Annotated in this window: 77 protein-coding genes and 4 pseudogenes (1 of these 81 cut by a window edge); 60 read left to right on the forward strand and 21 right to left on the reverse strand. The window is 34.2% G+C overall.

The window, feature by feature from the left end:
- Positions 1-912: pseudogene (locus C9J37_RS16745) on the reverse strand (IS256 family transposase); the annotation flags it as partial.
- A 575-nt stretch (positions 913-1,487) separates the two neighbouring features.
- On the opposite strand from C9J37_RS16745, the gene C9J37_RS16750 reads away from it, so the two are divergent.
- The 4 genes from C9J37_RS16750 to C9J37_RS16765 all read left to right on the forward strand — a co-directional run bounded on the left by C9J37_RS16750 (position 1,488) and on the right by C9J37_RS16765 (position 3,865).
- Positions 1,488-2,042 (forward strand): hypothetical protein, encoded by a 555-nt coding sequence (locus C9J37_RS16750; RefSeq protein WP_107896254.1) that lies wholly within the window; start codon positions 1,488-1,490, stop codon positions 2,040-2,042.
- Between the two features lie 310 nt (positions 2,043-2,352).
- Positions 2,353-2,745, forward strand: a complete 393-nt coding sequence (locus tag C9J37_RS16755; RefSeq protein WP_235617149.1) for a DUF5412 domain-containing protein — start codon at positions 2,353-2,355, stop codon at positions 2,743-2,745.
- A 273-nt stretch (positions 2,746-3,018) separates the two neighbouring features.
- Positions 3,019-3,249, forward strand: coding sequence for a DUF4190 domain-containing protein (locus C9J37_RS16760; RefSeq protein ID WP_327440784.1), 231 nt, complete (start codon positions 3,019-3,021; stop codon positions 3,247-3,249).
- Between the two features lie 175 nt (positions 3,250-3,424).
- Positions 3,425-3,865 carry a YxiJ family protein gene (locus tag C9J37_RS16765; RefSeq protein ID WP_107896256.1) on the forward strand — a complete coding sequence of 147 codons (441 nt, stop codon included), beginning with the start codon at positions 3,425-3,427 and terminating at the stop codon, positions 3,863-3,865.
- Positions 3,866-3,969: 104 nt separating this feature from the next.
- Here the strand turns inward: C9J37_RS16765 and C9J37_RS29855 are convergent.
- From C9J37_RS29855 to C9J37_RS16780, 3 genes and pseudogenes are all read right to left on the reverse strand, one after another.
- Positions 3,970-4,322: pseudogene (locus C9J37_RS29855) on the reverse strand (IS66 family transposase); the annotation flags it as partial.
- A gap of 269 nt (positions 4,323-4,591) precedes the next feature.
- Positions 4,592-5,098, reverse strand: a complete 507-nt coding sequence (locus tag C9J37_RS16775; protein ID WP_107896257.1) for a kinase — start codon at positions 5,096-5,098, stop codon at positions 4,592-4,594.
- Between the two features lie 165 nt (positions 5,099-5,263).
- On the reverse strand, positions 5,264-5,632 hold the full coding sequence (locus C9J37_RS16780) for a LuxR C-terminal-related transcriptional regulator (protein ID WP_107896258.1): 369 nt from the start codon (positions 5,630-5,632) through the stop codon (positions 5,264-5,266).
- A 262-nt stretch (positions 5,633-5,894) separates the two neighbouring features.
- Between C9J37_RS16780 and C9J37_RS29425 the strand changes: the two genes are divergently transcribed.
- Both C9J37_RS29425 and C9J37_RS16785 read left to right on the forward strand, forming a co-directional pair.
- Positions 5,895-6,017, forward strand: a complete 123-nt coding sequence (locus tag C9J37_RS29425; RefSeq protein WP_268808024.1) for a hypothetical protein — start codon at positions 5,895-5,897, stop codon at positions 6,015-6,017.
- A gap of 208 nt (positions 6,018-6,225) precedes the next feature.
- Positions 6,226-6,669 (forward strand): carboxymuconolactone decarboxylase family protein, encoded by a 444-nt coding sequence (locus C9J37_RS16785; protein WP_107896259.1) that lies wholly within the window; start codon positions 6,226-6,228, stop codon positions 6,667-6,669.
- 253 nt (positions 6,670-6,922) lie between these two features.
- Here the strand turns inward: C9J37_RS16785 and C9J37_RS29430 are convergent, their stop codons facing one another.
- Positions 6,923-7,015 carry a RusA family crossover junction endodeoxyribonuclease gene (locus tag C9J37_RS29430; protein WP_137067837.1) on the reverse strand — a complete coding sequence of 31 codons (93 nt, stop codon included), beginning with the start codon at positions 7,013-7,015 and terminating at the stop codon, positions 6,923-6,925.
- A 471-nt stretch (positions 7,016-7,486) separates the two neighbouring features.
- On the opposite strand from C9J37_RS29430, the gene C9J37_RS16790 reads away from it, so the two are divergent.
- Together C9J37_RS16790 and lepB are read left to right on the forward strand one after the other, a co-directional pair.
- Positions 7,487-8,644 carry an ISL3 family transposase gene (locus C9J37_RS16790; protein WP_167397336.1) on the forward strand — a complete coding sequence of 386 codons (1,158 nt, stop codon included), beginning with the start codon at positions 7,487-7,489 and terminating at the stop codon, positions 8,642-8,644.
- 70 nt (positions 8,645-8,714) lie between these two features.
- A complete protein-coding gene (gene lepB, locus C9J37_RS16795) occupies positions 8,715-9,278 on the forward strand; it encodes a signal peptidase I (protein WP_107896261.1) in 564 nt (187 codons plus the stop codon).
- A 230-nt stretch (positions 9,279-9,508) separates the two neighbouring features.
- On the opposite strand, the gene C9J37_RS16800 is transcribed toward lepB, so the two are convergent.
- Positions 9,509-9,841 carry a helix-turn-helix domain-containing protein gene (locus C9J37_RS16800; RefSeq protein WP_107896262.1) on the reverse strand — a complete coding sequence of 111 codons (333 nt, stop codon included), beginning with the start codon at positions 9,839-9,841 and terminating at the stop codon, positions 9,509-9,511.
- An 86-nt stretch (positions 9,842-9,927) separates the two neighbouring features.
- On the opposite strand from C9J37_RS16800, the gene C9J37_RS29710 reads away from it, so the two are divergent.
- From C9J37_RS29710 to C9J37_RS16855, 10 genes are all read left to right on the forward strand, one after another.
- Positions 9,928-10,116 carry a helix-turn-helix transcriptional regulator gene (locus tag C9J37_RS29710; protein WP_137067836.1) on the forward strand — a complete coding sequence of 63 codons (189 nt, stop codon included), beginning with the start codon at positions 9,928-9,930 and terminating at the stop codon, positions 10,114-10,116.
- Positions 10,117-10,198: 82 nt separating this feature from the next.
- Entirely contained in the window at positions 10,199-10,345 is a 147-nt protein-coding gene (locus tag C9J37_RS16810; RefSeq protein WP_107896353.1) for a helix-turn-helix transcriptional regulator, read from the forward strand.
- 19 nt (positions 10,346-10,364) lie between these two features.
- A complete protein-coding gene (locus tag C9J37_RS16815; RefSeq protein WP_107896264.1) occupies positions 10,365-10,598 on the forward strand; it encodes a BRO-N domain-containing protein in 234 nt (77 codons plus the stop codon).
- A gap of 218 nt (positions 10,599-10,816) precedes the next feature.
- A complete protein-coding gene (locus tag C9J37_RS16820) occupies positions 10,817-11,173 on the forward strand; it encodes a phage antirepressor KilAC domain-containing protein (protein WP_153063494.1) in 357 nt (118 codons plus the stop codon).
- A gap of 13 nt (positions 11,174-11,186) precedes the next feature.
- Entirely contained in the window at positions 11,187-11,855 is a 669-nt protein-coding gene (locus C9J37_RS16825) for a hypothetical protein (protein ID WP_107896266.1), read from the forward strand.
- 634 nt (positions 11,856-12,489) lie between these two features.
- Positions 12,490-12,999 carry an RNA polymerase sigma factor gene (locus C9J37_RS16835; protein WP_107896268.1) on the forward strand — a complete coding sequence of 170 codons (510 nt, stop codon included), beginning with the start codon at positions 12,490-12,492 and terminating at the stop codon, positions 12,997-12,999.
- Positions 12,989-13,603 carry a zf-HC2 domain-containing protein gene (locus C9J37_RS16840; protein ID WP_107896269.1) on the forward strand — a complete coding sequence of 205 codons (615 nt, stop codon included), beginning with the start codon at positions 12,989-12,991 and terminating at the stop codon, positions 13,601-13,603. The genes C9J37_RS16835 and C9J37_RS16840 overlap by 11 nt, the downstream gene beginning before the upstream one ends.
- 268 nt (positions 13,604-13,871) lie before the next feature.
- A complete protein-coding gene (locus C9J37_RS16845; protein ID WP_153063495.1) occupies positions 13,872-14,210 on the forward strand; it encodes a hypothetical protein in 339 nt (112 codons plus the stop codon).
- Between the two features lie 143 nt (positions 14,211-14,353).
- Entirely contained in the window at positions 14,354-14,833 is a 480-nt protein-coding gene (locus C9J37_RS16850) for a hypothetical protein (RefSeq protein ID WP_107896271.1), read from the forward strand.
- A 527-nt stretch (positions 14,834-15,360) separates the two neighbouring features.
- Entirely contained in the window at positions 15,361-17,850 is a 2,490-nt protein-coding gene (locus C9J37_RS16855) for a DEAD/DEAH box helicase family protein (RefSeq protein ID WP_107896272.1), read from the forward strand.
- 545 nt (positions 17,851-18,395) lie between these two features.
- Here C9J37_RS16855 and C9J37_RS16860 read toward each other — a convergent pair.
- The 8 genes from C9J37_RS16860 to C9J37_RS16895 all read right to left on the reverse strand — a co-directional run bounded on the left by C9J37_RS16860 (position 18,396) and on the right by C9J37_RS16895 (position 23,395).
- On the reverse strand, positions 18,396-19,544 hold the full coding sequence (locus C9J37_RS16860; RefSeq protein WP_107896273.1) for a tyrosine-type recombinase/integrase: 1,149 nt from the start codon (positions 19,542-19,544) through the stop codon (positions 18,396-18,398).
- A gap of 15 nt (positions 19,545-19,559) precedes the next feature.
- A complete protein-coding gene (locus tag C9J37_RS16865; protein WP_107896274.1) occupies positions 19,560-19,916 on the reverse strand; it encodes a helix-turn-helix domain-containing protein in 357 nt (118 codons plus the stop codon).
- A gap of 53 nt (positions 19,917-19,969) precedes the next feature.
- Complete coding sequence (locus tag C9J37_RS16870; protein WP_107896275.1) at positions 19,970-20,467, reverse strand: ImmA/IrrE family metallo-endopeptidase; 498 nt, start codon at positions 20,465-20,467, stop codon at positions 19,970-19,972.
- Between the two features lie 85 nt (positions 20,468-20,552).
- On the reverse strand, positions 20,553-21,089 hold the full coding sequence (locus C9J37_RS16875) for a hypothetical protein (RefSeq protein WP_107896276.1): 537 nt from the start codon (positions 21,087-21,089) through the stop codon (positions 20,553-20,555).
- 10 nt (positions 21,090-21,099) lie between these two features.
- The gene (locus C9J37_RS16880) at positions 21,100-21,978 is read right to left on the reverse strand and encodes a hypothetical protein (RefSeq protein WP_107896277.1); all 879 of its coding nucleotides are present in this window, start codon (positions 21,976-21,978) and stop codon (positions 21,100-21,102) included.
- A gap of 183 nt (positions 21,979-22,161) precedes the next feature.
- Positions 22,162-22,524, reverse strand: a complete 363-nt coding sequence (locus C9J37_RS16885) for a hypothetical protein (RefSeq protein WP_107896278.1) — start codon at positions 22,522-22,524, stop codon at positions 22,162-22,164.
- The gene (locus C9J37_RS16890; RefSeq protein WP_107896279.1) at positions 22,505-22,957 is read right to left on the reverse strand and encodes a hypothetical protein; all 453 of its coding nucleotides are present in this window, start codon (positions 22,955-22,957) and stop codon (positions 22,505-22,507) included. Before C9J37_RS16890 ends, C9J37_RS16885 begins: the two co-directional genes overlap by 20 nt.
- Before the next feature lie 72 nt (positions 22,958-23,029).
- Positions 23,030-23,395 carry a helix-turn-helix domain-containing protein gene (locus tag C9J37_RS16895; protein WP_107896280.1) on the reverse strand — a complete coding sequence of 122 codons (366 nt, stop codon included), beginning with the start codon at positions 23,393-23,395 and terminating at the stop codon, positions 23,030-23,032.
- A gap of 134 nt (positions 23,396-23,529) precedes the next feature.
- On the opposite strand from C9J37_RS16895, the gene C9J37_RS16900 reads away from it, so the two are divergent.
- The 25 genes from C9J37_RS16900 to C9J37_RS17010 all read left to right on the forward strand — a co-directional run bounded on the left by C9J37_RS16900 (position 23,530) and on the right by C9J37_RS17010 (position 37,216).
- Positions 23,530-23,727: a helix-turn-helix domain-containing protein gene (locus C9J37_RS16900; RefSeq protein ID WP_107896281.1), complete on the forward strand. Its 198-nt coding sequence runs from the start codon at positions 23,530-23,532 to the stop codon at positions 23,725-23,727.
- 40 nt (positions 23,728-23,767) lie between these two features.
- Positions 23,768-23,932: a hypothetical protein gene (locus tag C9J37_RS28335; RefSeq protein ID WP_167397337.1), complete on the forward strand. Its 165-nt coding sequence runs from the start codon at positions 23,768-23,770 to the stop codon at positions 23,930-23,932.
- Positions 23,933-24,019: 87 nt separating this feature from the next.
- Entirely contained in the window at positions 24,020-24,259 is a 240-nt protein-coding gene (locus tag C9J37_RS16905) for a hypothetical protein (protein WP_107896282.1), read from the forward strand.
- Between the two features lie 216 nt (positions 24,260-24,475).
- A complete protein-coding gene (locus C9J37_RS16910) occupies positions 24,476-24,700 on the forward strand; it encodes a helix-turn-helix domain-containing protein (RefSeq protein WP_201262181.1) in 225 nt (74 codons plus the stop codon).
- Positions 24,669-24,947 (forward strand): helix-turn-helix transcriptional regulator, encoded by a 279-nt coding sequence (locus C9J37_RS16915; RefSeq protein ID WP_153063496.1) that lies wholly within the window; start codon positions 24,669-24,671, stop codon positions 24,945-24,947. The genes C9J37_RS16910 and C9J37_RS16915 overlap by 32 nt, the downstream gene beginning before the upstream one ends.
- A gap of 204 nt (positions 24,948-25,151) precedes the next feature.
- Positions 25,152-25,451 carry a hypothetical protein gene (locus C9J37_RS16920; protein WP_107896284.1) on the forward strand — a complete coding sequence of 100 codons (300 nt, stop codon included), beginning with the start codon at positions 25,152-25,154 and terminating at the stop codon, positions 25,449-25,451.
- A 75-nt stretch (positions 25,452-25,526) separates the two neighbouring features.
- Positions 25,527-25,796: a type II toxin-antitoxin system RelB family anti-toxin gene (locus C9J37_RS16925; RefSeq protein ID WP_025219733.1), complete on the forward strand. Its 270-nt coding sequence runs from the start codon at positions 25,527-25,529 to the stop codon at positions 25,794-25,796.
- 19 nt (positions 25,797-25,815) lie between these two features.
- On the forward strand, positions 25,816-26,181 hold the full coding sequence (locus C9J37_RS16930; RefSeq protein WP_107896285.1) for a hypothetical protein: 366 nt from the start codon (positions 25,816-25,818) through the stop codon (positions 26,179-26,181).
- 117 nt (positions 26,182-26,298) lie between these two features.
- A complete protein-coding gene (locus C9J37_RS16935; protein WP_107896286.1) occupies positions 26,299-26,508 on the forward strand; it encodes a hypothetical protein in 210 nt (69 codons plus the stop codon).
- 103 nt (positions 26,509-26,611) lie between these two features.
- Positions 26,612-27,262, forward strand: coding sequence for an ORF6N domain-containing protein (locus C9J37_RS16940; protein WP_167397338.1), 651 nt, complete (start codon positions 26,612-26,614; stop codon positions 27,260-27,262).
- Positions 27,259-28,065, forward strand: coding sequence for a conserved phage C-terminal domain-containing protein (locus C9J37_RS16945; protein WP_107896288.1), 807 nt, complete (start codon positions 27,259-27,261; stop codon positions 28,063-28,065). The genes C9J37_RS16940 and C9J37_RS16945 overlap by 4 nt, the downstream gene beginning before the upstream one ends.
- Positions 28,065-29,342 (forward strand): replicative DNA helicase, encoded by a 1,278-nt coding sequence (locus C9J37_RS16950; protein ID WP_107896289.1) that lies wholly within the window; start codon positions 28,065-28,067, stop codon positions 29,340-29,342. Before C9J37_RS16945 ends, C9J37_RS16950 begins: the two co-directional genes overlap by 1 nt.
- Positions 29,339-29,833 carry a hypothetical protein gene (locus C9J37_RS16955; RefSeq protein WP_107896290.1) on the forward strand — a complete coding sequence of 165 codons (495 nt, stop codon included), beginning with the start codon at positions 29,339-29,341 and terminating at the stop codon, positions 29,831-29,833. Before C9J37_RS16950 ends, C9J37_RS16955 begins: the two co-directional genes overlap by 4 nt.
- Positions 29,826-29,945 (forward strand): BH0509 family protein, encoded by a 120-nt coding sequence (locus tag C9J37_RS28025; protein WP_137067835.1) that lies wholly within the window; start codon positions 29,826-29,828, stop codon positions 29,943-29,945. The genes C9J37_RS16955 and C9J37_RS28025 overlap by 8 nt, the downstream gene beginning before the upstream one ends.
- Positions 29,946-29,981: 36 nt before the next feature.
- Positions 29,982-30,200, forward strand: a complete 219-nt coding sequence (locus tag C9J37_RS16960) for a hypothetical protein (RefSeq protein WP_107896291.1) — start codon at positions 29,982-29,984, stop codon at positions 30,198-30,200.
- Positions 30,201-30,290: 90 nt separating this feature from the next.
- On the forward strand, positions 30,291-30,488 hold the full coding sequence (locus C9J37_RS16965; protein WP_107896292.1) for an XtrA/YqaO family protein: 198 nt from the start codon (positions 30,291-30,293) through the stop codon (positions 30,486-30,488).
- 259 nt (positions 30,489-30,747) lie between these two features.
- Entirely contained in the window at positions 30,748-31,242 is a 495-nt protein-coding gene (locus C9J37_RS16970; protein ID WP_107896293.1) for a hypothetical protein, read from the forward strand.
- Positions 31,243-31,304: 62 nt separating this feature from the next.
- Positions 31,305-31,865 carry a hypothetical protein gene (locus C9J37_RS16975; RefSeq protein WP_153063497.1) on the forward strand — a complete coding sequence of 187 codons (561 nt, stop codon included), beginning with the start codon at positions 31,305-31,307 and terminating at the stop codon, positions 31,863-31,865.
- A gap of 132 nt (positions 31,866-31,997) precedes the next feature.
- Positions 31,998-32,717: a hypothetical protein gene (locus C9J37_RS16980; protein ID WP_107896295.1), complete on the forward strand. Its 720-nt coding sequence runs from the start codon at positions 31,998-32,000 to the stop codon at positions 32,715-32,717.
- A 96-nt stretch (positions 32,718-32,813) separates the two neighbouring features.
- Positions 32,814-33,257, forward strand: a complete 444-nt coding sequence (locus tag C9J37_RS16985) for an ArpU family phage packaging/lysis transcriptional regulator (RefSeq protein ID WP_167397339.1) — start codon at positions 32,814-32,816, stop codon at positions 33,255-33,257.
- A complete protein-coding gene (locus C9J37_RS16990; RefSeq protein ID WP_107896297.1) occupies positions 33,254-33,823 on the forward strand; it encodes a tyrosine-type recombinase/integrase in 570 nt (189 codons plus the stop codon). The genes C9J37_RS16985 and C9J37_RS16990 overlap by 4 nt, the downstream gene beginning before the upstream one ends.
- 539 nt (positions 33,824-34,362) lie before the next feature.
- Positions 34,363-34,932, forward strand: a complete 570-nt coding sequence (locus C9J37_RS16995; RefSeq protein ID WP_025219720.1) for a hypothetical protein — start codon at positions 34,363-34,365, stop codon at positions 34,930-34,932.
- Positions 34,901-36,706, forward strand: coding sequence for a phage terminase large subunit family protein (locus C9J37_RS17000; RefSeq protein WP_201262182.1), 1,806 nt, complete (start codon positions 34,901-34,903; stop codon positions 36,704-36,706). The genes C9J37_RS16995 and C9J37_RS17000 overlap by 32 nt, the downstream gene beginning before the upstream one ends.
- Positions 36,707-36,709: 3 nt before the next feature.
- Positions 36,710-36,943: a DUF6148 family protein gene (locus C9J37_RS17005; protein ID WP_235617151.1), complete on the forward strand. Its 234-nt coding sequence runs from the start codon at positions 36,710-36,712 to the stop codon at positions 36,941-36,943.
- A 12-nt stretch (positions 36,944-36,955) separates the two neighbouring features.
- Complete coding sequence (locus C9J37_RS17010; protein ID WP_201262183.1) at positions 36,956-37,216, forward strand: hypothetical protein; 261 nt, start codon at positions 36,956-36,958, stop codon at positions 37,214-37,216.
- Between the two features lie 246 nt (positions 37,217-37,462).
- Here C9J37_RS17010 and C9J37_RS17015 read toward each other — a convergent pair whose 3' ends face one another.
- The 3 genes from C9J37_RS17015 to C9J37_RS17025 all read right to left on the reverse strand — a co-directional run bounded on the left by C9J37_RS17015 (position 37,463) and on the right by C9J37_RS17025 (position 38,605).
- The gene (locus tag C9J37_RS17015; protein WP_107896299.1) at positions 37,463-37,669 is read right to left on the reverse strand and encodes a hypothetical protein; all 207 of its coding nucleotides are present in this window, start codon (positions 37,667-37,669) and stop codon (positions 37,463-37,465) included.
- Between the two features lie 146 nt (positions 37,670-37,815).
- Positions 37,816-38,028 (reverse strand): helix-turn-helix domain-containing protein, encoded by a 213-nt coding sequence (locus C9J37_RS17020; RefSeq protein WP_107896300.1) that lies wholly within the window; start codon positions 38,026-38,028, stop codon positions 37,816-37,818.
- A complete protein-coding gene (locus C9J37_RS17025; RefSeq protein WP_167397340.1) occupies positions 38,021-38,605 on the reverse strand; it encodes a sigma-70 family RNA polymerase sigma factor in 585 nt (194 codons plus the stop codon). The genes C9J37_RS17020 and C9J37_RS17025 overlap by 8 nt, the downstream gene beginning before the upstream one ends.
- A 293-nt stretch (positions 38,606-38,898) precedes the next feature.
- Here C9J37_RS17025 and C9J37_RS17030 point away from each other — a divergent pair, with 293 nt between their 5' ends.
- From C9J37_RS17030 to C9J37_RS17100, 13 genes and pseudogenes are all read left to right on the forward strand, one after another.
- The gene (locus tag C9J37_RS17030) at positions 38,899-39,825 is read left to right on the forward strand and encodes a S8 family peptidase (protein WP_107896302.1); all 927 of its coding nucleotides are present in this window, start codon (positions 38,899-38,901) and stop codon (positions 39,823-39,825) included.
- 156 nt (positions 39,826-39,981) lie between these two features.
- Positions 39,982-40,146 carry a YvrJ family protein gene (locus C9J37_RS17035; protein ID WP_107896303.1) on the forward strand — a complete coding sequence of 55 codons (165 nt, stop codon included), beginning with the start codon at positions 39,982-39,984 and terminating at the stop codon, positions 40,144-40,146.
- Between the two features lie 419 nt (positions 40,147-40,565).
- Entirely contained in the window at positions 40,566-40,787 is a 222-nt protein-coding gene (locus C9J37_RS17040) for a helix-turn-helix transcriptional regulator (RefSeq protein ID WP_235617152.1), read from the forward strand.
- Positions 40,787-41,203 (forward strand): hypothetical protein, encoded by a 417-nt coding sequence (locus tag C9J37_RS17045; RefSeq protein WP_107896305.1) that lies wholly within the window; start codon positions 40,787-40,789, stop codon positions 41,201-41,203. Before C9J37_RS17040 ends, C9J37_RS17045 begins: the two co-directional genes overlap by 1 nt.
- 76 nt (positions 41,204-41,279) lie before the next feature.
- Positions 41,280-42,104 carry a hypothetical protein gene (locus tag C9J37_RS17050; RefSeq protein ID WP_107896306.1) on the forward strand — a complete coding sequence of 275 codons (825 nt, stop codon included), beginning with the start codon at positions 41,280-41,282 and terminating at the stop codon, positions 42,102-42,104.
- Between the two features lie 751 nt (positions 42,105-42,855).
- Positions 42,856-43,287, forward strand: a complete 432-nt coding sequence (locus tag C9J37_RS17060; RefSeq protein WP_024364685.1) for a BrxA/BrxB family bacilliredoxin — start codon at positions 42,856-42,858, stop codon at positions 43,285-43,287.
- A complete protein-coding gene (locus tag C9J37_RS17065) occupies positions 43,275-44,066 on the forward strand; it encodes a class I SAM-dependent methyltransferase (RefSeq protein WP_107896307.1) in 792 nt (263 codons plus the stop codon). Before C9J37_RS17060 ends, C9J37_RS17065 begins: the two co-directional genes overlap by 13 nt.
- A gap of 288 nt (positions 44,067-44,354) precedes the next feature.
- Entirely contained in the window at positions 44,355-44,579 is a 225-nt protein-coding gene (locus tag C9J37_RS17070; RefSeq protein WP_107896308.1) for a hypothetical protein, read from the forward strand.
- 281 nt (positions 44,580-44,860) lie between these two features.
- Positions 44,861-45,019, forward strand: a complete 159-nt coding sequence (locus C9J37_RS28340) for a hypothetical protein (protein WP_167397341.1) — start codon at positions 44,861-44,863, stop codon at positions 45,017-45,019.
- 673 nt (positions 45,020-45,692) lie between these two features.
- Positions 45,693-46,577, forward strand: coding sequence for a nucleotidyl transferase AbiEii/AbiGii toxin family protein (locus C9J37_RS17085; protein ID WP_107896310.1), 885 nt, complete (start codon positions 45,693-45,695; stop codon positions 46,575-46,577).
- A gap of 142 nt (positions 46,578-46,719) precedes the next feature.
- Positions 46,720-47,571, forward strand: a complete 852-nt coding sequence (locus tag C9J37_RS17090) for an AraC family transcriptional regulator (protein WP_107896311.1) — start codon at positions 46,720-46,722, stop codon at positions 47,569-47,571.
- Positions 47,572-48,135: 564 nt separating this feature from the next.
- Positions 48,136-48,530: pseudogene (locus C9J37_RS17095) on the forward strand (GNAT family N-acetyltransferase).
- 577 nt (positions 48,531-49,107) lie between these two features.
- On the forward strand, positions 49,108-49,716 hold the full coding sequence (locus C9J37_RS17100; protein WP_107896312.1) for a YpjP family protein: 609 nt from the start codon (positions 49,108-49,110) through the stop codon (positions 49,714-49,716).
- Between the two features lie 25 nt (positions 49,717-49,741).
- On the opposite strand, the gene C9J37_RS17105 is transcribed toward C9J37_RS17100, so the two are convergent.
- A complete protein-coding gene (locus C9J37_RS17105; RefSeq protein ID WP_107896313.1) occupies positions 49,742-49,942 on the reverse strand; it encodes a site-specific integrase in 201 nt (66 codons plus the stop codon).
- Between the two features lie 923 nt (positions 49,943-50,865).
- Here C9J37_RS17105 and C9J37_RS29715 point away from each other — a divergent pair.
- The 3 genes and pseudogenes from C9J37_RS29715 (at position 50,866) to C9J37_RS17130 (ending at position 53,361) form a co-directional block, all read left to right on the forward strand.
- Positions 50,866-51,721 (forward strand): annotated as a pseudogene (locus tag C9J37_RS29715) (DNA-methyltransferase).
- A gap of 426 nt (positions 51,722-52,147) precedes the next feature.
- Entirely contained in the window at positions 52,148-52,636 is a 489-nt protein-coding gene (locus tag C9J37_RS17125; RefSeq protein ID WP_107896315.1) for a hypothetical protein, read from the forward strand.
- A gap of 398 nt (positions 52,637-53,034) precedes the next feature.
- A complete protein-coding gene (locus C9J37_RS17130; RefSeq protein WP_107896316.1) occupies positions 53,035-53,361 on the forward strand; it encodes a hypothetical protein in 327 nt (108 codons plus the stop codon).
- 421 nt (positions 53,362-53,782) lie between these two features.
- Here C9J37_RS17130 and C9J37_RS17135 read toward each other — a convergent pair whose 3' ends face one another.
- From C9J37_RS17135 to C9J37_RS29720, 3 genes are all read right to left on the reverse strand, one after another.
- Positions 53,783-53,935, reverse strand: a complete 153-nt coding sequence (locus C9J37_RS17135; protein ID WP_235617154.1) for a hypothetical protein — start codon at positions 53,933-53,935, stop codon at positions 53,783-53,785.
- A gap of 52 nt (positions 53,936-53,987) precedes the next feature.
- Positions 53,988-54,140, reverse strand: coding sequence for a hypothetical protein (locus tag C9J37_RS28355; protein WP_167397342.1), 153 nt, complete (start codon positions 54,138-54,140; stop codon positions 53,988-53,990).
- Between the two features lie 108 nt (positions 54,141-54,248).
- The gene (locus C9J37_RS29720) at positions 54,249-54,479 is read right to left on the reverse strand and encodes an SMEK domain-containing protein (RefSeq protein ID WP_153063498.1); all 231 of its coding nucleotides are present in this window, start codon (positions 54,477-54,479) and stop codon (positions 54,249-54,251) included.
- 359 nt (positions 54,480-54,838) lie between these two features.
- Here C9J37_RS29720 and C9J37_RS17140 point away from each other — a divergent pair, with 359 nt between their 5' ends.
- On the forward strand, positions 54,839-54,886 hold the 5' portion of the coding sequence (locus C9J37_RS17140) for an InlB B-repeat-containing protein (protein WP_107896318.1). Its footprint extends 2,265 nt past the window's final position; only the first 48 of its 2,313 coding nucleotides appear in the window; the start codon lies at positions 54,839-54,841; its stop codon lies off the right edge, out of view.

Raw genomic sequence — 54,886 nt, forward strand, 5'->3', positions numbered from 1 at the left:
TCACTACTTTTGGATACGCTTTTTGCCACTTCGAACAGAAGGAATCCAGCGCATCTTGGCCAGCTTCTTTGTGTTCAGCTTGATAGATTGTCTTGAAATCCTCGCACACTTCTGAGCGATCTTCCACGCGAACTTTATGTGATAGATTGCGTGTTACATGAACGTGACACGTTTGGTACTGTGCTTTTGGAAAGACCATAGAAATAGCGTCTACTATACCTTTTAAGCCATCCGAAATAAATAGAAGCACTTCTTCGATACCACGTTCTTGGAGTTCAGTGAGAAGTTCCTGCCAGTTGTACGCAGATTCGGTTGGCGCAATCGTGTAAGCCAGCACTTCCTTTGAGCCGTCCTCACGGATTCCAACAGCGATATAAACAGCTTCTTTAGACACTGTTCCACGTCGCATTGGAATATATGTTGCGTCTAAATAAACGCAGACATATCGTGCATTTAAGGGACGTTTATTAAAGGCTTCTACTTGTTCTGTCACCACTTTTGTCATGTTTGAAATCGTCTGCGGTGTGTAATGATGACCATACATTTTTTCAATTAATCCTGCGATTTCTGACATTGTAATCCCTTTTTGGAAGAGATGAATGACCGTTGATTCTAACGTGTCATTTGAACGTATATAGGGCGCGACAGTCTGTTGCTTAAACTCTCCGTTGCGATCACGGGGAATCTGGATATTTAAATCACCATATTCTGTATGCAATGTGCGTGAATAGGAGCCATTCCGTGAATTGCCAGAATTGAAGCCGATTCGATCATATTTTTCGTAATCCAAAAATGCCGTCAGTTCTGTTGCCAGCAACGTGTTCACAGCTAATTCTAAGTGCACACGAAAAACTTCAGTAATATCTTGTTTTTTACTAGAGCCTCAACGATTTCTGTTGTAAAATGATTCATAGGGAAGACCTCTTTTCTAGGATTGGTTGTGGTGACTTAATTCTACCAAGAAAAGGTCTTCCTTTTTTGTCTTCTTATTCATTTACACAAAATATTTTATACTCTCAACTACTTGTTACAAATGTGATAAACGTTACATATGTTTCACATTAGGTATTTAAAAATTTATTTGTATACTAGAGGGGAGGTCAGACAGGTAAATATTTCATCACTTAGTATTTATTAAATCCTAAATATTAGGGGAAGACAGACCGACGACCGATCCGCGCCCAGTAAACTTGTTCGGGGCAAGACATACATGACCGATCCATATTTGTTAAGGGTTAAAGGTTAAAGAAAATAATAGGCATTCACCTATGTTAAATATCCTGTAGAGAATAGGATGTTAGAAGTGGAATGAGCAACCACTAGGATCATTTGAAAACATTTTTATATCCCTTTGAACAAAGGCCACTCTAAGAGTGGTCTTTTGTTTTGATAAAAATAACTAATTTAATTAAACATACATAGTATATATGTCTATTTCCTTTGTCCTTGTATGAATAGTGTAGTAAAAACAAGGAGGGATTTTAAAAATGGGATGTAGAGATTGTAATAAGGCTAAAATTCACCACCATGCAAACAATATGTGTGGTTGTGAAAAAAATCAATGTTTCTTTAGATTTAAGGCACCGTGTATACCAGAAATGAATGGAGTTATTCCGCCACCACCAATTAATAACGCTAGGGTGTGTGAAATTTATTTAGCATCAGATGAAGCAATAGCTAATGGGCAATATTTAGGATTAGGTACGGCGTCGGCTTTATTCCCGCGGAATACAGTTGTTATACCAGAAAATGCAATTATAACTGGAATAGTTTTAAACGTACGCGATAATACACTAACAGCTGCTGATACCGTTACTGCCGAAGTAGTAATTAGTAGAAGTTGTGGTTTTACTGACCCTATTTCAACAGGTGTGATTGCTTCTGTAACAGGACCAAATACTGCTGCAAATCCAAACTGTTGTGGTTCAGCAACAGCTAATTATGCTGTGAATAAATGTGACTTATTATCTGTGAGGATTGTAACAGGTGATGGGGCACTTCCATTTGGAGCAGCTGTTACAGTTATGTATGTACTTCCTTAATCCTATAGATTTAGCCACATCTAAATAGGTGTGGCTTTTATTTTGCTTTGAAAACTGCATCAAACAGCCAAAACGCTTTGTGTTGAGAGGGAAGAGTTTGGTGTGGTTTTGAAAGCAAAAAGTTATTGAGGTTTTGTACACGCCTTCTGGTTTATGATTGAGTGGGAGATGATTTAATGTTACTGAAAGAATATATAAACAAACGCATTCAAATAGAAGAAAAATATTTTATTCTAATTGGTACACTTCGAAATTTATATGTAAAAGGAATTATTTAACTTCTTTTCAAAAGTGCAAAAGGGGGTATTGTATGACTGCTGAATCAATGATAAAAGGGGCAAAGCAAAAAAAGATAGTGAAAATAATACTGATTATTACCTTTTTATTTGTGGGGTTTATTGGATATGGCGTTTATTGGGCATTTTTCGATATGAACAGGTTGCCAAGGGGAGAATATCTTACGGAAGAAACCTCTCCTGATGGTACCTATACTTTAAAAGCTTATTTATCGAGTCCAAGCTTAAGCTCTGATGCTGTAAGAGGTGAATTAGTATTTAATGAACGTAATGGTAAAACAAAAAATATCTACTGGAATTATCGAGAATCAACAGCCAAAATTAAGTGGTTAGATAATAAAACAGTAGTAATTAATGGGCGTACTCTTGAAGTTCCTAATGAAAGATTCGATTTCCGTAATCAATAATTCAGAGTTCACAGTTTTGTTATGCAAAGAGAATCATAAAATGTTCTTCAACAAAAGGGCGCGATTCTGTAACAAGTATCAGGGCTCGGTTTCATTAAAGGGGCAATTAATTGAATAAAATACAAGAATTAAATTGGACGTAGGGATTGTGATGAAAAGTATTTAAACTAACGGAGCATGATTGTTGGAGAAGGGATTACATTATTATGGTAAAATCTTATAGGTGAGGAGTGACGAAATGGTTAAAAAAATGAAACGAATAGTAAATCTATAATTTCATTAACTCTTGGTATTCTTTCAATCGTAATACCATTTATTGGATTGATTCTAGGTATTATCGGTGTAGTTTTATCAAGAATAGCAACAAAGGAAATTGCAAAAAGAAATGAAAATGGTAAAGGTTTGGCGATTTTTGGTTTAATTTGTAACGTGATAGGGATTATCATTCAAGCTTTTGCAGTATTTTCAATTATCGCTTTTTATTCTTTAACTATTGTAAGTTAGTATTGCAGGTTCTTATTTTACTAATGGGGTGCTTTAGTTGAATTAGCATCGTTTCTCCTGATTAACAATCATTAAGCAATAATCGTTATCAAACAATGCTTTGGAAGGGTTTGTGCTAGACTACTAAACAAACTTGATAAAAATAGATAATTGACACACAAATAAGGGAGAATATATGAATACTATTTTAAAACAATTAACTGAAATGAAAGATGAATTAAGAAAGCCATTTCCTACTGAAGATATTAATAAAATAAGTGAAGATTTTCGAACAGAATTTTTGAATTTGTCCCATGAGGATGAGGTGGATTTCTATGAAGATTTTCGTTTCTACTGTTCGAACATAGCAGGAACATTAAGTTATGTCTTAAAAGATAAGACAAATCAAATTCCAGAAGGACAAATTGACATGCTATATAAGTCTTTTTTTGAATACTATAATCAATATGAATTTCTTGAAGGCCGGATAGCAAACTATAATCATTTCTTTCAGGAATGTAAAATCCATGAGAAAGCTAGAAAATTGTTATTACAGCTGGTATCAAATAACCATTATCCATTAAAACAACAGAGTCTTTACACAAAAATAAATCTGAATCTGAATTTTGAGAAATGAACTTGAAATTTATACAACAAAAGTAAGCCCGAAATATAAAAAGCGCACCTTTTCGGTACACACGACGAATAGCCGTTTATCTGAAAAAGATTTCAGATAAACGGCTATTTTGCACATGTGGCTTGGATTTTTTTCGACCAAGGCATGTAACTATTTAAAATTTCTGGTTGCTGATGGATCGATAAATTAGGTAGATCCGTCATGAGCTTCACTAAGTATTGATAAAAATCGATGCCGTTTCAGCCAAGCTCAAACAGATGGCATTGGCTTTCGCACCAGCTTCACTCACAGAAAAAAGCTAGTTCTTACGACCAATCTCATTTGGACGAATCGCATTTTCAGCCGGATTATTATCGATTTCAATTCGGCCATCGAATAGAAAAGCTTTTAATCCTTGTACACGATTTAATGTGTATTCGGCAGCTTTGAAATATGGGCCGGCCATGTATGTCTTGCCCCGAACAAGTTTATGGAGCGCGGGTCGGTCGTCGGTCTGTCTTTCCCTAATATTTAGGATTTTGACAAATACCAAGAGAGGAAACCTTTACCGCACCGAACCTACCTCCGAGTTTACAATACATATTTTTAATCTCAAACTATCGTACATGTTTTACATTTGTTCCAAACGTTACATTTGCAAATTTATTAAAGAGCCCGTTTATAGAATAGAAAAGAGACGGTTATTCCACAAAAGCGCCCTTTAGTTGAACAAACAAGTTAGTATTTCTAATCAATTTGTACTTGTAGTTGATTTAAAATTAATTTCAATACACTATCTTGTGACATATCACCAGTCAATTTCATTTCTCCAGCTACGTCAAGATAATCATTTGGATTCCACCAAGCACGTAAAGAATCCTCTCCGAATTCCATCTTTTTTTCTCTAGAGTTATGTCGTAAGACTGTCTCCTCAAAAGATAAATCAAAATAAAAAGCGTAAGCCTCTTGGTCATAGAACTGAATCAAGTTTTTTAGCATTTCACCGTAACGCTCTTTATATAAGATCCCTTCCACAATAATAAATTCACATTTATCTTTGCCATATTCCGCAATTTGGCGAATTAAATCAATGGAAAGATTTCCTTCTCTATCCTGGACCTTCAACATTTCACGGCGAACAACATCCTGGGAAACCAAAAGCGTTCCATGCCCCAAATAATTTTGAAGACTTTTCGCAGTCGTTGTTTTTCCACTTCCAGAGTTTCCCCGTATGATAATTAGTTTTGACTCCATATTTCCCCCGTGCGTTCATTAATAACATCTCAGTAAATAAAAGCATATATCCAAAGTTTATTATACAATTAAATGGCCCGATTGTTGAATATATAATAGATAACATGCTTCGTTAGTTGGAGAATCGATACTTTTAGAATTAACTAAAAAGAAGCAGCCTTTCGGCTACTTCATCATTTGTTTCAATATGTTTTTTCTTACCCTAAATATCGTTGTACTGGATAGTTTCATGTGCTTTCCAATCGCTCTCATACTGTTTCCGTTAAGTAGCCTATGAAGCACTTCAATCTCTCTATCCCCATGCACTAACGGAATACGATTCTGTACCTCTGCAATCTTTTGCTCATATTCCTTAATCCGATAATTTAGCGAATATACACGACGTTGTACTTCTGTATACACTGGATCACTAGTACCTCCGCTTGCCTTTGGTAATGTTGCCTCAATACCGTACATTGCAATTTTTGCCCCAATGTAACTATTATTATCGACATTTGCTACTGGCTTTCGTGCTTCTTCAATAGTCGCAACCATCCAATGATATTCTTAATCCACTGCAGTAAATTCTCTTTCGTTACTTTAATTTGCCCTTGTTAGCCCATCAGGTTAGCCCCCTTAAGCTGTGGTATAATGCTTTTTAGAAGGCTCAAGTGGAATAAACCAATTATTTGCTGTAGCGTGTGACGACGCTGCGGCTTTTCCATTTTTAAAGGTATATCCTATTCGAAACTTTTTCCATTTTCATTCGTAAATTAATTCCAACAGTTTTCCTTTATCATTAATTAGGAGGTTTCTAATGAATACTTTTGTTTTTGGAGCATTTACATTAGCAGCGGCTGCGTTTGCTTTTGCTGTATCAGCTGATACTAAGATTAAAAAGTTAGAAAAACGTATCGAAGAACTTGAAAGAAATAAGTGATTATACTACCTAACTGGATTCTGGAGCGATATTATAATCGCTCTATTTTCGTTTAGTGTTCATATTGTTCAGTAAATAAATCAATAGATTCTGTACATTTTCTTTCTTAAATCCCATTTAATAGAAATATTTTAGTGCTAAAAAATAGTTCGAATGTTCGTATATAGTTATAATTATCTTATCTTATAAACAAAAGGAGTCTTGCCCTATGAGTCAAAGAGTTGCCTACTATGATGTTGCACCTGATGGTATGAAAATTATGATGGATATGGAAAAATACACTAAAAAATCTACAATTAATCGAGCAACTAGGGAACTTATCAAGATTAGAGTCTCTCAAATTAATGGGTGTGCGTTCTGCATAGACATGCATACATCCGATGCTCGGAAGATGGGTGAAACCGAACAGCGTATTTATTGTTTAAATGCTTGGAATGAATGTACTTTTTATACACTTGAAGAGAAAGTTGCTCTAGAATTATCTGAGCATATAACTTTAATTCCTACTAAAAGAGTTCCAGATGATCTGTATAAGCGAGTATGTGAATACTATGACGAGAAACAGTATGTTGACCTTGTTCTAATCATCAATCAAATCAACAGTTGGAATAGAATTTCAATTGCAATGGGGAATACAGCAACTGAAAAATAATAGCTCTTTAACGAACATCTCACGGTGTTCGTTTTTTCCTTCCTTTGTTTCGCAATTTCTTTCAATTATTCACTTACTCCACCTTCTCAAACGAAACATCTACTCAAGCTCTTTCCCAATACTCCATAGTTCTCTATAAACCTTGCATCCTCAGCATTTCTTACTAGGATCATAAGCTTTACGTTTCGGACACCCTTTGCATTTGAGAAAGGCTATATGGTCCTGCTGATTGATTAGCCAAGCTATACGTTGTTTAACTTCCTTGCGTACCGTGTTCATTTCTAACACCCCATTCAATTGTCACCTCTGCCCTTGGTTGCTCTGAATAATATTTACATACTGTCATGTAAAAGCACTTCTGTATGGAGTGCTTTTATTTTGCCTTCAAACAATAATAAAATTAAAGTTAAAACAACAGCAAATCAACACTAAAAACTCCAATAAAAAAGATTGATATCAATAGCTCATTTTCTCAATAATATTAACCTACTGTGGGATGCAATATTTTCTTCTGGTGGAAAGAGTAATTCTACATTTGTAACAGTACGTTTTTACACCGACATCTTTATAGAAATATAAAACAAGTTAATCTTTAAGTTAAAGGATTATTAAATCTATAGGGTGACTTTCATATCATTTTAAATAAAATTTGAAAAAATATTACTTATTTTATAATATATGGTATTTTTACGGCTCATTACCATAACTTGTGGTTGATTTTCTGTTAATTCAATAATTTTACATTTAACTATAGATGAAAAACGAAAACTCACGTATCGTAATTGTGTCGAGACAAACCACGAGAGGAGTTTTCGCTTTGTACTCCAAGTTTATCAAAATGCTATTACCGTTACCATCTTTTTTCGAAGTTTCTTTTCCATCTGATGAAGAACCAAATGTATTTCCTGTTACTATAGGTGCTTATTCAGTGCCATGTCCACTTTGCCAGGGGAAAACCATTCGTCATGCGCAAACGTTACGTCGTTTTCGTCATGGCTATGCTTGGCATCTCGGATTGATTTGGATTGAGATGGTAATTCCACGTCATCGTTGTGTTGCTTGTGATCTTACATTTACCTATGACTTTGGTTTAGGGATTATACAAGCGTCATCGGCTTTGTTTCGTAAAGAGCTTGTTCAGCGTTGCCATGGGCGTTCCATTGCTGATGTAGCACGTGAATATGAACTACCCTATACGACTGTTGGAAGTTGGTATTATTTGTATGCACCAGATCAATTAGTAGAAGAAACAGCTACAGCTATCTACGTTGATGAGTTCGCCTTGCGCAAAGGACATAATTATGCGACCAGTGTTTTAAATGCCGACACAGGTCGTATTTTGGCGATTGTTCCTCACCGAAATCAAGACGCAATTACCGCTGTTTTACAGAAAGTAATAGGTCCTATTCGTGCCGTGGTAAGTGATTTCGCTCCAGCGATGGCAAACGCAATACAAACAGTTTATCCAACTGCGATTCATGTGCTGGATCGCTTTCATCTCGTGCAATTTTTCACAGAGGCCCAGCAGCGAAGACGACGTTATTTAGGTGAAGCCAAAAAGCATCATAAATCGCGATTCATTGACCGTTGTTTGGCACGAAAACCGGAACAATTAACGGAAGAAGAACGTGGATTTATTGCACAGTGGTACAAGGAAGATTTACATACAAAACACATTTATCAAGCATTGAATCATATGCGTTATGTCCTAAAAGCGACAACGATGACACAAGCAAAACGACGGTTAACAGAATGGTTTAAACAATATCAATTTCATATGTGTGGTGCCGTCTCTAAAATCGCAAAAACATTGATAACACGTGAAAAAGCGTTGCTGGATACCATTATTTCACCGCTATCGGATGGCATGATGGTAGGCACGAATAATAAAATTAAACTCATCAAAAGACGTGGTTTTGGCTATCGAAATGAAGACCGTTTTTTCCTTGGTTTACGTTTAGAAACAGGTCACTGATTTTGTCACCCACGACTTTTGGTGATGAGCCTTATAATTGATTTAATGGTAATTCAAGGAGTTGTTTGTTTTGGAGAAATCTAAGAAAAAGGAATTATTAGACTGGATTAAGTCTATTGCTGTAGCATTTGTGTTTGTTATTGCTATGAGAACGTTTATTTTTTCACCAATTTTAGTAGATGGTGCTTCAATGATGCCAACATATGAAGATGGAGACAGAGTTATAGTTAATAAAATTAGTAAGCAAATTTTTGGTATAGAAAGATTCGACGTTATAGTATTTGAAGCTCCTACTGGTGAGAATTATATTAAACGTGTCTTAGGATTACCTGGAGATCATGTTGCTTATGAGAATGACATACTTTATATAAATGGAGAGTCTGTAAAAGAACCATATTTAGACTTGTATAAAGAACAACTGCTAGATAATGGTACATTAACACAGGACTTGACTTTAGAGTCATTAACAGGTTATACAGAGATACCAGAGGGCTACTTATTTGTTTTAGGAGATAATCGTAGATTTAGCTCTGATACTAGAGATCCTAAGGTAGGATTAGTACCATTGGAAAAAGTATTAGGGAAAGCCAACGTTAGATTTTATCCATTTGACAGTGTAGGTATTGTTAAATAATTCGATTCATCAGAGAGCCTATAATTACAATAACGGATATTTAGTGTTACAAGGATTTATAAAGTATACAAAACATACCTAATAAACGTTCCAAATCAAAGTTTGGCCGTACACCAAAAAGTCACGAATGTTGTTAAATCAACGTTTGTGACTTTTCTTATGCGCATTATTTATTCAGCTTTTTATGCAGAGAGCAATTTGACTGGCTAAGTATTATTAATTTTCATGTTTTAAAATTTCCCAAATGTCACGTAATCTCTTAACTGCCTCTTCTTTCGAATAAGGAAGTTCTTTGTAAAACTTCTGTAGTTCTGGACTGTTAGCAAAGGCTTGAAAGTCAAGTCTGCCTCTTCTTGAGGAGCAAGCTTTTGTTTTTCTGTACGACCAAGAAGGTAATCAATTGAAACATCAAAAAAGTCTGCAAATCTTTCTAAGGTTTCTAAATCAGGTTCACGTATATCATTTTCATAATGGGCATAACGAGCTCGTGATAGTCCTACCGCTTTTGCGATTTCTTCTTGAGTTCGTTTACCCCTTAAATTTTTCAAATTTTTACCTAACAAATGAAATCACTCCATTAAAAGTGAATGTATTTATTATAGATACATTTTGTATCGATTAGGAGTTGTTTATTTTGCGCAAGGTTCTAATGACAAAAAGGATTGATGCTGGTTATACAAGAAAGGAAGTAGCATCAAACATAGGTTTGTCGGAAATATTTGTCCGTAAATTGGAAGAAGGAGGTAGAAATCCGTCTATTAAAACTATGCTAAAGTTTCAAGATTTATATGGAGAACCTATAGAGAACTTATTTCCAGATGTATTTCGAAAAAGATAGGGGGTGATCTTTAACGAACATTAAAAAAATATATGGCTAGAACTTGAAATACGTTTTATGAAGAGAGAAAAAGTAGGAAGAAATAGCTGATTCTACTGATATTTCTCGTGGTTATTATGCGAATATAGAACGTGGAGAAAAAACGCCTTCTGTTGCGGTTGCTCAAAAAATCTCAGATTATTTAAAGTTCGATTGGAGTATGTTTTTTAAACACTTTAATAAAAACTAAAAATTTTTGGGAGGTTGTAATGAGTGAATTGAAAACATTCAATCATCCAATGTTTGGTGATTTACCAGTAATCATTGTTAATGAAAAAGAATATTTGGGAGCTAATGAGGTAGCTAGTTCATTAGAATATGCAAGGCCTTATAAAGCAATATCGGACCATTTTGATTTGGAGGGAGTCCTAACTCAGGACGTTCTTACAAAAGGAGGCATTCAAAAGAAAAAATTCATTACACTAGGAAATGTATCTCGTTAGTAGCAGCTTCTAAGCAAAGTAAAAATCCAGAAATTCAACAAAAGGCTAAGGTATATGAAAAGTGGATTTTTGATGAGGTTATTCCATCCGTTCGTAAACATGGTGGTTATATTGCTACCACTGAAGATGATGACGATGTAACGATTATCGCAAAAGCTTTGATATTAGCTCAAAAAACAATTGAAAAAAAGCAAAACGAAATACTTGAGCAAAAACGAATGATTGAAGTACAAAGACCTAAGGTTGTGTATGCAGAAGCTGTCGAAGTATCAAAGGATACAGTACTTGTAAAAGATTTAGCAACAGTTTTAAGACAAAAAGGAGTAAATATAGGCGAGGTTAGATTGTTTAGATGGTTGCGTGACAACGGTTATCTATGTAAACAAAGAGGTGATATGTGGAATATGCCTACTCAACGTAGTTTAGAGTTGGGTGTAATCGTTGTAAAACATGGGCTTCGAACAGGAAATAATAGGGAGATGAAAAAAATACGCACGCCAAAGATTACTGGTAAGGGTCAAATTTACTTTGTAAATAAAATTTTAGCTGAACATGGTTTGCTAGTAATTTACTAGAGGAGGTTTTTGAATGAGTTCAAAGAGTCATTTAAAAGTAATAGATGGAATTAAAAAAGAAAAACCCGATTATTACGTGCTATATTCAAAAATATTTATTAATGAACTTCAAAAAGCTAGTGACAAGTACAAAACTGCTGCAGAATATGATAAAGATACACTCAAAAAGTTAATATGGTCAGGTGTTAAAATGATTATTGCCTCTGAATCGAGAAGTAATAATAAAGAGGGGCTAGAAAGTAAGTTTTCGCTAGTAACTTTTATCAATTCATTGTTGGCTTTATTAACTCCAAGAGAATTTCAAAACATTTTTCCAATAAATAAGGTTTACTATGCGGAAGAGGATTACTGGAAAGATTATTTTTATACTCGTAGATATATCGAGTGTTTTGGTGAGGATAAAGTGATTGGTGAAGAAATTGATGAGTTTCTTTGGGAATATCAAAATTGGACAATCAGTCATTATATGTTAGAAATGATGGGGATTGCGAGTGATTTACGTAAATTAGAAACGGGTAAGAGTTTTATGGAAGAATTTATAGAAGAGCAGGGACTACCATCATACACAATGCATGACGGGGTTGGTGGCAAACAATATATTAAGAACAGTCAAACAGGTGAAGTAACGAAGGTTAAGAAACCTAGACCACGTTATTTAAGGGTTGTTGAAAATGAAAAATAAAAAACCACATCTCAAGTTGGCGCTTGAAATGCGGTACTAAATATGAGTGACATCCACTCTAAACATTTTTCATTATAATAATAACCGAAAATGTTATTAATTAAAAGTGGATGTTACTCCAAGGAGGGAGCATCGTGCAAATACCAAGTGAAAGTGTTTACAAGCCATGATCCAATATTCAGAGTTTTATAATCTTACACCGCCACTATCAAATGATTTTAACGATTGGTGCAAAAGTGTGGTGAATGAAGTGGGTGATAGAGAAATACACCTACTTTATTTGGCGGTGAATGCTGCATTAAATAAAGGTCTTTGTTGTCAAAAGTTAATGACTATAATGTTTTACGAACTTCAAAGACGTAAATCGGAAATAGAATTTTACGTAAATTATGTAAACGCATTATCACAAATTAAGACCTGAATTGTAAAAGCCATAAATAAGGGTGATATCTATCACCCTTTTACTTCTTTACTCAGTAATGAAGCACTGTGGGGAATTTGAATTTCACCTATAATAGAATATAAACATTGAAGAAAGATAAAAAATTTAAAAAAATACAATTTCTTGTAACGAAAATCGTTCTAAATCTATATATAAGTATCCCAGTTAATATTTAAGGAAAGGAGGGGGCAGGTGGAGGATTTAAGTAGAATATATCAATCTTATGCAGATGAAGTAAAACGGTTTCTTATTTGTTTAACTTCGAATGTAGATTTAGCTGAAGAATTAACACAAGAAACGTTTTATCAAGCAGTTAAGTCAATCCATCGTTACAATGGAGAATGCAAAATATCTGTCTGGTTATGCCAAATTGCCAAACACAGCTATTATAACTACTTAAAAAAAGCGAAGAACATTGATAATACCAGTTTAGAAAATATTATGCTAATGGGATCAGAAATCCCCTCAAACAAAGATTTACCAGATGTTGCGATTATAAAACGCAGTACACTAATATCGCTACATAAAGAAATTCATCGCTTACAAGAGCCTTATCGAGAAATCTTTTTACTTAGAACATCGATTCAACTTAGCTTTAAAGAAATTGGTGAGATATTTGATAAAAGTGAAAACTGGGCAAGAGTGACCTATTATCGTGCGAAATTAAAACTATCAGAAAGGATTGATCCCCATGAATTGTAATATTATTAAAGATTTATTGCCATCTTATATTGATGAAATATGTAGTGAAGAGACTGCTAAAGCTGTTGAAAAACATATAGAACACTGTGAAGAGTGTCAACGATCCCTTCAAATGATGAAGCAGTCAGCCAATAGTATTCAAATAACGACAAACGAAGTAGCAGTAGCAAAAGAGCCTTTTAGACGAATTAATAAAAAGCGACGTATTCAAGTGCTTCTAGCGGTTGTGTTAACATTTATGATGACAATAATAGGAGCATGGATCATACAAGATGTTGGGGCTGTCAATGACATCTTTTTCCCAGATGAATGGGGATTTGCAACTGTAACTGATGATACGGCGGAAATGTGGGAGGGTGTAAAGTTTAATGATCAAAACTATATAATATTTGATAGTATTTTTTGGAGAAAAGAAATCGTTAATCATGCAAATAATGAAAAGAACGTTTTATTAAGAGTAAAAGATGAGAATGACAATATAGTCATTGATGAAGTTCAAGTACCTGCTGGAACAAGTGTGAAATTAGAAGGCCTGAAAAGAAATAAAAAATATTATATTGAAATCAAAGCATCACAAGGTAGATTTACTATCAATGCGATATGAGAACAAAAATAGTCATATATATCGGAGTATTATTCAATATTATGGCACGCTTGTTGAATAAGCACTGCTGTTCTTCTATAACTTAGGGGGACTTTAGTTCAATAATGTTCATCTAATTTAAAAAATCTTTTATAAGCTTAAAAAGCCATTCATGCTGAGTGGCTTTTTATTTTGTCTTTCTTCTCGCAGACGCTATAAAGAACGGGGAAAAAACTACTATCGAACAGTTTAGGGATTCCATCCAATAACTAAATTGGGCAAGGACGACATGATGAACAACAATCCATTATATTTAAAAACTTTTTTGCCTTTAGCTATTCAATTGTTTGCTGATGGTGGTGAAGGAAATCCTTCAGGGGATCATCCACCACAAGGAGATGGCGGAAACGGACAAGGGGCTAGATTGACACTTGAATTGGTTCAATCATTTCTAAACGACAATGATGAGGGTAAGAAATGGTTACAGTCATTTGCTGATACGCGTGTGACTGAAGCGATTAAAACGTATGAAACGAAAACTCTTCCAAAGAAACTAGAAGAGGAAATTACAAAACGTTACCCACCAGAAACAGAGGAAGCGAAACAGTTATGTGAACGGATCGTTTAATTGGTTTATACATTACCATTCAACAAAGACGTGGTAAGTAAACCGAATACCAGGTGCTCAGAAAAAAAATGAGTGCCTGGTTTTTTCTTTTGTTTTTAATTATACTGTAACAAAATAGACAGTCATAGGGAGTGAATGAATCAATGGTGAAAGCATTAAATTGTCCCAACTGTGCTGCTACATTTAATCCAATGGAAAATATTTGTGAGTACTGTGGAAGTTATATTATTACTTCGAAGGCGAAACAACTGACTTATGATTTAGATGTTTTCAAACCTACCTATAAAAAAATCTTTTTTCATGAGATTGAAATGAAGAAAGATGAATTACCAATACGCTCAGGTTTTGCAAATATCTACTACAGTATAATGCGTTCAGATGGCGGTCGGCTGTTATTAACAAACCAACGACTGATTTTTTGTGCACATGCTTTAAATATAAATCCTAATTTATATTGGGAGTTGAGTTTAAATGATATCAATCGAGCTAATCTTGGCTTAAATCTTCTAATATCGCAAAGAATTCAAATTTTTGATAAAGCAGACAAGGAAACAACATTTGTCGTTTATGGCGGGAAAGCTTGGCTACATGAAATTGATTGTGCTTTAAAACCAAAAAAATGAACTAGATTCTGTTGCATACCTACATGCTATTCAATCCCAGTTTTTAGGTGTGTAACAATCCACAACCAATGCCACTTCGTTACACAAAAAAAGTCACATTTCTCCCGAAAACATGTGAATTTGGGCGAAAACAAGTTTTTGTACATTCGTAAGAAACCTTGCTATAATGGGCTTTGTGATTACATATGAAAGAGGGTAAAAGCATGAATGCTTACGACGAATGTATGCGTTCATGCTTTTTCTATGTCTTGATATATCAACGTTTATAGGGGTTTTTTGAGGTTGGGTTTTTGAAAAAAGTCACGGAAAGTAAACATTTATTCTTAATTTAAATTTATAATTCAAATGAACTATAAATCAAGCACTAGATATCTCTATTGCTCTATTATAATAAGCGCTACTAAATATTTTTAAAAAAATAAGCAAACATTAAATTTTACGCAATTTTTAATAAAGTTGATTAAAATTTAATATATGGTTTAATATTCCTTTAATGTATAATATATTTTAAAAAAGGCGGTTTTGGAATGTTAGATTTTAGTAAACTTTTAGAAGATACTTTAAGTAGTGAGATAAATGATCCAATAGAAATTTTTGATTTACTGCCAGAAAAAGATGAAAAATATGAGGAATTACTAAGACCTGCTCAACAAACAGTTTTACAAACATGGTTTAATGATTACAGAGAAAAAAGAAACACAGTAATCAAAATGAATACTGGTAGTGGGAAAACAGTTGTTGGTTTACTCATGCTTCAATCATATTTAAATGATGGAAAAGGACCAGCAATATATATTGTACCTGATAATTATTTAATCGAGCAAATAATTAAAGAAGCCCAGGATTTAGGAATAAATGTTACTAAGGATAATAAAGCTAGTGAATTTTTAAATGGTGAAAGTATATTAATCACAAATATGCACACGATTATTAATGGTAGAACCAATTTTGGCGTTGGTGAAATAAGAAAATCAATTGGCTGTATTGTTATAGATGATGCACATGCATGTATGAAAGTTGCTAAATCCCAATTTTCGATAAGTATTCCTAGGACAAATGATATTTATGAGAAGTTCTTAAATATATTTAGTGATTGTATGAAAGAACAATCTGAAAGTAGATATCTAGAAATTAAAGATGGAGACAAAAATTCTCAACAATTAATTCCTTTTTGGGAATGGAAGAATAATATTTCAAAGGTTTTAGGAATTTTACACGAGAAACGTGATGATGATAGTGAGGATAATAAAAGCTTATTTTTTAATTGGAAACTATTAAAGGACAATTTAGAACTCTCAGAATGTATAATAACAGGTAAAGAATTGGTTATTAATGTCGATTTTTTACCAATTGAAGTTATACCGAGTTTTCATGAATGTCCTCATAGAATATTTATGAGTGCCACAATCGAGGATGATACAATTTTAGTTTCTCATTTTGATATTGATAGTGAAGAAATTAATACTAGTATAACTCCAGGTAATGCAAATGATATTGGAGAAAGAATGATTCTTATTCCACAAGAGTTAAATCCTAAAATTACAGAAGATGAGTTAAAACAATATTATAAGTATCTCTCAGCTAAAGTTAATGTTGTAATATTAGTTCCATCAACATTTAGGGCTAATTATTGGAAAGATGTAGCAGATGTAGTGGTTTTATCTCAAATAGAAATGCTTAGAACCGTTGAGCAATTAAAAAAACAACATGTTGGACTTGTCGTACTAATTAACAAATATGACGGAATTGATCTACCAAAGTCGGCATGTGAGGTTTTGGTTATTGATGGAATGCCAGATGCTAGAAGTGAGTTTGAAAAATATGAACAAATTGCACTAAGAGGTAGTCGAGAAGTTATAAAGGATACTATCCAAAGGATAGAGCAGGGAATGGGGCGCGGCATTAGATCAAAAGAAGACCATTGTGTTGTTTTTTTAATGGGGAATTCTTTAGTCCAATTTTTATACTCTAGTGATGCAAAAAAGATGTTTACTGAAACTACACAAATGCAATTGAAATTGTCAAAGAGCTTAGATAAACAATTAAAGGGAGCTACATTGATAGAGATTGATAGTGCAATATCAAGTTGTTTATCTAGAAATTCTGAATGGGTAAGGTTAAGTAAAGCTACGATTTTAAAATTAAAATATAATTCTCAAAATTCTTTTGATGAATTAATAATCAAACAAAGAAAAGCCTTTAATGATGCGAAAAATAGAGATTATAGGGGCGCAATGGAAAAGATACAAGAAATTATTAATGTTACAACAAACAATAGTTTAAAAGGATATTTAAAATACAAATATGCAAAGTATGAAAATTTTGTTAATCAGGTAGCGGCTCAAGAGACATTGATGTCAGCTAAAAAACTAAATAGCCATTTACTACACCCTGTAAATGGAATAGTTTACAGAAAAATGCAATTCGATAGTATACCTCAAGTTAATAAACTATGTAAATTTAATATTGACACTTATAAGGATACTAACGATTATTTATTAGGATTTAATGCATTGATTGATAAACTACATTTTGAGGATTTCTCTGCAAATGTTTTTGAACAAGCGATTAAGGATTTGGGAGAACATTTAGGTTTTATTTCTCAAAGACCTGAAAATGAGTTCAGAAAAGGTCCTGATAATTTATGGGCGAGTATAAATAATAATTGTTTTGTAATAGAATGTAAAAATGAGGCTACTTCTACTACAATCTGTAAAGATTACTGCAATCAATTGAATGGTTCAATTGTTTGGTTTGAAGAAATGTATCCTGCTATAAATACCTTTACTCCAATTATGATTCATCCTAACGTCAAGTTCGATTATGCTGCAAGTCCAGACTCACGAATTAGAATAATTAATAAAGATAAACTAGAATTATTACGTAATAGATTACGAGATTTTGCAAGTCAGGTAGCTCAATCAAATTATGATGTTAGTACAGTCGCTGGTTTATTAAAATCTTTTAAATTAGAATCCAATCTTATTATTCAAGAATATACTGTGAATCATAGATAAATATTAGTTTAATCTTCAAAGGAAGTTACAGTTGCATTTGTAATTGTAATAAAAATACAAATCCTTTGGTAATATTAAAGTAAGAATTTCCTTTTTCAAGAGGGCTGTTTTCTAGAAGGTTGTTGCTGTTAAAACATAAAAACAGAGTTAATCTACAAAATGTGTAGAATCAACTCAGTTTTTATGTTTGATATTTCGAAAATCGAACATTTAACTAAAGCCCCTATAGTTTAAGTAGACTTCTTCACAAACTTGTCTTTTTTAAACCTAATTAATTATTACTATTTATATGCTTATTTATTTTTTCTTATGTCAATGATAAACCCTTTTAAGATTCCAATTATTAGTATTAAAAGTGGTATCCCCTGGATGAAGAGAAATCCTGCCCAAAAATCATTTGTAGTGCTGGTCGGGGAGGCTGTTGCCATTCCACCTATAAATAAAGCCAATGGAGTTGCGATTACAATCAATCCCAAACTAATCATAACAAAACAAGAGAGATACAAAGTATTAGATAGTAACTCTCTTGAATTTAGTTTTAATTTTCATTTTACAATTAGTTGGGTAAACTTATCGTGCATCTTCTCCGTAGCAGCCACACGCATCCCAGATGTAACATGCAAATAAATCTTGGTAGTAGTATCAGAATTTTTATGACCAACCCGATTCATAATAAAATTCAAATCGACACCAGCCTCTGCCAGTAGACTAATATGTGTATGGCGGAGGATGTAGGTGCGGAATTGTTTGTTGATGTCGGTGAGAGCGCCGATGCGACGGACTGTTTGATTGAGCATTTTGACGGTAGGAGGGATGCCCTCCTTGTCGCCGAATACAAAGTCGGACTTTGTCCATTCGCGATATTCACGCCATTGGTAAAGTTGCTTCATTTTCTCCACCACAATATCATCAATATCGACGGAGCGGACGCTGCCAGCTGTTTTTGGTGGAGTGAGCTCGAAGTCACCCCTTAAACTTTTCTTTGCATACACCGTTTTGTTTATTTGAATAACCTTCTTCTCTAAATCCACATCTTCATACTTTAGTGCAACAGCTTCGCCTGGTCGCATTCCTGTAAAAGAGATTGCGTAGATCAGCGTGCGATATATGATATTACGATGTTTGTCCACGTAACTTAAAAATTCTTTTAGCTCATCTGTTTCTAAATAAAGCTTCGCTGTATCCTCACTGCTAGCTTCCTCTAACGTCATTTTTTTCTTCGGCACAAAAGTAGCCTCTACAGGGTTCGTTTCAATCAATCCTGATTCTTTTGCATAGGCAAATAACATTTTGGCTGTATTATGAGTACCTCTAAGCGTATTATAGGCAGTTCCATTAGCAAATAAATGATTGAGCAAACCTTGTAATTCGATAGAAGTGATTGCGGTCATTTTCTTTTTAGCTAAGTAGCGATTGAGTAGGGTGATGCAATAGGTACGATGTTCGTTGGTTGTTTCCTTGTTACCCTTCATACGATAGAGCTTTAACCAATCTTGGCTAAATTCATCAAACGTTATCTTAGCATCGAAGTAATATGCTTTGTTTAATTCAGCTATAGCTTTTTCAACTCTTTCTCGTGCTTCTGTTTTACTTTTACCACGACGTGTAATTTGACGGCGTTTGCCAGTGGCAGGGTTACGAGGGCCTTCACCAGTGCACCGCCAAGTCGTCTTATTAATTTGAACGAAATGCATTAGTTGTCACCACCTTTATGAAAGTACTTCCCAAATTATTTTTAGTTTCTCGACATCTTTCTCATTACATTGGGGTAGAGACTTGTACCATTGCTGTAATGAGGGATTGTGGGGAAACGGTTCTTTTAATGCAGGATTATAAGTAGGCTCATCGGACAAACCTGCAACGTAAATTAGTTTTATGTAATCATATTGATAAGCTGTGGCAATGCGTTGCAATGTTTCAGGTGTTGGTTTGATTGCATTGCCAGTACGACGATCCGTTCCTCTTTCAAGCATAGCCAAGTAAGAAAACGTAATATCCATACGTTTTGCTGCATCGCGTAAAGATTCATCACCACGTAGTTCTTTTAATAACTCACCTAAACTCAAAATCGTTCACCTTCATTTCATTAGTTTTGAATGCATATACCATTCTGTTTTAACTATAAAATAAAGTTATCTGTCTCACTATTCCAATTCAGCATATGTAACTTTTTACTGCGATACTGTTCTAATCGTTTGAATGCAAAATCAAACTCCACATTAAACAGCTGTTGTACATTTTCGACAGTGAGATCACTAGGCTCTAGTTCATCCAACATAAAAGAGGGGATACAAGCATGGTACATAAAGTTGTTTGCTTTATATTCTTGATATTCACGGAATAGGGGATACATGCGTTGTTGATTGCCAGTATGTAAGAGAACATGACCTAGTTCATGGCAGAAATCTTGCCATTGTTGTTGGTGTGTAAGTTCTTCATTTAAAAAAATGTAAGCTTTGTCTTTTGTAAAAAGAGCTTGGCTTTCATCTGACCAATAGATAATCCGAATACATAGCTTAGAAGCAATTAAAGTGAAATTTAGCTGCTGAGGTTTAAATATATCCATACGATTGTATAATATTTTGAGGAAATTCTCTGTGTGTGTTGTATAAAACATCTTAACAACCCCAAATTCGTTTTAAGAACAAGTGTTCTATTTAATTCTACTATAAAACCCCACTATTGAGAAGTGGGGCTTAAATTTACAGCACTTTTGCGTTTTGTAAAAATAAACGAATAAGCAATCCTGTTATTTTTATTGCAAAAAACAAAGCGTAAATGAATAACCATAATTCAAATACTAATAGGTATGGTAAAAAAATAGTTGTAGTTGTATTGATTCCATATAAATACGGTCCTATGGTAGAAATAAGGATGATAATGCCCCATAATACTATTAGATACCAGAATGGAAACAAAAATTTGTGTAATAATTTACTTTTTTCTAGAGGTTCTAATATTTTTTGATTAAAAACTGTCATTGATACTGCTAAAGAAGCTATTACTATACCAAATATAGAAGCACTCATTCCGGATATCCTATTGTAAAAATCTTTTGCTAATTCTGGTGCATATACACTAAAATCAGAAAGTTTAAAACCACTTAAGATATAGTGAATTAACAATGTAGCTAATAGGGAGTAGAAGAGAGTAAAATTAAAAACTAATCTTGGTCCACTAATTTTGAACATGCCAAAAAATGTAGTTTCTTTATATTTTTTCTTCATCCCTTCTCGCATTGGTTTCACCTCACAAAAATAATCTCTTAATTTCTTCGTTAACTCTTTCTAAAATACTGATTTTATCATTTTCTCTTGTTTTAAAGAACCGTGGAAATGTAGCAGAAGTAGCTGATTTAAAGTTTTTCTTTTTCTTTCTATTTTTGCGTTTACCAGGTACCTCAGTTTCAACGTAACCTTTTACTTCGACTGTACCATAAGCACTTTCTGTTAATGATATACCACTTTCTATAGAATCTGTAAACTCATTAGAATCTTCTTTATTATATTTTATTCCATTTGCATTAGACATATTAATATCTAAAACCCTTAAATTATTATCATCAATAATTTTTTCAAAATCAAAATATTCTTTTGATCCAGGATTATTTGGTTTAATCAGATTAAAATTTATTTCAGTTACTACATCCAATTCTTTGAAAAAATCACGAATACTATTTGCAGATGTATACGGAATAAGTTTAATATCACCAACTCTATGGTCTCTCTCTATAATTTGTCTAAAGTTATCAATAAATTTTTCCGAATCTATTTCGGTACAAGTTCTATAAGCAACAACTTCTTTTTTTATATTATAAAAAAAATCAACTGGGATTGCTTTAACATCTTCAAACGTTTTTTCCCTAGTTTGATTTCCATCTAAAATAGTAGCTGTCATTTTAGTTAATCTAGTTAAATTTCCAGCTATATATTTTTCGTCACCATATGTATACTCTTGTGTATCTGTTATTCGGAAGTTGTATTTATCATATTCAATCACTGATTCTTTATTTAAAATTGCATTTGGAATATGTTCATTAATAATGTTGTATCTATTCTCCATAGAAGAAAAGATGTTTTCGCTAATACTAACTTTAGCTAAATAATATTTTTTCTGACGCAAACTCATTAATACCTCCACTTTTAATTTATAATTTTACACTATAGGATTATAAATATTTGGTCCTGTGTAAATATAACTATAACATTTCTAAAATTTTTTAAAGATTAGGAATTGGTGTATAAATAAGAACATGTAGTTGTAGCATATTCTATTCTTCTCTTTTTATATTTCGAAATGGTAAATAATTGATTACTTTTTATATGCCAAATCACCGAGTTGAATAGGTGAAATGATGTTTTGATTATATCCACCGCTTACTTGATTTAGATTAACATTTAATCGGGCTGTAATTGAAAATGCAAGGGGATCACCAAGAGCCTTCGTCGATTTACTGTTCGTACAAATACACATTTTGGGATAGACAGCTATTACTCTAAGAGTAGCTTTTACTATATCCAAAGTACCATAGGACTCACCAGTATCAGGATCAAGTATTTCTTCACCTTGTTTTTCTATAATTTGAAAAAGCATTCCTTCAGTTACTCTATCATTTGATCCGACATTGAGAACAATTCTATAGTCGTCAATAATTTTAATTACTTTCGCTTCCATGGTTTAGTCCCCCTATATGTATACTAGCAGCATGTTCAAGCTCTTGCCGTCTTTCAATCGGATGTGAGTAGGCATACAGTGAAAGAAGTGATCTTAATTGCATGTTTTCCTCTCCTTTGGAAGTAATCATGTTTTTTAAACCTTCCCTATTATTTTCAAGATTTCTAATTTCATCTTTTAGTTGAATAATCTCATTTTCGTATTTGGATTCTAATTTTAGAATACTCTCTTTGGATTCTTGTTTAACTTCTATTAAAGTTTTTATTAAATCCTTAGTTCGAAAATAAAAAATTCCTGCTAAAACAGCAGTAATAAGTAAGAAATAAGAAATAAGCATTAATAGTTGTGTATTTAAGGAAATATTATCTGGAATTATTAATTTTGAAACAAACGGTAAAGCAATTGCACCAATCACCGAAGAAATTTGTTTCACAATTAGCACCACCCATTATTCAGTAGATTTGTATGCAGAACAGAAATGCTATACATCATATCGATGTATAGCTTATTTTTTTTCGTTTTTAATGATTTCCCAAATGTTCCGTAGCTTACGTACAGCTTCCTCATCTGATTTAGGGAGCTCTTTATAAAACACATTCAGCTCTGGATCATTGGCGAAAGCTTCAAAAGCAGCATCGTCTCTTTCTTGCTGTAAAAGTTCAAGTTTGTCAGTACGACCAAGAAGGTAATCGGTACTGACTTCAAAATAATCAGCAAATTTATTAAGTAAGTCAAAATCAGGTCGTCTCTCATCGCGCTCATACATACTAATTGTGCTTTCAGCTAGACCGAAAAATTTACCAAACTCTTTTTGAGATATATTTTTACGCTTTCGAAGAGTCCTAAGTTTTTGACCAAAAGGTTCTGTCATAATTTTATCACCTATCTTTATAATAACACATATTGTGTTAAAGAAAAATTTCTAAATTTTAATTGACTTCACATTTTGTCTTGTTTTATATTATAAATAACAACACGATTCGTGTACTTTAGAGGGGTGGTTAAGTGAATAGGGAAAGAATAGGAAAAATTTTAATGGAATTACGGGGAGATACTTCCCGTGAAGAAGTATCTAAAGGCATTGGAGTAAGTGTAAGTGCGGTACAAATGTATGAGAATGGACAACGCATTCCTAAAGATGACATTAAAGTGAAAATAGCCTCCTACTATAATAAAACTGTAGGAGAAATTTTTTACACTTAAACTACACGAATTGTGAAGTTTGTTAAGGGGGTTGATTAAAATGATTGATTCTGAAAAGGGAAATTCTGCGGGTACGGAGTCTGAAACGACACTATTACTTCATGTGATTGAACAAGGTGTGCAGTCCTTATTACTTAGAGACAAGTACCTTCGAATTCTCATAGCAATTCAAACAATGATACTCATATATATGTTGTTAAAATGAACTTCCTAACGGTAGTATTGATTATTTTCTCGTTGTATATGCAGTCGTATGGTCGGATTAACTACTTATTGAAAGGAGGTGAGAAAGATGCGTAAACAAACTTTCAAAGAGTACTTGTTACGAAATTATCCACCAAATGTAAGGAGCTTGGAAGAGGCGTATGCTTGTAACATTTGGAAAGATTGTACTTTAGAAGAGGCGATAGATATGTCTAATAAAATCATAGAGCTTTTTAAAGAAGTAAACATGACGTACAACGATGCATACGCCATGCTTGGGTTCATTCGTATGGATTTAGACTATCGCTCTGAGCGTGTGAAGTTTTAGTTATTCGAATAGTAATAAAGCCTTGTAAATTTTATAGATTCACAGAAAGGTAGAATTCAAATGCTTAACAACACTACAGTAGAGGAAGGTTAGCACCAGTGAAGGTGCTAATCTTACCAACTAATATAAATGATGTCTGGTGTTTTCTTAAAGTGATCTCCTTAAGATTCAAACCTATGAATATATTGATATTTGCTAAAAAAGGGTGGCTATATTGTGTTTTGTTTAAAAACTATTAGAAAAACAAAAGGAATATCCCGTTACCAGTTAGCGAAACTATCAGGAGTGAAAGATTCTACTATCCAAATGATTGAAAATAGCGAGAATCCAAATCCTACATTCAAAATAATGTGCAAACTAGCAGATGCATTAGAAGTGAGTTTGGATGATTTAAGGGGAGGTGAGAAGTTTGGGATGGAGCATGACAAAACCGAAGCGTAAGAAAAAGCGCAAAAAGCCTCTACCTTCGGATGAGTTTCGAAATGTAAAAGGGGTTAAGCGTGAGCGGATGATTGCTGAAAGGAAAGCGAGACAACTTACGCAAGCACAGTTAGGGAAAATGGTCGGCTGTTCAACTGCTATGATAAGCGCTATTGAGAGTGGTCGAGTTAAACCAGGATTAGAGGTTTCATTGCAGTTGGAAGTGGTTCTGGAGACATCAATTTTTGAATTATTTCCGGATTTATAAAAAAAGTACTTGACTTGGAGGGGGGCACTTTTTTTCCAGTTTTCAAGAAATTGTACGAATGTAAACGAAAGAGAACAAAAATGAATGAGACTTTCAGTAACTAACCCTTAATTTTAAGAACATAAACGAAACAGGATGAAACAAATTATTTACATTTAATTACAATTTTGGATATAGGTCAAAATTTATAATGGAGGTAAGGACATGATCAATGTAAATTTTGATTCTGCTGAACTTCGGGCATTAATTAGGGAGGAAATGAGGGCAGCGCTCAATGACTTGGATTGGCAAGTGAGACCACTGCCGCCAATGCTTACGAGGAATGAATTGAAACAGCTACTACGCATTGGGAATACGAAAACGTCCGAGCTGTTAGGAAGAGAGGATTTTCCTGTCTTACGTGAAGCGGGGGTGTTAATTCCAACACATTTGTTTATGAGATGGGTGGAGGATCATACGGAGTGGGTAGAGCAAAATGTGAAGCCTTTTAGATCCATAGGTTAATGTTTTATATGAAAATTTTAAAACAAAACAACGTAATATTGTATTCCGGTTTGGAATGTGAAAGGTGGTGAGACGATGAAAATTGGCGCCATTTTGCAAGCCTGTCGTGAACGCGCAGGGTTGTCACAAGAAGAACTGGCATTTCGTATGAATCGATCGCAGTCTTGTATCTCTAAATTCGAAAATAGCGTAAAGATTCCTGATGCCATCACCTTTATGGAATGGTTTAAGCAAACAAATACGCAAGAGGTCGCTGTCGCGTTTTTAATGGGGATGGACGGGCTAACAATTTTACAAACATTGCTTCCGATGGTTGGTGGATTTGTATGTTGGATTATTTTATGAAATCAGAAAGGAGAACACTATGGAAAAAATCAAAGCGTTTTTAGCTTATCAAGAGACAACTAAATACAAATTGCATAGGTTAGCGAATGCCAATTTAGATATATGTTATTCAAATTATGAAATGAAGGATTTGATATCCATGTTAAAGGAAAAACATGCGATGGCAAAAAATGCAGGGGTTTTAGGGATAGATTTTTATGATGGAATCTGTAATGTGCAAGTGTCATATGACGATTTTCAACGTTTAACGAAAGGTGTTCAGGACATTCGCATGGAGCTTTCTCAATTTCCTGAGCCTGAAAATGAGCATTTATATGCTGAAGTAGAGGGCATTCATTTAGTAGCTGTTCGTTCGATTGAAAAAGAAAAAATGCAAGCGCAATAGCACCTGCATAAAGGTTGAACTGTAGCTTTGGTCGGTCTCAGTTCAAAAATTTAATAAAAATCTTGTCCTTTTATTATGGACAAGAACTGGATAGAAGTCAATAAAGGAGGAACGGATATGAAAGAAGTTTTAGAGAAACTGTATGCATTTCTGGCGCAGGAAGAAGAGTTGTTACGGGATTATGCCGTCGATGTAGCGGAAGCCTACGATAGTTGTTTGTATGTAAGCAATCAAAAGGATTACTTCGCACAAAAGGGTCGAGTTACTGCTATAAGAGATGCTATTGAATTAGTGGAAGATTTAGAGAATCAATTGCAAATGGTTTGATTTATTTTTAGGGTTCATCAATTGTCTAGTGAATTTGATGTTGCAACCTTGCACTCATAGGGTGGCGACAATTTGTCGCCACCCTTATGAAAGGAGAAGTCGCATGGATTTAACAGAGATTCAACACGCGGATAAAAAGGTGTTAACAACGGCTCAAATTGCTGAGGCGTACGAAGTGGACAGTAAGTCGTTAATACGAAATTTTCAACGAAACAAGGAGCATTATCAAGAAGGTACGCATTACTTTGCGCTAACAGGGGAGGCACTGAAACAATTTAAAGGTGGGCGACAAAATGACGCCACCCTCAAATTTGTATCATTGCTATACCTGTGGACAGAAGAAGGGGCATTTTTGTTAGCGAAGTCACTCAAAAGTGACAAGGCGTGGGAGGCATACCACCTGCTTGTTGCGCAGTATTACAAACTGACAACCGAATTGCAGCAAGTACAAGCCATTTCATTGCCCTATGACGAGAAACGCTTATTAGCCTTGGAGCAACGTGTACAGGAAATTGAACAACAGCTACATGGAATCACACTACATACAGGCGAGCAAAAGCGTTTACGACAAGCGGTGACTGAACGTGTAAATCAATTGTGTATGGTGCAAGCGCGCCGTCCAGCCTTTTTCGCGTCCCTTTATCGTGAAATCAAACGCCGTTATCAAGTGGTGTCATATCGAGATGTTCCACAGTGCAAGCTTCAAGATGCTTTGCACTTTATTTCCACATGGAGAGGAGGGGCAGACACATGAATCTACTCATCAATGAACCGCCTTTACAAGTTCTGCCTAGTTTAGCTACTAAGGTAGGCTTGAATGAGGCGATTGTATTACAGCAATTGCATTATAAATTGCTGATTTCTGCACATGTCTATGACGGGCATAAATGGGTGTTTAACAGCTATCAGCACTGGAAAAAGGAGTTTCCGTTTTGGTCTGAAAAAACGATTAGGCGTACGATTAGAAAACTTGAGGAGAATGGCTATATCATTTCAACGGATCAATACAACAAATATAAAATCGACAAGACGAAATGGTATCGGCTAAATTATACAAAACTTGGTTATATAACGATGGGACAACATGACCTATCGAGCGAGTCAAAATGTCCAGACACATGTGGACAACATGACCCTACACAGGGGGACAAGTTGACCTCATCAAGTGAGGACACTTTGACCGCACCAATAACCAAAGATATTAAGAGTAATAAAAATAATAATAATGTCGAGCAACTCGACATTGTGCATGAAATTATTGCTTACTTAAACAAAACAGCTCAGAAAAACTTTAAAGCCACAACAGCTGCTACCAAGCGACTTATCCATGCCCGACTGAAGGATGGCTATACGTTGGAGCACTTCAAATGTGTCATCGATACAAAGGTCAAACAGTGGCTGCACAATCCGGACATGAATAAATACTTGCGTCCAGATACGTTGTTCAACGCTACAAAATTTGAAAGCTACTTGAACGAAAAACAGAGCGTACCAACAAACCAAACTCATTTGCCTGAATCACTCGATTTAGATTTTAGCAAGGGGGAAGATCTGTAATGGCATACCAAAACATTAGCATCGAGCTAGCTGAAAAAAGTCTACTGGGAACGATGCTCCATGAAAATTATTTAATTGCAGATAGCAACTTAGAGGCAGCCCATTTTATTTCGCAAGTACATCAAAATATTTTTACGAGCATGTTACAGCTTGTCAGTGAACGTAAAGCTGTTGACTATATCACATTGCTGACAACACGAGAGCCGATTGAACTTGGTGGGGCAAATTATTTAGCGGAGCTTGGGAGCTTTGCGAGTGCAACGAAATTTGAGGAGTATGAAACCATTGTGCTGGAGAATTGGCGAGAGCGATCGAAGCGTCAAATGATGGAGCAAGCACAGCAAGAAGATTGGGGCATAGCGGAAATTCAACAGGCACTGGACAAGCTCATGATGCAATATACGACTACCAATACGAGCATTAAAGCCGACTTAATGCAAATGGCGAAGCGACCTTTCGAGCAAGAAAACAGCAAAACAGGTGTGCTTACAGGGCTACTCGATTTGGATAAGCTACTAAACGGTTTTCAAGATGCTGAGCTTACGATTATTGCAGCTAGACCCTCGATGGGGAAAACGGACACGATGAACCATATCGCACTAAAAGCGGGATGGGATGGCTATTTACCAATCATCTTCTCACTGGAAATGAGTCGCACCACGCTAATTGATCGCCTTATTGCCGCAACAGGCAATTTTAATCGCTTAAAGATGCGCAATCCCTATGAGTATTTTACAGACGGACAAAAAGAAAAGTGGATGTCAACGCTCGGCATGCTTGATAATGCCAATATCGAAATTGATGATCGAGCAGGGATGACCGTCCCACAGATTCGAGCTACTGCACGAAAAATCATTAAGGCCAACCCTGATAAAAAGCCCGTTATCTTAATCGATTACTTGCAAATCATTCGAGTAAGCAATCCACGTGATAATCAAACTCAAGCAATTGGCCAAATATCCTGGGATTTAAAGCAAATGGCAAAAGAGTTTAATTGCCCTGTTATTTGCCTAGCTCAACTCAATCGCAGTGTCGAACAACGTCAGGACAAACGCCCTGTAATGAGCGATTTACGAGATTCAGGCAATATCGAACAAGACGCTGATGTCATAGCATTTTTATATCGCGATGATTACTACGCCAAAGAATCCGAACGCCAAAATATGTTGGAGTTTATTATCGCTAAGCATCGAAATGGACCAACTGGGACGGTTTTTGCTAGCTATGTAAAAGACACGGGCCGACTGTCCAATATAGCTTGGAGTGTTGCAAGATGAGCGACTTTATCACAGTGAAGGAGGTTTTGGAGTATGCCACAGAGTTTGAATTGTGTTGGTTTGCCCATCAAGTCTATTGGGCTGTGTCTACACAACAAATTCAGTTGGAGGATGATTCTAGTAAATTGCTAGAGGTGGCCTATGATGACGCGGCAGTGCGGGAAATGACCAATCGAAATGTCCTTGGCATTGGCCACATTAAGCTATACGTCGTTAAAAGCTTCGCGCAATATGCTTTTTACTTTGCTAGTGATCCACTGGAGGTCAACATGCTGCATCAAACGTTATTTGGTGAACTGCCAGGAACCATTACGGAAGCCCATCGATTATTAACAAAGGTGATGTATTTTGCCGATTTCGATATACAAACTTCACTGATAGAATACCGCAAATCCATCGTGCAATTTCCAGCCTATCTTGGTCATGCAGCGGCAGGACAATATAACTTGTATCGTCTAGATTTGCACAAAGGGGTGAGAGGGATTGTCTAAGCAAGAACGTGAAGAGATTATTGCCATTATCATGCTACGCAAAAACTACGCAGAGGAAATGCTTCGCAATATGTCAGATGAAGAGCTAGTGAAGACGTTGGATGAGTTATAAAAGTGACTTTAACTTGAAGAAAAGAGAGGGATGAAAATGGATAATGTGAATATTTATGAGATCATTGGCGTTTCGCTGGACCCTATTTATCAGGCACTCAATCAGCTTCATGATGATGAAGAAATCCATATCGGCAAACATACCATTCGCAAAACAGCTAAATTTTACGAAATTGAAAATGATCGTTTGCATGAATGTTTTAAAGAAAAAGAACGTTGCTATCAAGTGTTAAGCAATTTAGTCATGTTTAATTAAAAAAGCTATGGCGGCAACCATAGCTTTGATAGAGCAAAGGCTTCTCCCTTGCTACCGGTAGTATCATTATAGCATAAGGGGGAAGCATTTATGCGATTAAAACCACTAGTCATTTCGAACGACGGCATCCTACAAATCGACATCATGGAACTCCCCGAAAACTGCGTCATCGTCCTCTCCGATGGCATCGCAAAATTCACCGAGCTCCCAGCACACGCTAAGACAAAGATTGTGACGTATCAAGGGAAGGTGAGACGTGTTGAGTTTGATGAGGGGGAGGAGTTTTGAAGTAAAATATTAGTCTTGATGGGAATATTTATATTGTTATAATAGTACTAACTAAGACTTAGGTAATGGAATATTTATGTAGAGATTAATGCGTATAGAATAAGTTTTAGTAATATTTTAGAAATTATTGAAAAAAAGAAAGGTGTGAATAATTATTAGACATAACACAGTTAATGGTGTATTTATTATTGAATCTTTATCATTAAAAGATGAAGAAAGTGAACGATTCGAAGGAGAAATATTAAGAAGAATATTAAAGATGGTAGAAATACCTGTAGATTATCGTTATATTCGGACAAATGAAGAGTTACAAGTTATGATTAAACAGTTTGAAAAATCTAAATTTAAATACCTTCATTTATCATGTCATGGTAATGCAAATGGCATTGCTATGACTCTAAATAATACATATCCATTTAAGGAATTCAAAGATATGTTTACTGTTAAAGGTTTAAAAAAAAGGTTGTTTCTATCATCATGTTCAGTATGTGGAGAAAATATAAAAGTAGGTATGCATGGTAGTGATTTTATTTCCATTGTTGGTCCTAAAAGTGATATTGAGTTTGACGATGCAGCTATATTTTGGGCAGCATTTTATCAACAGATGTTTAAATTTGAAAATAATATTTTAGAAAATGATAAAATGTATGAAATAATTAATAAAATGTCTTCTGTTTTAGAAGTAAAAATGGCTTGTATTTTAAGAAATAAAGAAACGAAGAAATACTATGAAAAAACAATAAAAAATATTTAATGCATATTCAAGTATATATAAATTCAGTAATTAAATTAATTTATTTTGGGGTGTTTTTAGCAATGGATCGAAGTCAGATAGATTGTATTAAGAGAAATTCAAAGGGTTCTTATAGTTACATGAGAAAATTAAAAAAAGAATGTCTAGTAGGAAAAACTATGATTGATGAGATGAATTTTGTTGAAGAGTTAGCGATTAATCATTCTAAAGTCGAATTAAATTATCTTGAAAACGGTTTAATGTCCTCAAGCGAGAATTCGATTAGATTTAATAAAGACTTTTTTAGTATTTACATATCATTATGTGTAATATTATTTTCAATTATTGGAATTGGATTTTCTGGATTATTCGGGTATTTCAATAATGTAGCCATGAAATTAATTGATGCTAAAATAAATAATGGAGAAGGTATTGAAGAGGTAAACCAATTATTTGATCAAGTTTATGGATTAGGTTTCAATGGCATGTTATACGCTGTATTTTTTTTAATAGTATTTATTTCGTTATTTCATTTTTTTACGTACATAACAGATAGTAGAAGGGTAGTCTATTTAAATTACGTTAGAAATGCTATAACTTTAAAAGAGAGTATGTTAAATAATGATGATACAAATACAATTTAAAGTAATTAAGTTCTTTATTATTGTTTTTTCTCAAAACTTTTTCTGAAAGGTTCAATGTATTAATTATTGCTATGTATTGTATCCTTTTAAGTGATTAAACACTGAGTACATATTAGGATATGGGTGGGAAATATGAGTAAAGTATTTTTTTCATATATTGGATTATCAATTATTTATATAGTAATACAACTTTTTTTGGATATTTTTATTAACGAAGACCAGGGGAAATTAGTTACACAAGTAGTAATATTAATATTTATAATACTGTTACTAGGACCATATTTAAAAGGGTTTAGAGATAGTTCGGATAATAGTGAATTTAAATTAGTGAAAGAACAGAATAGTAAAAAGCGTCAGTTATATATTCGCTTAGGTGATGAATTTGATACGGATTTATTTATCTATGAAATAGTTGGAAATCAAAAAGAGGGAAATAATGATTTAGCTGATCTTAAAATGTTTAAAGCGAAAGTAATAGAGAAAGTAGGACCGAATTTACACGATTACTATATTATTAGGCAAGCAATTGAAATAAAACTAAAATCGGGTTTCCTTTATTTTTTATCAGATATTAGTAAAAAAATTTTAATAAGCACTATTACAGTAATAATTTCAGGATTATTTATAACTAGTGCAATAAATATTATAAATAATAATGAAAGTAAATTAGGGCTTTTAACATTACTTATCCAATTCGCAAATTCAGGATTATTCACATTAATCATTATTCATATGATTTTTTATAGTTTTAAAGGGATGAAAAATAGAGCTTTATTATTGAAATCCATAATTGAATTAATTATTAGTGAGAAAGAAAAGGAAAATAATAAGAGTTACACTATAATTGTATAGTTCTACCAGCTCACTGGAGGACAACAATGGATAGCAGCTACAACTGTTGCCATTTGTTGTCCTCCTTTTATTTTTTAACCAAAGGAGTGAATGATAGTGGATATTCTAAAAAATATTGATGGCAAGGCAACACAAAAAGCCATTGAAAAGGTTTTACGACAATATCGAACATATCAACTAACGACACCGGAGGATTTGTTACCGACTATTACTGCGAATTATACGTTAAACATGCCATCTTACAGTGGAGGATTCCATTCAAAAGTTGAAGAAGCAGCAATTCGAAATGTAGAGCACTACCAGAAAGCGAAAGCCTTTTTTGAAAGATTTAATCGTGCATTTTATAAGCTTACGCAAAAAGAGCGACAGATTATTGTAATGGCTTGTTTAGAGGAAACACCTATGTTTAATTATCAAATTTCAAAAAAGCTTCATATTAGTGAGCGAACGTTTTATCGTATTAAGGCACAAGCATTGTATAAATTGGCATTAGCATTGCACGTAGAAGTATATGAGGGGGATGAGGTGAGGAGCCAATGAATTTTGTCCAGCCAATACGTGATGTAGACAAGATTCGTGAAGTTCGTAAAACGTTGCAAGACAATCCACGTGATGAATTGCTTTTTTGTTTTGGTATTTATACTGGGCTAAGAATAAGCGATATTTTGCGTTTAAAGGTAGGAGATGTTCGTCATAAGCAAGTGTTGTTTATTAAAGAGTCAAAGGTTCAGAAAAAGAAGCAGAATAAGACAAAACGCATTCCAATTTTAAAAGAACTGCAAAAAGTGCTCTCTCCATATATTGAGGACAAAGAAGACCAGGAGTATTTATTCAAATCACGCCAAGGTAAAAATAAACCAATTACAAGAGTAAGGGCATATGCGATTTTACGTACAGCTGCTTTGGCTAATGGCTTGGACGAAATAGGGACACATACGTTACGTAAGACCTTTGGTTATCATGTGTATCAAGAAGAGAAAGATGTCGCCTTGCTGCAAGATATTTTCAATCATTCAGCTCCTTATATTACATTGAAATATATTGGTGTAAATCAAGATGCCATCGATCAAGCATATCAAAAATTAAATAAACGTTTGAAATTTTAAAATAGCACTGATAAGTTGGTGCTATTTTTATTTTGCTTATTTTAGGAAATGGAGCAAGTTCTAAAATTGTTTAACACTTTCACACACTAAAGACATTTACAAAATAAGGACATGTAAAGCTCGTAATCTTAATGGCGTGTAAAGTGTTGAGAAATCTAGCTTTTTAACACTTTATGCACCTTAACAGAATATAAGATATGTTAATGTGAAAATTCATGGTTAATGACAATTATTAGAAATGGTAGTAAATGGGTGGCGTAATGTTGGCAGAATAGTGGCAGAGATTTTGTTTTTGAATGTGTTAATATATTAGTGTGTAACAAATGTAAGTTAATGGAATGAGTGAACGATACTTCGATGCGATGTCGAGGTGTCGTTTTTTTATTAGGACATTGAAATGCAAAATCATTCCAAAAACTGTTAGGTTCTTCTACCCAAGAACGCCAGCCTGCGGGTCTCCGAGGCCCGAAAAAGCGCTAGATAAAGTGTGAAAAAAGGCGTTCCTTCCATCCTGTTAATTTTGTGAGGTGAGTGCATGAGTGACTGCGAAAACGAAATTGGATGATCGAACGATTGTCAATACGAAAACGATTGCCAAAATGTTTAATATGACAGAAAGAAATGTTCGTTATTTAGTTGAAGAAGGTGTGATTGCGCGTGTTGCTCATGGCCGCTATGATCTGATCGATACCGTCAGTCGCTACATTACATTTTTGAAAATGTCCTTTGATGGCATTGATGAGAACAAGGTGATGGAATCCTTAGATTATGAGAAATGGCTGCATGAGAAGGCGAAACGGGAGAAGGCTGAAATTGAGTTGGCGCATCTAAAACGAGAAATGCATAAGGCAGATGAGGTGGAGAAAATTCAAAATCACATGGTCATGGCGTTTCGTTCGAAGATGTTGTCGCTCCCCTCGAAGTCAGCGTTACTTTTAGCAAGTAAGGATGACCCGAAAATGATAGAAGCATTACTAGAAAGAGATATTCATGAGGCATTAGCAGAGCTTGCTGAGTATGATGCAGCACAGTATTTTACAGAGGATAATGTTGAATTAGAATTGGAAGGTGATGAAGATGGTCCAAAAACAGACAATGAGCCTGTTTAAAGAAATTGCTAGCTTAGTAGCACCTCCTCCAAAGCTTACGGTATCGCAATGGGCAGATAAGCATCGTGTGCTATCCAAGGAATCGTCAGCTGAGCATGGTCGATGGAATACGGAGCGTGCACCCTATCAAAGAGAAATTATGGATGCAGTCAATGATCCAGGGGTTGACCAAATTGTTGTGATGTCTTCTGCCCAAGTTGGGAAATCCGAAATATTAAACAATATTATCGGTTACTATATCGATTATGATCCGTCTCCAATGCTTTTAATGCAGCCAACGCTTGAAATGGCGGAGGCCTATTCAAAAGACCGCATAGCCGCCATGATACGTGATACACCTACATTAACAAAGAAAATTAATAGTCCAAAGGCGAAGGATGGAAATAATACGTTGCTACAAAAGAAGTTTCCTGGTGGTCATTTAACGCTTGTTGGTGCCAATTCACCTGCAAGTCTTTCTTCTCGTCCAGTTCGATTAATTCTTGCTGACGAGGTAGACCGGTTCCCAGCATCTGCAGGTGCAGAAGGAGATCCGTTAGCACTTGCGCAGAAGCGGACAAAGACTTTTTGGAACAGTAAATGGGTATCAGTATCGACACCTACTATAAAAGGTGCATCGAGAATTGAAGCTGAATATGAGGAAAGCACAATGGAACAATGGTGTGTATCTTGTCCGAGTTGTGGGTTATTTCAACCTTACAGTTGGCCACAAATTCGTTTTCAGACGGTGACAATGGAATGTGTGCATTGTAAGGCACAACATAACGAAGTGGAGTGGAAGTCACGTCCTGGTAAATGGATTGCGCGAAATCCTGAAGCATCGAAGCGAGGTTTTCATCTGAATGCACTAGCATCACCTTGGGAGAATTGGGCAAAGATTATTGCAGAATTTAAAGAAGCGAAGCGTAAAGGGCTAGAAACATTTAAAACGTGGGTCAATACAACGCTCGGGGAATCTTGGGAGGAAAAGACCAATGACCAAGACCATACGAAGCTTGTTTCAAGACGTGTTCGTTATGATTGTGAAGTGCCTAAGGATGTATTAGTACTGACAGCGGGTGTCGATGTGCAAGATGATCGTTTAGAAGTGGAGGTTGTTGGCTGGGGAGTGGATGAAATTTCCTGGGGAATAGCTTATAAAATCTTTTACGGAGATCCAGCGCAGCAAGCTGTATGGAATCAAGTTGATGCATTTTTATTAAAGGATTATATACGGAACGACGGTGTAAAGCTTTGTGTTGCTGCCACTTGTGTGGATTCAGGTGGGCATTATACAAGTGAGGTTTATGATTTTTGTAAAGACAGGGAGCATCGCCGAGTATTTGCGATTAAAGGAAAGGGCGGTAATGGCGTCCCGTATATTAATAAACCGTCAAAAGTAGGGAGACAACAAGTACATTTGTTTACGCTTGGCGTCAATGAAGGGAAGGATTTAATTTATTCCCGATTGAAAAATAAATACGAAGATAAGCCTGGTTATTGCCATTTTCCGTTAGAAGCGGATAAAGGGTATGACGAGGCTTTTTTTATTGGCTTAACGGCAGAAAGAAAAGTGACACGCTTTTTCAAAGGTGTTCCGCGGATTGAATGGGTGAAACGTTCTTCTAATATACGCAATGAACCGCTTGATATACGAAATTATGCAACAGCTGCTTTACGTATTTTAAATCCGGATTTGAACTATCTTGCAGAACATAATTTAACGAGCAACATTTATACGCAAACAACGAGGCGGAAAAAACGTAAGCGGAGAGTGATTTCTAAAGGAGTGTAGAAGATGGCATTTACGGTTGATGAATGTAGAGAAAGGTTAGCTATTTGGTTGGAAGCGGAGGAGAAAATCGCCATTAATCAGAGTTATTCGTTAGAAAATAGACGTTTTGACCGTGCAAATTTGGCGCAAGTAAGGGATCAAATAAAGTTTTGGAGAAGCGAGTTAGCACTAGCTGAAATGCGAGAGCTTGGTCGAAGCCGTAGACGAGTGATACGTGTTGTGCCGCGTGATTTGTAGGGGGTGTGACAAGTGAACTTATTGGATAAAGCGATCGAGGTTGTTTCGCCTGAAAGAGCATTGAAGCGTGCAGGTGCTCGCAAGCGACTACAAATTATAAATTCAGGTTATGCCAATAGTGGCGCCAATAAGCGTAAAAAATCGATGATTGGTTGGATTTTTAAAGGTGGTTCCACGAAAGAAGATATCGACGACAATCAAGATACGTTGCGTCAACGATCCCGTGACCTGTATATGAACACACCACTTGCTGAAACAACAAAGCATGATTAAAGTGACACAAAAAGTAGTACTGGTTACTGTCACATTAGTTATAAAGATTATGAGGTGAAGGATTTGCCAAAAGAAATAGCTAATTGAGATACACAGCTTGAGGGCTTGCTTATAACTGTATAAAAAAAGCAACAATACTTTGTGTTTAACACGAAGATTGTTGCTTTTTTACATGTTCCTTATCTTTCTGTCGCTTTACCATAGATTGTTTAGTTTAATTATACCTAAAATTAAATACAAGGATTTCTATTTTCTAGTGTCAGAATTACAAATCTCAATACCGTAAGTTTGTTCTAAAGATTTTTTAATTTCCTTAAGTTCTTTAGTATATTCTACACAAATATTTTGGTAAAGATTTTTTTCTGTCTCATCACAAAAATCAAGATGTTTTGACATTTTTAAAAGATCAATTTTTATTTGATTATACTTTCTCAATTTATCTTCAAATGGCATTGTATCACCTCGTTTGAGAATATTAAAGGTGGCAAATGTGATTGAATCGAGGATAAAGGTTTTAATAGTCCTTTGCATTAAGCGCTTAACTATGTCACTTTTAAATTGTATAATTGTTTTAGAAGTTATAATGAGTAAGTGAGATTTTAGTGCATTTTATCAATAATGCTCCAAAAACTAGGTGCTTCTTCTCGAAAATTAGTATTTCTTATTTTTTCGAATATTTTTATATGCAATTCTTGCTTTAAATCTTCCCTTTCATTTAATGATGTTTGATATAGTGCTTTTCTTATAGAGCCTTCGAACTTTTTTAGATAATCCTCAAAACATTCATAGCAACCATGGTTATCTTTATCCATTTTCTTCGCCTTCTTTCAGTAAATTAATCTGCAATTTTAATTTTCTTAGAGCATTTTTGTGAATATTCGAGATATTTTGAGGTGTGGAATTAACTAGTTCAGCAATTTCTTTGTTGGTTAGTCTCTTTACATAGATTAAATCTAATATTTTGTATTGATAATCAGTTAAAGAGTTTAAAGCTCTAATAGTTGTTTCATCAGTTAATTCATCTCTTAATGTTTTGTATTTAGTTGTAAATTGCATTGAACTTTTGATGTATTCATCATTAATTCTAGGCATATCTAAAGTTAAAATATATCTATCGTTTATTTTTTTTACTTTTTTATCAAAATCAATAGCATAATATTTAATTAAGCTAAAAATATATGCATTCATTCTTACTTCTTCGTAATACAATTTAAACTTATCCTCAACTTTATCTTTATTTTCTATTGTAGGATACAAAATAGCTTTCTTATACAGTTCATAATGATGTTTATCTTTTAGAAATCCTGCTATCAGTGGGTTTTTTTTTAAGGCATTTTCATTAATTGCATATTGAAAGTTAGAGTTACATAGAATATTTTTACTTTTCATAGTATCCCCCTTTTGAATTCTTCCTATTTTCATAAGTGTAATATATAACTTAATTATAAATAGCTTATAAGAATATTTGTTCTATTTTTTATTTTATCGATTTATTTTTTTATTGTTTATTTAATATTAAAAAATCATTAATAGTCAAATAATCTAATAAAAAATAGGAGGTCTTAGAATTAAATTTAAGTATATTCCAAAACATTTCCTCTAACTATTAAAATTGAATTTGTTGGCATTCTTATTTAAAAACATCTCTTATTTCACACTTAAATTACAAAGGAGATGATTAAATGATAAACAATGAGATTATTGTAAATCCAGGGAAAATAGTTAAGTTATTCAAAACCTTAAGTACTGTACCTGACAATCTAGATAAAATAAGAGCTAGAGAAATTTGGGATGAGACAGATCAGGGCTCAGGTATTATAGTTGCTGTTTTAGACAGTGGAATTCAAACAAATCATCCAAGCTTAAAGCGTAATATTATTGGAGGTTTTAATTTCACAGAAGATGACGAAGGAAAAACGGAAATTTATAATGATTATATAGGGCATGGTACTCATGTTTCGGGTATTATCGCAGCATTAGATAATAATAAAGGTGTAGTTGGTGTTGCACCTAAGAGTAATTTACTTGTATTAAAAGTAATTGATAAACATGGTAAAGGAAGCTTTAGGAGTTTAATTAATGCAATTAATTATGCTATGGAATGGGTTGGCCCTTATGGAGAAAAAGTAAGTGTAATAAATATGTCATTAGGAGCTACGAAATCTATTGAAGAGTTGCGAAAAGTTATTAAAATGGCACATTCCAAAGGGATAGTATTAATCGCGGCAGCTGGAAATGAGGGAGATGGAGATAAAGAAACAAATGAGATATCCTATCCGGGTTTCTACAAGGAAGTCATTCAAGTTGGCTCAATTTCAGAAGCACTGACGCCTTCGGAATTTTCTAATTCAAATGATAATCTTGATTTTGTAGGCCCAGGAGAAAATATCCTCTCAACCCATATAAATAACGATTTCGTTGAATTAACAGGGACATCTATGGCAGCACCATTTGTCGCGGGTTCTGCTGCGTTAATATTAAAGCTAAAAAACTCCAATGAACCCCGCTTAAATCCTATTTATGTATATGACTATTTATTAAAGCATGCGCTTCCTTTGAAAGAATTCTCAATAAATCAAGTTGGAAACGGATTTATTCAATTAAAGTAGTAACTGTAAATTAAGAGATTAATATAGATAAGAAATATTATTACTTATTACTACTCTATAATGATATAAAAAATTTAGAATAGAAGTTGAATCTTTATAATTAATTAAATCATTCATTCTTTTTATAAAGTTAAAAATTAAAAGGAGAAACATCAAATGATAACAACAGGAGATATTCCAATGTGGATTCACTTAACTGGAAATTTTGGTTTTCCAATTGTTATTACAGTTTACTTATTTGTAAGATTTGAAAAGAAAATTGAAAAATTAGAAATAGTAATCTTGCAATTATCTGAAGTTATTAAAAATTGGAATAAGTGACTGCCGAAACAATAATTTACGGTTACTTTTAAAAATTTTTATAAATTTAATGATAAACAAGAGCTGTTAGATTATTAAAAAAGTGAAAGGAATTACTTTGACTGTATTAGAAAGAAATAAGTTTAAAATTAGAAAGCATAGTGTGGTTTTCAACCTGAAAAAATTCTTCAATTATAAAATACTCATATTTAGAAATCACCTTTTATCCAATCAGGTGATTTTTTTTTGAAAAACAGCAGACATTAACATAAATCAATTGCTAGGACGATTTGTCTTTGAGTTGTATTGATATGAAGAGGGAGATGATATTAATCGGTTAATACTATATTTTGTGATTTTTTATTTACTGAATATTTTGTATATGATATTATACATTTAATAAGATGTGTATAGTATCATATACAAGGTGGTGTCGAAATTTGGTTAATATTGTTGTTTGTAACAATGTAAAAAAATTCAGATTATTGAAGAGTATGACACAACAAGAATTAGCAGACAAAGCATTTGTTCATCGTCAAACTATAGTTTCAATAGAAAACAGAAGTTATGCACCTTCAATTGTTGTTGCTTATGCTATTAGTTTAGTACTTGAAAAGGATATAAAAGAAGTATTTTACATTGATAAAGGGGGTGTTTCTTAGTGGGTTTAGTAAAAGTTCCAAAATTCCTAAAACTTTTATTTAGTTTAATTTTTGTAGTAGTTTTTACTTTTGTGGCATATAATTCTTTTACCAGTGGAGCAACTTTTAATGGTGTTATTTTTTCAACAGCAAATATAGTAGCTTTCTACTTTTTAATTAAAGAAACCTTAATTACTGTTAAAAAGAAAAATCTGTTTAAAAAAGAAGTGCTATTAGACAATTTTATTATTGAAAGATTAAAAACATCATTAAGTTTATCTTATCTTTACTTAATTATTCATTTAAGCATCTCCATTTTTGCGAATGATAATCTCGTTGCATTTAAAGATTCTGTAGCCTTTGCATTATTTGCGAGCTTTAATATATTTATGGTTACTCAAATTTTTCAAGCATTTTTTTATTATAGTAAAGAATAGGTTTACTATAAATGCCTTTATTCCACTTTATTATATGAGTTGAAAAAACTCTAATAATTAATAAGGTGGTTTTTTTATGGGGAACATTGTTAAATTATCTATTTCTCAAAAGTCAGAAGTTACAAAACGGATTGAGGAACGTTTAAACGGTAAACTCGGTTTGAATTTGAAGTTAACTGACGAACTTCAAAGTTTTTCAGATAATCTTAATGCTGTTGAAGTAGACTTATCTGTTAATGATTCTAATGAAGTATTAGGAACGCAATATATTCAAACTGTTTTACAGAACGGTGAATCAATTGAGCTACAATATACAGAGGCGAAAGATGTTTGGTTGTATCAACTAAATAAAGTCGAAAACAATAAGGAAGTTGTTGAACAGGAATTTAAAAGGTTCAAAAACTCAAAGGATTATCAAACTGTATTAGACTTTCTTAAAGAAGGAGAATATGACCTAGCACCAGGTAGCAAGAAAGTGTTGAATATTGAACAGTATTCATTTGATGAGAAATCCCAAAAATCTACAAATAATATTATACAAGCTTTATCTTTAGATATAGTAGATAGTGATAAAATAGTTGGGGCATTGGTGTTTGGTGATAGTGCACTTATTAAATTTAAAAACGATGATGGGGTAGTTGTTTTTAATGAAGATATGCCAGTAATTGTTCCAATGGGAGCTGGAGGTAAATGGAAGAAGTGTATGGCTGATTGTATTGGGTGTGGTTCTTGGGAGTCTTGTGTTAGTGGCTATTCATGCTTAGGTGCTTGTGCAAATTGTCTCAATCCTGTATCTTGTCTTTTCTGTTTAGGGTGTGCAGTTGCAAGTACTTCGTGTTTGTGGAAATGCAGAATGTGTGTCTCGCCATCATCAAGACCACAGGAGTGTCCTGTAAAATAATTTTGAAGCAAGGTTAGTAGCTTTCATTGGTACTGAACAGAGCACCTATGTTATCGGTGGACTGTAGTACATTCAGGTGTTATCAATGCTTCACAGTTGAAGGATTTACAAAGAGGAGTGATGACTTCTGACCATTTGATTGGTTTATATATTACAATTCAACAAATGAGTAATAAATAAAATAGCAAGACCGCCCTACCACTAATTATAGTGGAGGGCGGTCTCTTGATTAATACTCTCTTACTTCAAATGAAGCAATCTTGTCGTGTACAATATATTCAGTTACTTTTTTATAAGGTGAGATAGTTTTTGTGAATTTGAAAGTTGAAGTACCTTGAGCACTTTCAAACCAATTCAAGTAACTATTTAAAACGGTATTAGTAACATCATATTCTTTTGCAATACCGTTTACTAGTGTGATACTAAGGATAGCATTAGAAGATAATATCTAAGGGCATTAATCCAAACACCCCGCAATAACAACTTTAACCATATATAATTTAATTTACCATAATAAAAATCGGCAATTTTTGATAACAAAAAATATCCTAATCGAATAATCAACCATTTTTTAGGTGTAAAACAATCCCCAACCAATCCGACTTCGTTACACAAAAAAAGTCACGAAAGTCACCAAAAAGTCACATTTCTCCCGAAAACATGTGAATTTGGGCGAAAACAAGTTTTTGTACATTCGTAAGAAACCTTGCTATAATGGGCTTTGTGATTACATATGAAAGAGGGTAAAAGCATGAATGCTTACGACGAATATATGAAACAGGTTGTGAAGCCGATGCGTGAAGAGTTGGTGGAGGCTGGATTTAAAGAGCTGACAACGGCGGATGCTGTTAATGAATTTATGGCGGAGGCGAAGGGGACTTCTTTGGTTGTTATCAATTCGGTATGTGGATGTGCGGCAGGGTTGGCTCGTCCAGCGGCTCGGGAAGCGGTAGCTGCGGTTAAACCGGATAATCTTGTAACTGTATTTGCAGGGCAAGATCCAGAAGCAACTGCTGCAATGCGTGGTTTTTTTGAGGATGTACCACCAAGTTCACCATCAATGGCCATTTTAAAAGATGGGGAATTGGCTTACTTTATTCCGCGTGAACAAATTGAAGGCTTCCCAGTGGAGCAAATTACTGCACATTTAACAGGCGTTTTAGAGCAGACATGCGAGAAGTAAAAACAATTGTCACTACAGCGGGCAGACCAGACGACTTGTCGATGGTGCTCGCTGATTTTGTGTGTAGCAAGTTAGATGTTCCCTTTATCCCTCGTCATAAACGCTCAATCCGTAAACTTGCAGAGGACTTTCAGGCGAATATCATTGTAGCAGGGAAAAATCGCTATGAATATTATGCATTTGGCGCAGAAGAGCCCTTTTTCTTTCATCCGAATTCCGCAGCATTTCGCTTAAAGCGAGTAGCGAGGGGAGAAATGGAGCCGTTTTTAGATGCGGCACAGCTCGAAAAGGGCGATTCGGTCTTAGATTGTACGCTCGGTTTAGGTGCTGATGCGATGTTAGCCGCATTTACTGTTGGTCAATATGGAAGAGTGGTGGGACTGGAAACGAATCCAAATGTGGCGTTTATTGTAGCGCATGGTATGAATACATATGATACCTCGGAGCTTCCGTTAACAGCCTGTATGCGGCACATAGAAGTGGTACAAGCAGAAGCAGTTGCTTATTTAAAATCACAGCCAGACAGTGCATTTGATGTTGTCTATATGGACCCAATGTTTGAAGAAATTATTGAGGAATCGAAAAATTTTCAGGCACTTAGGGCAGCGGGAGCACATGTAACTTTAACTGAGGCATGGGTCGAAGAAGCGAAACGGGTGGCTAAAAAGCGAGTTGTTTTAAAAGCTCATTATAAATCAGATTGGTTTGAAAAACATCATTTCTCCAGATTAACACGTTTGACTTCAAAATTTCATTATGGCGTTATTGAGAGACAATAGACGACGGGAACAGACATCATATCATGTCTGTTCTTTTTTCTTGTGAAAAAAATTTTAGCGTAAATGAACGTTATAAAAGAGGTTTCTACAGAAAAAGGGCTTAGCAAAATTTTTCCTGTAATTGTGTTAACTTTTATTAAATTATCTATATTGTCTTACTTTTTTCGTTGCCACCCGTGTTTCTCAAGTTCCGCTTGTAGTCATACTAAAGATGTAAAGCCTTTACTCTTCATCCTAACATTTACGTTTGTCATCTGTTCTTTACGAAAGGGCATGTGATCTGGTCATTTGGCATTATGTCAATATCCATTGAAGGCATTACGGCAGGCATATGATTTGTCTGGAAGTATTCTATTTATTAATGGTGTAGCTTCACTCTTAACGCTAACTACAAAGCCACTTGCTTTAACAAAAGGGCTTAAAATTATTAAAACTATTACGAAGTTGCGTGTACCAATTGAACAATTTTCCTTAATGATTGTCATTGCCATTTGTTTTAAACAAATATATTGAGTTACAACGGATTGTTCTAGCTCAAACATCTAGAGGTTTGACATTCAATTAATGGCTTTTATAAAGCGTGTTTTTTTCTTTATTCCCATTATTGTTTACAACTGTTCAAAGAGCAGATTGCCTTCGCGATTCCATCGATGCAAGAAGCTATAGTGATGGCAAAGAGCGTACAAGCTATATTGAACTACGCTATGGGAAAGAAGATTTGATTGCCGATTTTGATTGTACTAGTTTTTATTACTATTAAAAAATGATGCTTATTTTTGGAGTCGTCATTGATCATGAAACAAGGTACATTACCGATATTTTCGCACTTAAATTTACCTGTTGTGAGCGTTATTATCCTTGTTATAAATGCCATGAAGAGCACGCAACATGCTATTAAACGTTGGCATCAAGATCAGTTTCATACGAAGGCAATACTTTGGGGATATATTTAAGCCTATATGGAGTCATCGTCCTGCGTCTTTTAATGAAAGATGTGTAGCTCATTATCCGATTTATTTTGCCAAGCCATAGGTTATAGTGAAAAACATGATTTTACTTTATAAATTTTTTATGCTATAATTACAAACGTGCTATTTTAGGTAGCATCTTTCAGTAATCTGGCATTCTGCTTTTTGTTTTTTAGGATACTTATTCACACTGGCGCATGCTTTGGGGCTGCAAGGACGCAAAAGAAGGTTGGGTTTGCGTTGCTTAAGTTAGAGAGCACACAGTGGAATTTTACCGCGGTGAAGAAACGAAAATGTTTCGAAATAATATTCCCCAGATGATTGGGTTGAGACTTTACAATTTACAGAAATGTTACCTATTAAATACTAAAGGGGTAGCTTCGCATAGGCGAGGCTACCCCTTGTCCAATTTCTTGATAGTATGAACGAAAATAATAAGTATTTGTGATTTAGCACCTGCTTTTTTTAAAAAAGTTAGGTGTTTATTTAGCTTTTTTCTCCTAAATAACGACATATATCGACAAAATATCATGGATTATATTACCGTTTACTATTGTGGGAAAATAAGTAATAATAAAGTGTGGAGTTTTTTAAAAAATCAAATATATGCTATTTGATTGAAAAATTCTGAAAAAAGATTGAAACGAGGGTGTGGCATATGAAACAAGTAAACGAAGTACCAAAAAGTGTATTGAACCAACTAGCAGAAGTAGCTCAGCAACAACAAGAAAGTTTGGAGGCACTTGTAGCATTCTATTCCCAAGAAAGGTTGTTAGTTCGATTAGCAGCTTCTTCCTATGAAGATCAATATTGGCTATATGGCGAATTGTTATTAGGGACATTGACAAATGATATAGTAAAGACTTCTTCTGGAATGACATTGTGCGCCAAAAAAATGGCCAATAAAGAAAGTATCATCAAACATGCTTTCAAAGATATTTGTTCAGTGAAAGTAGTCGAAGATGGGGTTGCGTTTGCCAGCGATGAAATAGAAGTATCCTCTAGCGGCGAAGAAGAAGTTCAGATTAGGATTCCTGCACAAATAGGACACATAACAACATACATAGAAATAACGATAACTTTATTCGATAGTGTCTCCATGACTCCTCGAAAGATTGCAACCGCATCATTGTTAAATAGTTCGTCAACTGAGCTATTAGCGTATCCGACAGAGCTCATCATTGCACATAAATTTAATACCATATATCAATACCCAACATTAGCAGAAACGCTGAAAGATTATTATGCTATTTATTTACTAGCGAGTACCCAAAATTTTGAAGGTCGTGTATTACAAGAGGCTATACTCGATACATTCGACCGACATAAAACGACAATTGAAAAAAATCCGCCTGTGTTCTCGAAACGTTTTGATTTGGATGAAAGCAAGAACAAAGCATGGCAACATTTATTAACGCACCAAGTATCCTTTGCTAAAGTTCAAAAACTTGTTCACCAATTGTTATGGCCAATTTATAATCAAATTGAATTAGAAGATGAATTCTTTGAAAATTGGGATTATACATGTGGTAATTGGCAATAAAACATTGTAAAATCCGCGAGCTCAAATAGCGTTCGCGGATTTTTTATCTGTATCTCTAATTTATCCGACATTTTCTGGACTTAAAATATCGGATATAGTAGGTTGTTTTTATTTACGATAGAAAGCGAAAGGAGTGAAAACAATGGATTGGATTGTAAGAATAAATAGGGTAATGGATTACATTGAACTAAATCTATCAAGTAACATAGTCCCCAAAGAAGTAGCAAGACTGGCATGTTGTTCTGAGTACCATTTTCCTAGAATGTTTTCAGCTATAACAGGATTTACATTGGCGGAGTATATTAGGCGAAGACGTTTATCGCAAGCTGCATTTGAACTTCAAAACAACACCTCTATTCGAATTATTGACCTTGCAATCAAGTATGGATATGATTCACCTGATGCCTTCAGCCGTGCTTTTAAGAACCTCCATGGGGTTACTCCAACCTTAGCTCGCAAGAAAGGGATTGAATTAAAAGCCATCCCAAGACTCTCCTTTCATATTTCAATCAAAGGAGATGTAGAGATGGATTATCGAATCGAAGTATTAGAAGTTGAAGTTGAAATTGTCGGTGTGAAACAAAAAGTAAGGACAGCTGATGCTTTTATTGATATTCCTAAATTGTGGGAAGCTGCGAATGAAAATGGATTGTTACAAAGATTAATAAATATGTCATGGGAAAGCCCACAATGCAAAATGGAAGGGATTTTAGGTGTTTGCGGCAAACAAGCGGCAATTACAGATGAAGAATTTGATTATTTTATGGGATGCCGCTATTCCCAAAAATTCTCCAATGATATGGAGAAAATCGTCATCCCAAAAAATACAACATGGGCTGTTTTCCCAAATATCACGGATGCTTGGAACCGTTTATATACTGAATGGCTCCCATCGTCCGGATACGAATTGGCAGACCTGCCTTGCATTGAAAATTATTTAGCACCTGATCGCATTCCTAGTAATGAGCTTTGGGTTCCTGTCCTCCCCAAATAGTTTTTCACTGCGTATTAAACTAATTAAAGGAAAATTTACTAAAACGAATTTGCTATGTGACAAAATTATAGAAATAAGTTGAAGAAGACCACTCCACGAAGGGTGGTCTATTTATATTGAGTGATATGGCTAACAGAATCAACTAGGTAAGTTTGTGATATGTACAATTCAAATGATAGACCAATCTAGAAATGGTTTTAATGCGCCATTCATTTGCATACAGTGGGGTGAAAGCAATCTTTGAAAGGATGTGAAGACACTATGAAAGTGAAGGTTAAAGAATGGCGTGTAATGTCCGATCATAACAAACAATTATTATTAAACGCGGTAGTAACGAAATAAAACCTTAATGAATGTCCGCAAAGACAATCACTAACGAATAGCTAAAACAATTAAATAAAATATTTACACTTACTTCGGTAGGTGTTTTTTATTAAAAGCTATTAGAAGAAGTCACTCGTTTTGCAAAGGCTTGTTTAAATAATGGCAGGTTAAAAGCTATTATAAGAACACCTTGGAAAATCGGATATAGCGAAATAAAAATTAAGAAGGGAGGTATTGTGAATGGAAGTTAGAAAGCCGAACAACTTTGAACTAGATGAAATTATTGCGCTTTCGCCACAAGCTTTATTTGATGGTACATTGGGCGGAGTAAGAGCAACCAATGCTATTATTTAATGGCAACAGAGAATCATAACTTAATGGGATGGATTTTAATTGGGGAGAGCAAAGACCAATTTACGTACCAATTAAAAGGCTTTATTTATGAGCTGTTTGTAATAGAGACATTTAGAGATAGGGGTATTTCAAAAGTATTAATGAATGTTGCTATTGAGCAATTGAGACAGGAAGGATATCCAGAAGTCAGACTTAGTGCTTACGTAGGAAACCATGCGATAAAACTATATGAAAAAATGGAGTTTAGTTACACAACCGTAACTATGAACTTACAATTGTAAAAGTCCTTAATCATACACTATTCGTATAAATATTTAATAATCTATTGTTTTTGTTAGGATGGATTTCATAAGTCCAATCAAAATTATTTGCTTATAGCAATCGTGTACTCAATAGGAGCTTTACATGTAAAGGGAATAACAAAAAAGATTGAAGCCAAAGAGCTTCAATCTTTTTTATTCATACATTTCTGTATATGAGTTTGCCGTATTTTATTAGCCCTACCTAGCCCCTTAACAGCACCCAATAGAAGCTTAATTTACATCATGTTGCAATAAAAGAAATTCGAAAATAATAGCAAAAACCTAAGTAATACGGCATTATACATACAAACTGTGTTCAGTATGCATAGTAACTAAATTAGTCCGTGAAGCATAAAGAAGTTAAGTAACCTAACATTAATAAAAGACCAATACCCATTGCGATTGACATACTTTGTACCTCCTTTTAAAAAACGACACATTTATACATAAATTATTGTACAATGAAATGTAGAAATATGAAACCTTTTATTGGTTGAAACGTATTATATTATAAGTAGAATTACCAATTTGTACATAAAAGAGAAGGTGTTAATTAATGAAAAAGTGGGTTCAAAAAAGTATCGTAATTATGGTTGCGTTTTTAACATTTGGATTAATTACGCCAACACATGAAATTTGGGATGCATTCGATCAAAACCCTTCGAATCGTGCCTCTATCGGTCCCTCACCTGGGACAAGCACTGCGCTAGCCGCTGAACCCGAAGCAAAAGCGGATGAAGCAACTGAAATACAGCAAAATGCGATTGACTACGAAGCACTTCTAGTTGACGCAGCGAAAGAGCAATCGTATATGAAGTTTGGAACAAAAATCGGCCCTAAAATTAGCAATGAATTTGATTCTATTATCTTCCCTAAAATAGAAGAGGCAATAGCGATGACAGTGGCCAACGTTGAAGAGGGATCATTGGCAAATCTCACAATTACTGAAAAACCAAGTGGCAACTATGGTGAAAAAATTTTCAATATTGTTAATAACGAAACAGGCAATGATTTAATTCGCTTCCATGTGCGTACTGAAAAGCGTCCACAAGAAGGCTATTACTACAACTTCCACTATCACAGTGCTGAGGATGATTTTATGGCTCACAACAATCTTGGCGATATTTACTGGGAAAAAAACACACCACCGAAGTGGTTGTCATGATATATAAGGGTTTAGGGGCTGTCTCTTAGAGATTAGCCCCACTTTTAGCCCCAATTTCAATAGCGCGGTCAAAAGTGGCGATAATTTTATCTTCCATTTCCCTCAATACATGCCCGTATGTTTTATAAATCATTTCAGGCGTGTTCCCTAAACGTTCAGCAATTACCCTTAATGGTACACCGTCATTCATTAATATTTTTGCATGTGAATGTCTAAGAGAATGGATTGTACACTCTTTTGAATAATCCTTTTAAATCCTTTGTGTAACGTTGTTAATGGCATTGGTATCATACTTTCCAAAGAGTGGAATACATAATCATCATCTTCTAGTTTTTTCCGTAAGATAGTAATTTTTCTTTGATTACTTTTTGATAACGATTTAACAGATCAATGACATTCTTACCAACTTTGATTTTGGTTTACTGTTTTTTGTTTAGTTGTTCCGGTACCATGAATTGTCCGATTCCGAATAATATTAATAGCTTGCTTTTCAAAGTCAATATCCCACCACTGAAGACCTAACACTTCATCTTTTCGCATCCCAGTACACTTAGTTAATCGGATGTGAGTATGTGTAAACCAGCTTCTTTATTTCGAGAAGAAGGCAAGCTTACGCCTTTTATTCGTGTGAAGTATTTCTTCTTCAATAGCTACATTAATAGCGATTGAAAAAATTGAATGTGCTTGTCGTACTGACCTGGTTCATATTGTTTTTCTAGTACATTTATAAATTCACGTCGATAAGTGGCTTTATCCAACTTTTGAAGTTTGTAGAAACCTAATAAATGTTTTATATTTGAATCAATTTCATAATTCAATTCTCCATTAATAAACACGAACTTTGAGTTTCGTGGTTCCTGATTAAAATCAAATAAAACGAACGATATATTATTATTAGTTATTTTTATACCGCATTGTTTGTATTTTTTAATCGAAGAGGCATTTATGAAATTAACTCATTTAAGCGGATAATTATTTCTCATTGAGTTACAGTCGAATCTTTCCACTTTCTTTTACTTGTTTCTAACAACAAATCTAGCCATTGAGCGACAGTTAAGTTATCATTTTCTATATGTTTAGTTTCACCTCGCAGCGTTTGAGCCTTCACTTCGAATAAGGCTTTTATAGCTGCTTTTTCTGTTTTAAAGAATAAATACAGTGGTCACAAGTCCTCCATATTGGGGGCTACGTGACTATGATGTAGATGGACAAATCGGGCTTGAGAATACAGTAGAAGAATATGTATCTGCTATTGTTGATGTGTTCCAAGAAGTAAAACGAATCCTGAAAGACGATGGTACAGCATGGCTTAATCTTGGAGATGCATACGCAGGAAGTGGAAAAGGAGCATGGTCAGAAAAAAATATACAAAAGCATGATATTCTGGATCCTAAAGGCAATAAAACGAAGATTAATAATCTCCCTATTGGTTTAAAACCGAAAGACTAAATTGGTTTGCCTTGGCGTGTCGCATCGCATTCGCATTACAAGCTGATGGATGGTATTTACGACAGGACATTATTTGGAGTAAACCAAATCCGATGCCTGAAAGTGTAACGGATCGTCCAACTAAATCACATGAATACATTTTTTGTTAAGTAAACAGCCTAAGAATTATTACAATCACGAAGTAATAAAGGAACCAGCTAATTCCGGAACTACTGATGTTAGAGGTTCACAAGATGCATTTGGACAACCACAAAAAGCAATGCAGACTGATAAGCCAAGAGGATTATTTGATGGCAAGTATGGTAAGGATGCTTTTAGAGCAATTCGAGATAAGCGTTCTGTATGGACAGTCACGACAGAGGCGTTAAGAGAGGCTCATTTTGCAAAGTTTCATGAAGATTTAATTGAGCCATGTATTTTAGCTGGCTGTCCAATGGATGGCATTGTATTAGACTCATTCTTTGGTTCAGGAACAACAGGATTAGTTGCGTTAAAACATGGACGTAATTTTATCGGTATTGAACTAAATCTAGAGTATATAAAATCAAGTTGTTAAAATACATATATTACATATATTAGTGTATAATTAATTAAGTAAATATTATATTAAAGTGAGGTGATTTTAGTTGAGTAGTATAAAAAATATAATAAAAAATAGAGTGTTTTGAGCGTCTGTTTTTTTCTTTATAGCATTATTACTTATTATGCAGCTACAATCAAATTTAAATTTGTTAATAAAAATATTTATTGCGATAATTATTTCCGCGTTATTTTTCTTATTTAATTATCCATTGAAAAATAAAAAATGAAATGGTGTTATATACCTCAGGAGGGGTAATATTACAATAAAAAAACCAAAGATGGATTATTTAAAATTATTATGGTAGTAGCAATCGCTATGTTTTCTATCCTAAGGGTATTTACTGAAAACACTAATGCAAGAGAAAATGATGAAAGCGAGAACTTAGAATAAATTGCATTAATGGAAGATACCTTAGAGCTAATTTATGAGACAGGTGTAGTTAATAACGAAAAAGGTTATTTCTTGGGGGATAATAGAGAAGTTTTTGAAAACGTATTGAGTAAGTACGATGATTATGAAGGGTTTATGCAACAAATTGAGGATGAGGGATTATTTGTCACTACAAATCAAATCGATACTAGAGCTGTCGCTTGTAGATGGCATTTAATGAGACCAACAGCAGAATTTATAGCAGCCAAAAATAAATGTATCATTAACGGTATAACTTCTAGTTATGGTTACATAGCTATAGCTAGTACTATAGCAAATTTAATTGCAGATAAAGAGTTTAAATTAGCAGCAGAAAAAATAATTAATGGATTTAATTCAAATATTTGGGGAGTTATTGCAACCCTTTCGTTGATTCACATAGAATGTGCAGCAGAAATGGATAAAAATTCACTGGAAAAAGTAATTGTGAGTAAAATAGTGTTGACTAATTGCATATGAAAAAGTGGAGACTACTAAATTGCTAGTGTCTTTTTATAATTACAATACATTCCATTCGAACTATGATATATAAACTTAATTTAAGTGCTAAGAATATTTTAAAGGAGATTGAAAATGCAGATGAAGAAACAAAAGTTATAATTTTAACAATGCATTTCAATCTGGATATGATGTGTAGCAATGAGTGATGTTGTACAGACTGAAATATAATTTATAAAAGTCACATCTAACAAGGTGTGGCTTTTTGTTATGTCATAAATTTTGATTACGATGTAATATGTTCATTATTTTGTAAAAAATAGTGGGTAATCCCCTTTTGTAAGAGTAAGTTATTTCCTGTATAATTTAATTGTAAGTAATTGTAAAAACAAAAACTAATGATGAAGAGAGGGAGACTCATGGCTTGTACAAAAGGTGAAAAAGGACGCAACATGGGTGAAACAAACAACGCACTAAGAAAAGAAATAAAAGGCGACATCATAGAAAAAATCAAAGATATAAATGATATTAGAAGAACTGCAGATAGTATTTATACATCAGATAATTTTCATTTAGATTCTAAAGAAATAAATAATGGTAGCTACAAAGTCGAGATACAGTATAAAAAAGGAACTAAACAAACGGTCTCTGTAATCGAGGTAGAAAAAAGTGCTACTAGTACTGCAGATGTTAAACAGGCATTGACTAACAGTTTGAATGATGGGTATAAGTGGATTGTTAGTTAAAGAATAAAATAGTTAATTTAGTGCATATCATTGAATCAATATGTTGTTTATAAGGTATCGAAATAAGTAAGTGGAGTCACGTTCTTTTGAGCGTGGCTTTTTTATGCAATTATCTTTGATTGCGGAGGGACTAAAAGGTGGGAGAATCAAGTACATAAAAAGGTAAACTATTATTGGTGAAATAAAGAACTACTCAAAGAAAAAGAGGCCTGTCTCAAAGAAATTATTGGATCAGTGGTAGAAAAAGTTTATCTAAAAAAAGAAAGAACGAATTAGAAAAGATGAAGGCTTATGACATATAATCACTAGTAGTTAAAATGACACATTAATATTACTAAACAAAGCCTAGGTACTCAATTAATTTTGAGCCTGGGCTCTGTTTACTCTTTGCTTTTTACATTATTCTAATCCTAATTGAGTCTTATTCATCCAATTTACCACCTTGGAACATTAAAGAAGCATTTGCCCCTAAAGACTTACCATCATAACTATACATAACTACATCGCCAGATTCAGAAATTACCGCACCTTCACCTTCACCTTCAAGAATCTCAAATACTTGTTCTTTTGTCATACCATTTTCTAATTTATTGAATTGGTCAATAGTGATTTCAATGTCAGATGAATCAACACCAAATAGAAGTTATTGTAGAAGCTGCTAGGCCACCATCCGACTCAAATTCATACATAACTGTGTGGTGTGGTTCACCAGCTGAACCTGTTTCAGACATAATTTTACCTTCAGCACCAACAAGTTTTACTATTTCTTCATATGTCATGCATCTTTAATATGTTTGAACTTTTCCTCAGCTAATATTCCATCTTCTTTAGCAACTGGTGCCGTTGTTTCTTGTTTAGAATCATTTGGCGATTAAGCAACCGGTTTTTCATCTTTTCTTGATTCGTTGTATTTTTGCTCGTTCGCTAGTAGAAGTAACTTGATAACATATTTGCGATTCTATATCACCTAAGTTAATAGCTGGATGATTAACTTTTGTTTCATTCATGTTTAAGAGATTAATTTCGTAGATTAGACTTAAAAGTCCAGCATAGAAATCCTCAGTTGATTTATTAATATCTGTATAGCCGATTTTATTGTTTAAATCTGTATACTCCAATTAAAAGATATTACTTTTGATGTATTAATTATATTGGTGTATGAAAAAGCGTATTTAACAACACTCGCACTCGTTTACCCTACGAGTGTATTTTTTTTGAAATTTAATCTTAAGTTTGAATGACTGAGGTGCTATTAGTTGGCAAGGAACAGAGCTACATACCTTTTTAATCTGTGCATCATGACGCATCTGAATAAATTTTTAATGTTAATGGTTGAACTATTAACATTCCTCAATGTGCAACTGTAATCTAAAACTCTAATATTGAAAATAAAGGGGTGATTTTATATAAATTAAAAAATTTATGAAAGCGTTGTATAGGCTATTTACTGAACGATGTAAAGGAGAATTAAATAAAGATGCTTAAGAAGTTTTTAATCGTAGTACCTGTCACGTTATTTTTATTT

Source organism: Lysinibacillus mangiferihumi, from assembly GCF_003049665.1.
GTDB lineage: Bacteria > Bacillota > Bacilli > Bacillales_A > Planococcaceae > Lysinibacillus > Lysinibacillus mangiferihumi.

What these genes read in the sequence shown, in the direction of transcription:
- C9J37_RS17030 (WP_107896302.1), top strand. Translation starts at nt 38,899, where the DNA reads ATGATAAACAATGAGATTATTGTAAATCCAGGGAAAATAGTTAAGTTA.
- C9J37_RS16945 (WP_107896288.1), top strand. Translation starts at nt 27,259, where the DNA reads ATGAATCTACTCATCAATGAACCGCCTTTACAAGTTCTGCCTAGTTTA.
- C9J37_RS17035 (WP_107896303.1), top strand. Translation starts at nt 39,982, where the DNA reads ATGATAACAACAGGAGATATTCCAATGTGGATTCACTTAACTGGAAAT.
- C9J37_RS17020 (WP_107896300.1), bottom strand. Translation starts at nt 38,028, where the DNA reads ATGGATAAAGATAACCATGGTTGCTATGAATGTTTTGAGGATTATCTA.
- C9J37_RS16970 (WP_107896293.1), top strand. Translation starts at nt 30,748, where the DNA reads ATGGTAGAAATACCTGTAGATTATCGTTATATTCGGACAAATGAAGAG.
- C9J37_RS17085 (WP_107896310.1), top strand. Translation starts at nt 45,693, where the DNA reads ATGAAACAAGTAAACGAAGTACCAAAAAGTGTATTGAACCAACTAGCA.
- C9J37_RS28335 (WP_167397337.1), top strand. Translation starts at nt 23,768, where the DNA reads ATGATTGATTCTGAAAAGGGAAATTCTGCGGGTACGGAGTCTGAAACG.
- C9J37_RS16860 (WP_107896273.1), bottom strand. Translation starts at nt 19,544, where the DNA reads ATGCATTTCGTTCAAATTAATAAGACGACTTGGCGGTGCACTGGTGAA.
- C9J37_RS16935 (WP_107896286.1), top strand. Translation starts at nt 26,299, where the DNA reads ATGAAAGAAGTTTTAGAGAAACTGTATGCATTTCTGGCGCAGGAAGAA.
- C9J37_RS17130 (WP_107896316.1), top strand. Translation starts at nt 53,035, where the DNA reads ATGGCTTGTACAAAAGGTGAAAAAGGACGCAACATGGGTGAAACAAAC.
- C9J37_RS16940 (WP_167397338.1), top strand. Translation starts at nt 26,612, where the DNA reads ATGGATTTAACAGAGATTCAACACGCGGATAAAAAGGTGTTAACAACG.
- C9J37_RS17000 (WP_201262182.1), top strand. Translation starts at nt 34,901, where the DNA reads ATGGTCCAAAAACAGACAATGAGCCTGTTTAAAGAAATTGCTAGCTTA.
- C9J37_RS29430 (WP_137067837.1), bottom strand. Translation starts at nt 7,015, where the DNA reads ATGACAGTATGTAAATATTATTCAGAGCAACCAAGGGCAGAGGTGACA.
- C9J37_RS17005 (WP_235617151.1), top strand. Translation starts at nt 36,710, where the DNA reads ATGGCATTTACGGTTGATGAATGTAGAGAAAGGTTAGCTATTTGGTTG.
- C9J37_RS16840 (WP_107896269.1), top strand. Translation starts at nt 12,989, where the DNA reads ATGAATTGTAATATTATTAAAGATTTATTGCCATCTTATATTGATGAA.
- C9J37_RS28340 (WP_167397341.1), top strand. Translation starts at nt 44,861, where the DNA reads ATGAAACAAGGTACATTACCGATATTTTCGCACTTAAATTTACCTGTT.
- C9J37_RS16875 (WP_107896276.1), bottom strand. Translation starts at nt 21,089, where the DNA reads ATGCGAGAAGGGATGAAGAAAAAATATAAAGAAACTACATTTTTTGGC.
- C9J37_RS16785 (WP_107896259.1), top strand. Translation starts at nt 6,226, where the DNA reads ATGAGTCAAAGAGTTGCCTACTATGATGTTGCACCTGATGGTATGAAA.
- C9J37_RS17015 (WP_107896299.1), bottom strand. Translation starts at nt 37,669, where the DNA reads ATGCCATTTGAAGATAAATTGAGAAAGTATAATCAAATAAAAATTGAT.
- C9J37_RS16750 (WP_107896254.1), top strand. Translation starts at nt 1,488, where the DNA reads ATGGGATGTAGAGATTGTAATAAGGCTAAAATTCACCACCATGCAAAC.
- C9J37_RS16845 (WP_153063495.1), top strand. Translation starts at nt 13,872, where the DNA reads ATGATGAACAACAATCCATTATATTTAAAAACTTTTTTGCCTTTAGCT.
- C9J37_RS16855 (WP_107896272.1), top strand. Translation starts at nt 15,361, where the DNA reads ATGTTAGATTTTAGTAAACTTTTAGAAGATACTTTAAGTAGTGAGATA.
- C9J37_RS28355 (WP_167397342.1), bottom strand. Translation starts at nt 54,140, where the DNA reads ATGACATATGAAGAAATAGTAAAACTTGTTGGTGCTGAAGGTAAAATT.
- C9J37_RS17050 (WP_107896306.1), top strand. Translation starts at nt 41,280, where the DNA reads ATGGGGAACATTGTTAAATTATCTATTTCTCAAAAGTCAGAAGTTACA.
- C9J37_RS16950 (WP_107896289.1), top strand. Translation starts at nt 28,065, where the DNA reads ATGGCATACCAAAACATTAGCATCGAGCTAGCTGAAAAAAGTCTACTG.
- C9J37_RS16870 (WP_107896275.1), bottom strand. Translation starts at nt 20,467, where the DNA reads ATGTTTTATACAACACACACAGAGAATTTCCTCAAAATATTATACAAT.
- C9J37_RS16960 (WP_107896291.1), top strand. Translation starts at nt 29,982, where the DNA reads ATGGATAATGTGAATATTTATGAGATCATTGGCGTTTCGCTGGACCCT.
- C9J37_RS16955 (WP_107896290.1), top strand. Translation starts at nt 29,339, where the DNA reads ATGAGCGACTTTATCACAGTGAAGGAGGTTTTGGAGTATGCCACAGAG.
- C9J37_RS16990 (WP_107896297.1), top strand. Translation starts at nt 33,254, where the DNA reads ATGAATTTTGTCCAGCCAATACGTGATGTAGACAAGATTCGTGAAGTT.
- C9J37_RS16780 (WP_107896258.1), bottom strand. Translation starts at nt 5,632, where the DNA reads ATGGTTGCGACTATTGAAGAAGCACGAAAGCCAGTAGCAAATGTCGAT.
- C9J37_RS16920 (WP_107896284.1), top strand. Translation starts at nt 25,152, where the DNA reads ATGATCAATGTAAATTTTGATTCTGCTGAACTTCGGGCATTAATTAGG.
- C9J37_RS16820 (WP_153063494.1), top strand. Translation starts at nt 10,817, where the DNA reads ATGATTGAAGTACAAAGACCTAAGGTTGTGTATGCAGAAGCTGTCGAA.
- C9J37_RS16925 (WP_025219733.1), top strand. Translation starts at nt 25,527, where the DNA reads ATGAAAATTGGCGCCATTTTGCAAGCCTGTCGTGAACGCGCAGGGTTG.
- C9J37_RS17025 (WP_167397340.1), bottom strand. Translation starts at nt 38,605, where the DNA reads ATGAAAAGTAAAAATATTCTATGTAACTCTAACTTTCAATATGCAATT.
- C9J37_RS16930 (WP_107896285.1), top strand. Translation starts at nt 25,816, where the DNA reads ATGGAAAAAATCAAAGCGTTTTTAGCTTATCAAGAGACAACTAAATAC.
- C9J37_RS17135 (WP_235617154.1), bottom strand. Translation starts at nt 53,935, where the DNA reads ATGACAAAAGAACAAGTATTTGAGATTCTTGAAGGTGAAGGTGAAGGT.
- C9J37_RS17125 (WP_107896315.1), top strand. Translation starts at nt 52,148, where the DNA reads ATGGAAGATACCTTAGAGCTAATTTATGAGACAGGTGTAGTTAATAAC.
- C9J37_RS17065 (WP_107896307.1), top strand. Translation starts at nt 43,275, where the DNA reads ATGCGAGAAGTAAAAACAATTGTCACTACAGCGGGCAGACCAGACGAC.
- C9J37_RS16815 (WP_107896264.1), top strand. Translation starts at nt 10,365, where the DNA reads ATGAGTGAATTGAAAACATTCAATCATCCAATGTTTGGTGATTTACCA.
- C9J37_RS16885 (WP_107896278.1), bottom strand. Translation starts at nt 22,524, where the DNA reads ATGGAAGCGAAAGTAATTAAAATTATTGACGACTATAGAATTGTTCTC.
- C9J37_RS16880 (WP_107896277.1), bottom strand. Translation starts at nt 21,978, where the DNA reads ATGAGTTTGCGTCAGAAAAAATATTATTTAGCTAAAGTTAGTATTAGC.
- C9J37_RS16980 (WP_107896295.1), top strand. Translation starts at nt 31,998, where the DNA reads ATGAGTAAAGTATTTTTTTCATATATTGGATTATCAATTATTTATATA.
- C9J37_RS29425 (WP_268808024.1), top strand. Translation starts at nt 5,895, where the DNA reads ATGAATACTTTTGTTTTTGGAGCATTTACATTAGCAGCGGCTGCGTTT.
- C9J37_RS16850 (WP_107896271.1), top strand. Translation starts at nt 14,354, where the DNA reads ATGGTGAAAGCATTAAATTGTCCCAACTGTGCTGCTACATTTAATCCA.
- C9J37_RS16755 (WP_235617149.1), top strand. Translation starts at nt 2,353, where the DNA reads ATGACTGCTGAATCAATGATAAAAGGGGCAAAGCAAAAAAAGATAGTG.
- C9J37_RS17060 (WP_024364685.1), top strand. Translation starts at nt 42,856, where the DNA reads ATGAATGCTTACGACGAATATATGAAACAGGTTGTGAAGCCGATGCGT.
- C9J37_RS16895 (WP_107896280.1), bottom strand. Translation starts at nt 23,395, where the DNA reads ATGACAGAACCTTTTGGTCAAAAACTTAGGACTCTTCGAAAGCGTAAA.
- C9J37_RS17100 (WP_107896312.1), top strand. Translation starts at nt 49,108, where the DNA reads ATGAAAAAGTGGGTTCAAAAAAGTATCGTAATTATGGTTGCGTTTTTA.
- C9J37_RS16965 (WP_107896292.1), top strand. Translation starts at nt 30,291, where the DNA reads ATGCGATTAAAACCACTAGTCATTTCGAACGACGGCATCCTACAAATC.
- C9J37_RS16975 (WP_153063497.1), top strand. Translation starts at nt 31,305, where the DNA reads ATGGATCGAAGTCAGATAGATTGTATTAAGAGAAATTCAAAGGGTTCT.
- C9J37_RS16825 (WP_107896266.1), top strand. Translation starts at nt 11,187, where the DNA reads ATGAGTTCAAAGAGTCATTTAAAAGTAATAGATGGAATTAAAAAAGAA.
- C9J37_RS16905 (WP_107896282.1), top strand. Translation starts at nt 24,020, where the DNA reads ATGCGTAAACAAACTTTCAAAGAGTACTTGTTACGAAATTATCCACCA.
- C9J37_RS16765 (WP_107896256.1), top strand. Translation starts at nt 3,425, where the DNA reads ATGAATACTATTTTAAAACAATTAACTGAAATGAAAGATGAATTAAGA.
- C9J37_RS29710 (WP_137067836.1), top strand. Translation starts at nt 9,928, where the DNA reads ATGACAAAAAGGATTGATGCTGGTTATACAAGAAAGGAAGTAGCATCA.
- C9J37_RS17090 (WP_107896311.1), top strand. Translation starts at nt 46,720, where the DNA reads ATGGATTGGATTGTAAGAATAAATAGGGTAATGGATTACATTGAACTA.
- C9J37_RS16775 (WP_107896257.1), bottom strand. Translation starts at nt 5,098, where the DNA reads ATGGAGTCAAAACTAATTATCATACGGGGAAACTCTGGAAGTGGAAAA.